This is a genomic window from Chitinibacter sp. SCUT-21, assembly GCA_041874755.1.
Lineage (GTDB): Bacteria > Pseudomonadota > Gammaproteobacteria > Burkholderiales > Chitinibacteraceae > Chitinibacter.
On the sequence record CP102611.1, the window covers coordinates 1 to 57156 of the forward strand.

Below are 57156 nucleotides of genomic sequence, written 5' to 3' on the forward strand. Positions count from 1 at the left end.
ATCTTTGTACACTGGAATTCTAGCTTCTGATCGGATGTTAGGGTATATACATGCCGTGGTGTTGATGTAAAGGCCTTGCCTGATTTGAACTTGCTAAATATACCCATGGTGTTTGCAAATATTCTCTGGTTTGGTTTTTTTTGCCTAATGCTCTCCGTAAATCATGCCAAGGTCTAAAGGTTCAAACCTCCATGCAAAGCATCGGTCTGCATCGGTTTGACTGGCTCAGTTAAAAAATCGCAGCCTGTATCAATTGATCTTGATTAGAGTGCTTGGCGGAGGGGATTAATGAGTAAGGCACGTACACAGCTAGATTATTCACGCCGGTTACTGAAGGTGGTGCAGGTCTTGTGGCAAAACCCGACTCGGCAATTCACGACTGCCCAATTGGCCGAAATTGCGCACTTTTCGCCATTTCATTTTCATCGGGTGTATCGAGAAATGATGGGGGAAACGGTTGCGGCTACTCAGCAGCGTTTGCGCTTGCATTTCGCTTCGCGAGACTTAGCCTGCGAGCATTTGTCGCAAGAGCGCGTGGCGCAAAGGGCTGGGTATCAAAGCAGTGCGGCGTTTGTGCGTGCTTTTGCTGCGGCTTATGGCGTGACGCCGGGGGCGTATCGGCGGCAACACCTTAATGCTCTCCAAGTTAAAAACACATTGGAGAACACGATGTATTCAATCGAATTTCGCACATTAAGTAGCCCAATCAATTTGGCTGCACGTCGGCACTTGGGCGCGTACTTAAAGATTGGTGAAGCTTTTAGCCATTTGGAATTGGCTGTGAACCAATTGCCCTTAGTGCCCAATCCGCGTTGGTTTGGCTTGTTTTACGATGACCCTGCAAATGTTCAGCAAGGTATTATTGGCGCTGAATTACGTTCGGATGCCTGCGTGGAAATTTGCGAGCAGGCTGAGCTACCAGCTGATTTTCACAAAACGCAAATTCCTGCGGGGCGTTATGCGCTCATTGAGCACCGTGGTGCCTACAGCGAATTAGATAGAGCCTACCAATGGCTGATTGGAACGTGGTTGCCGCAAAGTGGTGAAGTTCCGTTACCGCTGCCGGGTATTGAGTTGTATCTGAATGATCCGTGCAATACCGAACCAAAAGATTTACGGACAGAAATTTGGTTGGCGATTGCGGGTTAATGCGCTGGCACGCAGTATGGATTGGCGCATATTCGCTGCGGCAGGAAATCAATATGGAGCCCCGCTTTTATATATACATGCCTAGGTGTTTGTTAAAAAGCTAGTTCTAAATTGGTTTTTGAGGGTATACCCCTGTATAGATTGGGGTGGTCTGTGCGGTGATGCGCACGGGGGCGTATAAACACGTCTACTGCCTGCAGGGTAAATTCTAATCGGCTATGCCTCGCATTCATCAATGCATACAAATTATGCTGTGTTGCAGCAAATTGACTACAAAATCTCGCGATAAGCGGTTGAATATCTCAATTGTCCTTTTATGCTTTGCTAGCTGTTGACTAAGCTTGCAGCGTGGTTTTGTAAACTAGCTGTATATCAAAAGGCATTGAGGGGCATGTTTAAAAAAATACTCATCGTTGATGACAGTCAGGTACAGCGTGGCTTGATTAAAGCGATGTGTCATCAATTGCCCAATATTGAAACGCTAGAGGCGTCGGATGGCCGCTGGGCTTCTCGTTTGTTGCAGATGCAAAACGATATTGATCTGGTGATTACAGATTTGAACATGCCTGGCATGGATGGAATTGAGCTATTGCAGCAATTGGCGCGTGATGCAACACCGCCTGCGGTCTTATTGATCAGCGGATATAAGCCTGAATTACTCGAAGGCTGCGTGCTCGCCGCAGTGCAACTGGGCATTTCTCGCGTGGCCCAAATGGCCAAGCCACTGAATCCCGAAAAAATGCAGGCCACCATCCACTCATTGCTCGATGAACAGCCCGACGAGGGCAGCACAACGCAGGCTCTACCGCTGATCGAGATCATCAATGGTTTGGCACATAACCAATTTTGTGCTCATTATCAGCCGATATGGCGTATTGGTGATCGAAAGTTGATGCAGTGCGAAGCGCTGGCGCGTTGGCAGCATCCGCAGCGTGGCTTATTGGGCCCTGCTTTTTTTATCGATCGCCTTGAGCACGATGGTTATATTAGTTTGCTAACTCGACGTATTGCGCAAACCAGTATGGATCTGCTGCGGCAACTCGCCCCCAAGGATACTTTGCATGTGTCACTGAATTTGGCGCGCCCACAATTAAATGATGCTGAATTGCTCGACCGAATTGAGCATGAGTTAAGGTTGCGACGTTTGTCACCCGCCCAAGTAAAGCTAGAAATTACCGAAACAACGGCTTTTACCGATCGAGGTAATACGCTAGCGACTTTATTACGACTGCGGATGCGCGGCTTTGCTTTATCGCTTGATGATTTTGGCACTGGGCATACCTCGCTCGAAGATTTAAAAGATTTACCCTTTACCGAGCTGAAACTTGATCGCAGTTTGATCCATCACATCCATCGCAACCCCCGCTGCCAAAGTATTGTGGATGGCATTGTGCAAATCGGTGAGCATTTGGGGATGCAATTGGTGGCCGAAGGCATCGAGGATGAAGCCGATATGCACTATCTAGAGCGTTATCCGCAATTATTAGCACAGGGCTTTTTGCTATCAAAACCAATGTCTGGCACTGATTTACTCGAGTTATTGAGTAAAATGCAGCGCAATTCGGCCTAACTGCGCCGCAACAAGGCGTGCGCTGTGTTTTTTTCGTGTTCGTCTTCAGAAAACTAAACCACACGCTCAGCTTTCGTGAATTTGTCGGCTAAAATACCAGCTTCCCGCCTTGGATTTAGCCATGTCCTCTCGCCTGAACCTATTCCAATCCAATCGCCTAGAAAACCTGTTTGAGCTGATGCAAGCGCTGTTTGCCGTGCCGCTCTCCGACCCGTTTGCCAGCGAAAAAATCATCGTGTCGAGTAAGGGCATGGAGCGCTGGTTGCGCTTTCAGCTTGCCGAGCGCGTTGGGATTTGTTCGGGCGTCGATTTTGCGCTGCCGGCGGGCTTTATCTGGCGCTTGCTGCAAGACGCGATGCCTGGTTTGCCGGCGGAATCGCCGTATAGCTCGGGCCCTTTGGCGTGGCGCTTGTTTGGCTTGCTGCCGCAATCGCAGGCGCGCGAGGCCAGCCCGATTGTTGCCGCGTATTTGGCCGAAGGTGATGAGCGGCGGCGTATGGCGTTGGCTGGCAAATTGGCCGACGTGTTCGATCAGTATTTAGTCTTTCGCAGCGACTGGATCGCGGCGTGGGAAGAGGGGCGTTTGCTGGGGAATTTAGGGCCGGATGAAGCGTGGCAAGCCAAGCTATGGTGCGAAGTGCGCGATAGCATTCGCGCTGGTCAGTACGGTGCTACTTCGCCGCATCGGGCTGAGATGTTTGTGCAATTGTTTACCCAATGGGCCGAGCATCAACCGCAACGCCTGCCCGAGCGTTTAACGGTGTTTGGCATTTCTAGTATGCCGCCAGCGTATATCGACGTGCTTGGCGTACTGGCCGAGCATATCGACGTTAATCTATTTTTGCTTAACCCGTGCATGGCTGAATGGGGCGCGATTGTCAGCCCGAAAGCGCTGGCTTTTCATGCGCTGCGCAGCAAACAAGAGGCGCGCGCGCAGGAAAAAATGTATCTGGATGTCGGCCACCCATTGCTCGCGAGCATGGGAAAGGCGGGGCGTGATTTCTTCCGCGCGATTACCGAGCGTTTTCCGTGGTCGGTCGGCGGTGACGGGCCGCTATTTAGCGACCCGTGCGCCAATTTGGCCGATGCTAACCTACTGCGGCAAATTCAATCCGACATATTGCATTTGTACGAACGCGGCCATGACAGCCGTTTCCGTATTGCCAATGACGATCAATCGCTCACCTTCCATCGCTGCCACAGCGCAATGCGCGAAGTCGAGGTGCTGCACGATAGGCTGTGCGCCATGCTCGCGCGCGATAAAACGCTGTTGGCGTCAGAAATTGCCGTACTGCTACCCGATTTGGGGCCGTACGCGCCGCTGATTGAAGCGGTGTTTGGCGGCGCCGCCGCTGCGGGCGCGCCGGTATTGCCGTACAACATTGCCGATTTAAGCACCGCGCAAGAATGCCCGGCGATTGATGTGTATTTGCAGCTATTTAATCTGCCTGATAGCCGTTGCACCGCGGATGAAATTTTTGGCCTGATCGAAACGCCGCAAGTGGCACGCCGCTTTGGCATCGCCGCCGAGGATCTCGCCACGCTGCAACATTGGATCGATGCCGCAGCAATCCGCTGGGGGCTGAATGCCGCGCACCGCGCCGAATTTGCCGAGCTACTCGGTGGTGAAGCAGGTTTGGCGGCCTTGGGCGAGGCCAATACTTGGCAAGCTGGGCTCGATAGTCTGCTGCTTGGCGCGGCCTTGCCGCAAAAACTGGCCGGTGATACCGTGCCGCTGTGGCACGGTATTGCGCCGTGGGATCAGCTTGAAGGCTCGCAAGTGGCGCTGCTGGCCAAACTTAAAACGCTGATCGATAGCCTCAGCGCGTGGCGCGAACGGCTGAAAGCAGCGCAAACCTTGGCCGATTGGGCGGTGCTCGCGCAGCAATTACTCGAAGAGTTTCTCAATTTTGACCCCGAAGTCGAGGCCGAGCGTTTGCTGGTGCTGTCGATTCGCGAATCATTGGCCGCGATGGCGACGCAAGGCGAGTTGGCCGAGTTTGGCGCGCCGGTCGAGCGCAAAGTGGTGCTCGACGATTTGCGTCATCGTTTTGACACCTCAAGCCGTGGCTCGGGCTTTATGTCGCGCGGCATTACTTTTTGCACGATGGTGCCAATGCGCGGCTTGCCGTTTCGCGTGATTGCGGTGCTGGGCTTGAACGAAACCGATTTTCCGCGCAACCCGCCGACCTTGGGCTTTGATCTGATCGCGCAAAACCCACAATTGGGCGATCGCTCGCGCCGTTTGGACGATCGATTTTTGTTTTTAGAAATCATCCTCGCCGCGCGCGACGCGCTTTATCTATCGTGGGTTGGGCGCGGTGTGACCGACAATGAAACCTATCCTCCGTCGGTGTTGGTGTCCGATCTGATCGATTGCGTTCGGCAAGGTTTTGGTTTGGTGGACGATGACGATGGTAGTGCGCTGCTAGCGAATTTAATTAATGAGTATCCATTGCAAGTTTTTAGCCCAAAAGGCTTTGAAGCCAATACCCCGTCTCAATCGTATAACCCGCTGTGGGCCGATGCGGCCAATCGCGTGTTGGGGGTAACTGTCAATGATGATGAGCAATTCACGGCAACTGAAGCTATCGCCCCAGAAGCCGCCGCGCTTGAACTGCAGCCCGTTCCTTCGGTGCTGAGCCTGGACGACTTGGCCAGCGCGGTGATGAAGCCGGCGCATTACTACCTGCGCATGCGCGCCGAGCTGGTGCTCGATGAAGCTGATGGCGCTTTGGCTGAGGACGAACCGTTTGATTTGCGCGATTTTGCCGATCGCGCGGTGCGCGACGCCGCGCTGCAATACGGCAGCGCCGCGCAAGACTTGCTATTAGCGCAGGGCAAAGCGCCGTTGGGTACGCCTGGCCAGCTCTTGGTCGGCGAGCAAATCGCCGCCGCGCTGCAACTAAAAGACGTGCTGCCTATCTACTGCGGCGATGCTGCTTTGCCGGTATTTAGCGGCTATTTGGAGCTGAGTCGGTCCGAATTGGCCGAGTCTGATTTGAGCGAAACCTTGCACGGTGAAACTGCGAGCATCCAAATCACCTTGGCCGATTTGTACCCGAATGGTCAGCATATTGTGCGCAGCACGATTTACCCGCGCGATGCGATTCGCTACTGGATTCGACATCTAGCACTGTGCTGCTGCGCTGGTCAAACCGGCGTGCAGTTTGCGCACACCCGCGTCTTGTCGCCCGATCAAGTGCTGTATTTTCCGCCGCTGGCCACCGATGTTGCCCGCGCGCAATTGATTGAATACGTGCGTTTTTACCGTGCGCATTGGCGCTCGCCGCAGCCCTTTTTTACTAAGTCAGCGCTTATGTGGGGTGACGATGAAGTGTCGAGTTGGGAGGCGGTTGAAAAAGTGTGGTATGGAAGTTTTAAAAAAGCAGGCGAATGCGAAGATCCAAGCATTCAATTGCTGTGGCCGAATGATGCATTGGCGGTGGATTCGCCGCAACGCGCAATCTTTGCCGCTTGGGCTGAATGTCTATTGCACCCGCTTCATCAAAATATGACGACACGTAGCCTTGGGCGCGATCTGGCGCTGTACCAAGCACAAATTCAACTGATGCAGGAGTGCACTGAATGAGCTCGCTGAATTTACAAGCACTCGACGTGCACGGCGTGCCGCTACATGGCCGCAATCTGATCGAGGCGTCAGCCGGTACCGGTAAAACATTTAATATCACTGGTCTGTATGCACGGCTGATTTTGGGCGCGCACGATGGATTGAACGGGGCCAAAAACGCGCCGCAATTTGATCTAAGCCGCGCCTTATTGCCCGAGCAAATTTTGGTCGTGACCTTTACCAAGGCTGCCACCGCCGAGCTGAAAGATCGCATCCGCACCCGATTGGCGCAGTTGGCGCAAACCTTCAGCGAAGGCCTGCCGTTTAGCATTAATGGCGAGCCTGAGCCATTTTGCGCGCAGCTGTGGCAGCAAGTGTGCGAATCGGGTCAGCCCACGCAGCCGCTGCTCGAGCAATTACGCTTGGCCTTGGCGACACTCGATTGCGCGGCAATTTCGACGATACATAGTTTTTGCCAGCGATTACTGAGCGAGCAGGCGTTTGAAGTTGGCTTTGATTTTGACTTTGAAATGATCAGCGATGAGAGTGAGGTATTGGCTCAAATCGCACGCGACTATTGGCGTAGCGACATTTACCCAGCGCCGGTATTGTGGGTGCAGTATTTACAAAACCGCAAAATCGATGTCGACGAACTCTCGCAGCTTGCCGCACGCTTGGCCAAGCTCGACCCCGACGCGCTGCTGCCCATACCCAAAGCGACAGATTTAACGCAAATGCAGTTGCGTTGGGATGCGGCCTTAGCCAAGTGTGTTGCCACGTGGCAGCCAGCTGAAATTGGCCAGCTGCTGATGCAGCACTGGCACGAGCAGCATTTTAAAAAGGTATTAGAATTTACCGCTGATCTGGCTTGGCTGGATGAAGTGAATACTTTCTTTGCTCAGCCGAGCCGCCATTTACCCAAGATTTTTTCCACGCTGGCGCAAAGCAAAATCAATGATGCCTTGTATGCAAAATGGGTCAAAGCCGGCGTTGCGCCGCCGCAGCATGAATTTTTTAAAGCGCTCGACGATTTGATCGACTCCCAAGCCACGCTAGCTGGCGATTTGGAAGCCTACTTTAACCAATGGTTGCTGCGCTTTGCCGCCGTGGTGCGCGAGCAATTGGCGCAGCGCAAGGCGCAAGCGGGGCAGATGTCGTTTGACGATAGCCTAACGATGCTGGCGCGCGCGCTACGCGACCCACAACGGCGCGATAATTTAATCGCCAAAGTGCGGCAAAAATACCGCGCCGCCTTGGTCGACGAGTTTCAGGATACCGATCCAACGCAATTTACGATTATTGATTCGCTATTCGGCAGCAATAGTGCCGAAGAAACCGGCTTGCCATTTTTTATGGTGGGCGATCCAAAACAAGCGATTTACGCCTTCCGTGGCGCCGATGTTTACGCCTATTTGCACGCCCGCGCGCAGGCGCAGGGGCAGTATTCGATTGATACCAATTTTCGCTCGGACGCGAAAATCATTGATTTTGTGAATGCGCTGTTCAAGCCCGCCGACGCGTTTATCGAAAGCAAAATCACGCATCCACATATTCTGGCCAAGCATAGCGGAGACTCAAAGCTACAGATCGCTGATGACAAAGACGCGGTGCACGCCTTTGTATTTGACGGCAAAAAAGCCGCGCATGCTGAGCGACTATGCCACAGCGGCACGGCGCAAGAAATTGCGCGGCTGCTGACTTTGGCGCAGCAAGGCCGCGCGCGCTTGGGCGATAGGCCGCTGCAATCGGGCGATATTGCGGTGTTGGTCAGCAGCCACCAGCAAGCCAGCCAAATGCGCCAAGCTTTAGTTAAAGTTGGCGTGCCGTCGGTGACGCAATCGCGCAGCAGCGTGTTTGCCAGCGCCGAGGCGGCGGGGCTGTTGGCCTTGCTACAGGCGGTGAACGAGCCAGCCAATTCGGCGCTGCTGCGTCGCGCTTTGGTTAGCAGCGTCGTCGGGCTGTCGGTGCCGCAATTGCAGGCCATGCTGGCCGATGATGCGGCGTGGTTGAATGAAGTTGAACGCCTACAGGTGCTGCGCGATGAATGGCGCAAAGCGGGCTTTATGGCGATGTTCCGCCGCTGGTTGGTCGAAAGCCGCGCACCGGCGCGTTTATTGGGTTTTGACGATGGCGAGCGCCGGCTGACCAATTTGCTGCATGTGGCTGAGTTAATCCAAAACGAAACGCGCAAAAGGCCAAGCCCGGCCTTGCTGCTGGCGTGGTTGGAGCGCCATGTTGCCGAGCCCGATCACAGCGCCGAGAGCCAGCAAATGCGGCTCGAGAGCGACGCTGATCGCGTCAAAATTGTCACGATCCACGCGTCCAAAGGCTTGGAATACCCGATTGTTTTCTGCCCATTTGCATGGAAAAGCCGCGGCGATTTGCTGCGCAATCAGCAATGGATTGCGTTTCATGACGAGAACGACCAATTGCGCATCGACGCGGGTACGCCAGAGCGTGAATTGGCCGAAGAACGCGCCACCACCGAGGCGCACGCTGAATTAATGCGCTTGCTGTACGTGGCCTTAACGCGCGCCAAGCATCGCTTGTATTTGGCTTACCCCGCGTTTGAAAAACTGCCCTGGCAATCAAAACCTGCAATGAAAAATGGCCCGCTGGCGCAAGTGCTGTATCACGACGGTAAGCGCCTGAACGAGCAAATTGGCGATTGCAGCATTGAACAAATCAGCGCCGCATTTACCGCGATTGCGCCGCTAACGGTCAGCGATTGGCCTAATACGCGCGAACCGTATCAGCCCGCCGCCGTCAAGCTTAGCGCGGTGAGCGCCGCATCGTGGACGCCACGCTTTTTGGCCGCACCGTGGCGCATGGTCAGCTTTTCGGGTGTTTCGCGCGGGCAGGCCAAGCACAGCGAAAGCGGCGTCGATCACGATGCCAGCACGCTCGATGCGGCGCTTAGCGTGCTTGATAAAACCCAGCTGCCGATGCGCTTTCGCTTTGCGCGTGGCGCCGACGCGGGGACGGCTTTGCACGGCATGTTTGAGCATTGGGATTTTAGCCGCCACGATCGCAACGCTTGGCAAGAGATCATCGCCAAGCAACTATTGCGCGCCGGTTTGGTCAGCGAAGAGGCCTTGCAAGCCGAGACGCAAATTGATGTGGACAATGAGCAGGGGGGTATGCTGCCAGAGCTCGCTACATGGTTGGGCGAAGTGATTGATACGCCGCTGGGTATGTGTGGCTTTGCGTTGCGCGATTTGCAGCCTAAACAACGCTTGAACGAATGGCCGTTTTTAATGCATTGCCCCAAGCTCAATCTAACCGCTTTTTACCGCGAACTCGCTCGGCCCGAATTTGGCGTAGCGCCGCAAATTATCGCCGCCAGCCAGCGGCTAAAACCCGAGCAAGTGCAGGCGTATTTAAACGGCGTGGTCGATTTGGTGTGCCAATATCAGGGGCGCTATTTTATCGCCGACTATAAATCGAATTTCTTGGGTGACAACGTCGCCGACTACAGCCACGCCGCGCTGACCGAGGCAATGGGCGACGCGCATTATTATCTGCAATACCTGCTGTACGTGATTGCGTGGCATCGACATATGAAATCTCGTTTGGGTGAGCGTTACGATTACGAGAATGATTTTGGTGGCGTGCTGTATTTATTTATACGGGGTATGCATCCGCAAGGTAATGGCAATGGGGTCTGGTTTGATAAACCCCGGCAGGGTTTAATTGAGGCGCTTAATCGCGCTCTGGGAGGTGCGCAATGATTGCCAATGTGATGAATGAACAACAGCAATACAGCGCCAAAGCTTCTCCGTTCGCGCAGGCTTTTGTCGATTTACTGCGCCGCCAATGCCCCGATGCGCCACCCGATTTATTCGGCTTGGCGCTGCACGCGGCGAGCGCCACCGAGCGTGGTGACGTTTGCGTACCGATTCCTAGCCATTACGCGCTCGATGATTGGTTTCAAACTGGCTTAGTCGGCCGCGCGGGCGATTTTACGCCGCTGATTGCCGAACACGGCCGGCTATATTTGGCGCGCTACCACGCGTATGAAGCCAACCTCGCGGCGCAAATTCGCGCGCGTAGCGCTTTGCCAAGTTGCTTGGCGATGTCTGCGCCTGATTTGGCTGCGCAGATCAGCGCCTTGTTTGGCGATGCGGGCAGCGAAGTCGATTGGCAGCGCGTTGCGGCAGCGGCGGCGTTGCAAAAGCAATTAATGGTGATCAGCGGCGGCCCCGGCACGGGGAAAACAACGACAGTAGTGCGGCTATTGGCGCTGTTTCAAGCGCAACAACTGGCTATCGGCCAAGCACCGCTGAAAATCATGCTGGCCGCGCCAACCGGCAAGGCGGCCAATCGCATGCAAGAGGCGATCCGCCAAGCGCGCAGTAAATTGCCCGCACAATTGGTCGAGCTGATTCCTGACGCCGCCAGCACCTTGCACCGCCTGCTGGGTTTTAAACCCAATACCGTGCAATTTCGCCATCACGCCGGCAACCCGCTGGCGCTCGATGTGCTGGTGGTCGACGAGGCATCGATGATTGATTTGGCGCTGATGAGTAAACTGCTCGACGCGCTGCCCGCCCATGCGCGGCTGGTGCTGCTCGGCGATAAAGATCAGCTCGCCTCGGTTGAAGCGGGCGCGGTGATGGGCGATTTGTGCGCTGATGTTGGCTTATCGCCCGCGTTTGCCGCGCAGCTTAGCGATTTGGTCGGCCAAACGATTAGCCCTGAATTCTCCCCCAGTATCATGGGCGACCATGTGATTACGCTGCAAAAAAGTTACCGTTTTTCGGGCGTAATTGGTCAGCTTGCCAAGGCGATTAATGGCGAGCAAAGCAAAAAGGTGTTTGCCCTTTTACAAACAGCTCTACAAGATGCCCTACAAGATCAAAGCGATGCGCCGCTACATTGGCGCGACGATAATCCAGCGCAGGCCGCCGCAGGCTTGCTTTCTCCGGTGTGGGCAGGCTATCAGCCGTATCTCGCTGCGGTCAAAGAATTTGCCGCGCGGCAGTCGATAGGCGAGGGGGCCGACGAAACGGGTGATGGAAACCCGGATGAAAACGCCGCCAGCGTATTTGCCGCCTTTGATCAATTTCGCGTGCTCAGCCCCTTGCGTCGTGGCCTAGCCAGCGTTGAGCAAATCAATGCGCTGCTCGAGCAAAACCTCGCCAAACGCGGCCTGCGCCTGCCCGATCAAGCGTGGTACGCCGGCCGCGCAGTGCTGGTGCCGCAAAACCTGTACGAGCTCAATTTATTTAACGGCGATATTGGCATCACTTTGCCCGATGCCAGCGGCAAGCTGTGGGTGCATTTTCTCGATGCCGAAGGTCAAACCCGCAAAGTCGCCCCATCGCGGCTGGCCAGCGTCGAAACCGCATTCGCGCTCACCGTGCATAAATCGCAAGGCTCAGAATTTGCGCATGTGCTGCTACTGCTACCCAGCAGCGAATCAGGCGCCAGCCAGCTCCTGAGCCGCGAATTGGTGTACACGGCGATCACCCGCGCTAAAGCCAAAGTCACCCTCTGGGGCGAAGCGAGCACGCTACGGCAAGCGATTGCCAAAAAGGTCGAGCGGCAATCGGGATTGGCGGAGAGGTTATTAAGGTAGGGGGGCGAAGACATAATCTGGCAGTATTGCGTTTAATCAGATGAGGTTTGGCACCACATATGCACCCTTTGTGGCTTTGTAATTGATTTTCTTGAACGGTGTAATTTAGACGGGCGGGAGGTGGATTAGGTTGTAGTTCGAATTATTTTGACCTATCAAATAAAGTAATTTAAAACATACTGAGGTGTTTTATGGTTAGTAATAATGTGCAAATACCGCTTAGTGAGCAAATAATCGCGCTATTAAAATATGCAGGGTCAGTGATTCAGTTTATAGCTAAAATGCAATTTGCATTAGAAGTCTCGAGAGGTAGGATTACACCAGGGTTGGTTTATTTGATTAAATTACATTCAGATGTTGATGATGCTGGAAATTTTATTGTAGAGGTTGTTCATAATATTGATTCAAATGATATGTACGCTAGAAAGGTTGTTTTGCAGCTTTCAAGATGTCGGGAGTTGAATTTAAATTTTGAAAAAAGTTTGCGTGAGCTGGAAGATTTTATTTTTGGAGATCGCATAAAGGATGATTTTTTGCCAGAGGAAGTTGAAGCTGCAAAAGAAAAGTTTTTAGTTTTAACTTCTCAGTGGAATACCTTTAGTAAAAAGGTAGTGTTAGACTCAGTTGAGGACTATCGTGATGGAAAATACTCACCTGCAGCATCAACTTATTTTGATGAAGTTAAGGCAGCGTGGTTTTTAAAAGGTGTACCCCCCTCTTTTGAAAGAATAGAATTGATGGTGAAAGATTATGGTGACGATGACTTGGCACTAGAGAAAGCGCTGTCGAAATTAAAAGATGATTTTGGCCCTTTTGGAAGCAGTGAAGCGGCTAAAGAGCACTATGAACAAGTTAAATCGCAAGTTGCAGCACTTGGTGGGGATAGTTTCCCTCAAAAATTTGGTTTGGTAAAAATGCTAGGACTTGATTTAGCGTCGTAATTATTGCTCCGCATATATCTTACCCAAATCGATTGCTCTTCGCATATTTCCGCTGCGCAGCGAATACGCCTTACGGTATTAGAGTATGTCTCTGCGGATCAATGGTATAAATGGCTGCAGCCATATACCTACTTTCGAGCCAATAAATCGCCGAGCACCACCTGTTCTGCCGGTTGGCGCTGTGGCGATGGGGCGTCGTACAGGGTTAGCCATTGCGGCGTTTTGCTTAAGCTGGCGGGTAGGCAGGTAATCACTTCGGCGCGATCTTGGCCGATGCCGTACGGCAGCGATAATTCCTCGGTTGGGCCGTCGCTTTCCCACAGTACTTCATCGACCTTAGGGTCAACCGCGGCCAGCGCTTGGGCGGCGTTGCGCCATTTAAATAGCCGGATTGCACCATCGAGCACCATGGTGGGGCCAGCCAGAATAAACAAATCATCGCCATGCCAGTGCAGATCACGTACGCCAAGGCCGGCGAGGCGGATGAAGTGTTTGCGCAGCTTTTTGCCCGATTCGGCAATTTTGCCCAACCGCAGCTCGTCGCCTTTTTCTTTGATTTGCACTTCCAAAAGGCCCGAGTAGCCGCGCAGCACCGGCCCGCGCAGGCCGAGCAAAATGCGCGTGTCGTCCACCGCAATGCCTTCAATATCAAAGCCATTATCCTTGCCCGGTATCGCCAGATAAGCTTGATAGTGGCGATCTTTGGCCAGCAGTTTGGTTAAATCATTACCTAGGGTATCGCCACGTAGGCGTTTAGATGAAAGCCCTGTATCGCTATGCTTAATGAGGGTATGTCCTTCTGGTGTGGCTTGCACGGCCACGCGTGCCAACAGGCAACGGTTGCCGTCGTGGCTGACCGTGGCAAGGCGTTTGAGGTTTTCTGTACTGCTGCGATCGGCTTTCGGCGCTTTGCGTTTGAGCCCATGCGAGCCAACCAGCCACAGATAGCCGCCGTGATAATCAAGCCCTTCGATATCGGCTTCGATCTCGGCCGCATCGGGTAAATCGAGCACTTCGGCCAGCGGAAAGTGGCGCGCTTGGCCAAAGCGGAGTTTTTCTTTGCCCACCGGCGGCAGTTTACTTAGCCGGTCCAGCCCACAGGCCTCATCCCCCGCCACCCACAGCTCTTCGCCAATAAAAGCAGCGCCAGAAAGATTGGCGTGCACCAATTGTTCGCCAGCAAATTCTAGCCGGACGGCATGCGGGATAATATGACGGGGCATTGTGTATCCTGAATTTAAAACAATTGAAGTCTTAGCTTAACATGACTTTTATGTTTTGGTGGTGTCAGGGTTTGGTGTGGGTATATTGATCTGAGGTATATATGATAAATACTTTGGTCCATATACCTTGTGAATTTAAGGGTTGGCTTTACCAAGTTCGCGTGGTGAATATAAGAAGGGTTTTTTGACCACCATTACGAAAAGGCGCGAGCGGCAATCAGGGCTGTATTTATTCGCTCAATAAAAAACCGAGCATTAAGCTCGGCTTTTTTTACGCTAATCGCTGTGCAATAAATTGCCCAATCAGCTGAATCTCCGGCAGGCAGACCGAGTGTTGGATGGGGTAGGTTTGCCATGTCACGTTTACGCCCAAATCGGCGATGTATTGTTTGGCTTTTTCACCCAAGCTAATGCCGACCACAGGGTCGTGGCTGCCGTGGGCGGCCAAGAGTGGTGTGGCTTGGTTGTTGGCGATGCTGTCTTTGCTCAGCAATTCTTCGGCTGGCAAATAGGTTGATAAGCAGACGATGCCAGCCAGCGCTTCGGAATGCGTTAAACCTGCGGTATAGGCAATCGCGCCGCCTTGGGAAAAGCCCGCCAGAATGATACGGCTGGTGGGTATGCCTTTGGCGTTTTGATCTGCGATTAAATCGCGTACATATTGCACGCTTTGCTTGACGCCAGCCACGTCGGCTTGGCGGCTGATTTGGTCGAAATGCACAATGTCGTACCAAGCGCGCATCACATAGCCGTTGTTGCAGGTGATTGGCATCGTTGGTGCGTGTGGGAAAATAAAGCGCACGGCTAAATCGGCGGGCAGGCCCAGTTCAGGCACAATCGGCGCAAAGTCATTGCCATCGGCACCTAGGCCATGCAGCCAGATCACTGCGGCGGTCGGGTTGCTGCCGGTTTCGATTTCAACACAAGGTAGTAGATTGCTCATCGTTATTCTCTATTGATTGGGCTAATTACTGTGGGGCGCGAATCGCGGCTTTGGGGCGAAATGCGGCGACAACGGTGCTGTGCGTTTCCACATATGGGCCTTCGAGCAGCTGAATACAGTAGGGCACCGAGGCGAAAATACCGTGAACTAGTACTTTGCCATCTGCGTCTTTAACACCTTCCAGCGTTTCTTTAATCGATTTGGGCTGGCCGGGCAGGTTTAAAATCAGGCTGCTGCCGCGAATCACACCCACTTGGCGCGATAAGATGGCGGTGGGCACATAGTGCAGGCTGATTTGGCGCATTTGCTCGCCAAAGCCGGGCATTTCGCGCTCGGCAATCGCCAGCGTTGCATCGGGCGTCACGTCGCGTTTAGCCGGGCCAGTGCCGCCGGTCGTCAGCACCAGATGGCAATGCTGATTGTCGACTAGATCAATCAGCGTCGCTTCAATGGTGGACTGCTCGTCGGCAATCAGGCGGCTAACGATTTCGATTGGGCTGGATATGGCTTGGCTTAGCCACTCTTGCAAGGCTGGAATGCCTTTGTCTTCGTACACGCCGCTGCTGGCGCGATCGGACACCGATACTAGGCCTATTTTCAATACATCATTCATTGGATTTAATGCTCACGTTCAGCGTGTGCTCGGCGTTTTGTAACGACACCTGCGCATAATGATCGATTTGCCACTGGGTCAGGCCGCTATTATCCTGCCCACCCGCAGCCGTGACCAAGCATACCGCCGCGCCTGCCGCGTGGGCCGAGCGCACGCCGGCGCTGGCGTCTTCGAACGCCAAGCATTGATCGGCGGTTAGGCCCAGTTTGGCGGCGCCCATTTGAAATGGCGCAGGATGCGGTTTGCCATCTTTAACGTCGTCCGCACCTACGATATGCGTTGGCAGCGGCAAGCCAGCGAAGGCCAATTTAGCCAAGGCCAAATCACGTGGCGCTGAGGTGACCACCGCCCATTGATTGGGGTCTAGGCTGGCGAGCAATTCCTGCGCGCCAGCAATCGCCACCGTGCCTTCTAAGGTTAGCGCTTCTTCAGCCAGTAGCAGCTCAACTTCGCTTTGCGCATCCAGATGCGGCGCAACGATTTGGATGGTTTCAACGCCACGGCGGCCGTGCATGACGGCTTGGATGTGCGCAAAATCGAGCTTGTGCCGTGCGGCCCAATTGCGCCATAGCGCTTCGATACACTGGCGCGAATCAACCAAGGTACCGTCCATGTCAAACAATAAACCTTTTACGGCAATACTCATTTGCGCTGTCCTTGTGCTGATTGACCTTGTCCGTGGCGGCTTCTTGGGTTACTCGTCGTTATCTTCTTCGTCTGTGTCCGTGTCGCCACCCAAACTCGGCAAGGCCGGCTCTTTGATATAGGTTTTGATCAGCTGGAATAATTCACGGTAGGCTTTGGGCGCAACTTGTTTGCCGCTTTCCTGCGCTTGGCGCTCTTTGGCGGCATTACGCACCAATTGGCGCAAATGCTGAATATCCACGTCGGGAAAATCAGCAATAAATTGTTCGACCGTTTTTGAATCGGCCAACATTTTTTCGCGCAGCCGTTCTACTTGATGTAGCCAAGCGGTGTGCTTGTCCGAATCGCCATTGAGCGCATCTAAAAACGCATAAATCGGCGCGGGGTCGATATCGCGCATTAATTTGCCGACGTATTGCTTGTGGCGGGCGATCGCGCCGTTGGCGGTGATGCGTTTGCCTTCGGCTAGCGCGTCAACCAGCTTTTCGGGCAGGTTGAGTGGCGCTAATTGCTTGATGCTGTACGTCATTAACGTTGCACCGAGCTCTTGCAAGGCATTGGCTTCTCGTTTTAATTGAGATTTGCTAACGCCTTCGATTTCATCATCGTGTTGTGGTTTGGCCATTTTGGATATCTATGCTCGGTACAAAAGCAGTATGATAACAAACTTGGGCTTGTGATGCCTTGGAACTACCTTCATCAACCTATACGGAATTTACTCAGTGTCTGAATTCAGCTTTAGCGAAAATGATTTACGACAATTGGCCAGCCAAGTGCTGGATCTGGCTCAGCAGCAAGGCGCCAGCGCGTGTGATGTCGAGGTTTCGGAAGGCTCAGGGCAAAATATTTCGGTGCGACTCGATGAAGTCGAAACCATTGAATACAACCGCGATAAAGGCGTGAGCGTCACTGTTTATCTCGGCCAGCAAAAAGGCCACGCCAGCACCAGCGATTTCTCGCCACAGGCGCTCTCGGATACCGTCAAAGCGGCGCTGGCGATCGCCAAATACACCGCGGCGGATGAATTTGCTGGCCAAGCCGATCCCAAGCGTTTGTGCACGGTGTTTCCTGATCTGGATTTATACCATCCATGGGATTTATCAGTAGAACGCGCGATTGAATTGGCGCGCGAATGCGAGCAGGCCGCGCTGGCCGTGGACGAGCGCATTGATAATTCGGACGGCGCAACGGTGTCGACTTCTGCTTCGCGCTGGGTGTACGGCAATTCGCAAGGCTTTATTGGTGCTGGCACCAGCACGCGCTACAGCGTATCGGCGGCGGTGATCGCCGAAGACGATAGTGGCATGCAGCGTGATTACTGGTATACCGCTGCGCGCGCCGCGTCTGATTTGGAAGCTGCTGTAGCAGTAGGGCGCAAAGCGGGCGAGCGCACCGTGCGCCGCCTTGGTGCGCGTCGCCTGAAAACGGGTACTTATCCGGTGTTGTTTGAAGCATCTGTCGCCAGCTCGCTGATTGGTCACTGGGTGCAAGCGGTGTCGGGCAGCAGCTTGTATCGCAAATCGAGTTTCCTCGTCGATAGCTTGGGTAAATCGGTGTTTGCTCCGTGCGTAACGATTACAGAAGATCCATTCACGCCGCGTGGTTTTGCCAGCGGTGCGTTTGACGCTGAAGGTGTGGCCACTGCAGCACGTACCGTGGTCGATCAAGGCATTCAGCAGGGGTATTTCCTTGGGAGCTATTCTGCACGCAAGCTAGGGATGGATACCACCGGTAATGCAGGTGGCCCGCATAATCTATTTGTCGCGCCAACCGATGTAGCAAGCAGCCTGCTGGCCAAAATGGGCACCGGCTTGTTGGTGACTGAACTTTTGGGCCACGGTATCAATATGGTGACGGGCGATTATTCGCGCGGTGCGGCGGGTTTCTGGGTCGAAAACGGCATCATTCAATATCCGGTTGAAGAAATCACCATTGCGGGCAACTTGCGCGATATGTACCAACGCATTGTCGCGGTAGGCGACGACGCGCTGGCATCAAGCAGCCGCAAAGTCGGTGCGATATTGATCGAAAGCATGACCGTGGCGGGTGATTAATGAGCGCGCCGCTTGAGCGTCCAGCCTATTGGTCGCAAGCCACGCAAGAGTTGGCGGCGGCCGATGCGGTTATGGCACGGCTGATTGCGCAATATCCAGACGTCAATTTGCGCACGCGTGGCGACGCATTTCATACCTTGGCGCGCTCGATTGTCGGCCAGCAAATTTCGGTCAAAGCCGCCGATTCGGTGTGGAATAAGCTCGCAACTTTTTTGGGCGATGTGAACAGCCGTGCGGTTCTCGCTGCTAGTGTGGAAGAACTGCGCGCCTGCGGTTTATCGCAGCGCAAAGTCGAATACCTGAGCGATCTAGCACGCCACCACCACGAGGGTCGGCTCGACCCGAGCGACTGGCACGATTGGGACGATGAAGCCGTCATTAAAGAGCTGGTGTCGATTCGCGGCATTGGGCGCTGGACGGCGGAGATGTTTCTGATTTTTTACCTCACCCGCCCGAACGTGCTGCCGCTGGACGATATCGGCCTGATTCGCGGCATCGCCGAGCATTACCACGCTGGCGAGCGAAAATCGCGTGCTGAACTCAAACAACTGGCTGAGCAATGGCAGCCATGGTGCTCGGTAGCCACGTGGTATTTGTGGCGCAGCCTTGATCCCGTGCCGGTTGAGTATTGATTTTTAGGCGGGCATTTTGGTGCGCTGCTATTGGTAATTTGCAAAAACCGTCACACACAATGTGACGGTTTTTTTACGCGCGCTCTACCACGTTCAGACTTTATTGTGTGCTTTATGTGCCTAAAAATAGAGCTAGTGTGTGAATGGTGCCACTTGTCAGCTAGGCCTGTAAGGTTCTACCAAAGTGAGAGAATCTAAATTAGAATCGCCGAAAAATCATAAAAATCAAAATATTATCGCTTAAGGGCGGAATGAATTTCTCTACACTTTGCAAGGAAATACCTTTGGTACGTTTTAATATCACCGCACTAACCCTGATTTCAACTGCTGTGTTGAGTGCTACAGCGCATGCATCTCCTGTTTGGCAGGAAGGCATTAGTTATACGGCTGGAAACTTAGTTACTTATAAAAATTCTGACTATAAGGCGCTTCAAAGCCACACTGCATATGTAGGTACTGGCTGGTATCCAGATAGCACACCCAGCTTGTGGATGTATGTAGGCCCAACTAGCACTGCGGTTGCAACAGCAACGCCAAGTGCTAAGCCTGTGGTTACCCCGACAGCAAATCCAACACCAACTGCAACGGCCAAACCTAGCGCGACTCCTACGGCTAAACCGACTGCCAGCCCTACAGCAAAACCGACGGCATCGCCAACAGTTAAACCAAGTGTCACGCCTACGGTTAAACCGACAGCGACGCCAACAGCTAAACCAAGCGCAACACCTACGGCTATTCCGACAGCTACACCGACTGTGAAGCCAAGCGCAACGCCTACAGCGAAACCAACAGCAGTTCCAACGGCGGTACCAACAGCAGCACCGACAGCAGCACCGACAGCAGCACCGACAGTAGTTCCTGCGCCGACTACTGCGCCAGTGGGAAATGGCAAGCAAGTGGGTACGTATTTTGCGCAATGGGGCGTATATGGTCGTGGTTACGAAGTCGCAGATATTGTGAGCAGTGGTTCAGCCGCGCAATTGACCTTCGTAAATTACGCCTTTGGCAATATCTACGCCCAAAATGGCGGTTATGAATGTGGCATCGTGAATAAAGCTGAAAATGGCGATGGCACTGGTGGCGATGCATGGGCTGACTTTGGTCGCACCCCTAACCGCCGTGTGGATGCAACCGATACCATCAAATGGGATGACAAGTTAGCTGGTAACTTCCGCGAATTAAAGGCTTTGAAAGCAAAGTACCCTAATCTCAAAGTCTTTATTTCTCTAGGAGGCTGGTCATGGTCGAAGTATTTCTCGGCCGCGGCTTCGAGCGACGCGCTGCGTAAAAAGTTAGTGTCTTCGTGTATTGATCTGTATATCAAGGGTAATTTGCCGGTAATCGATGGCCGTGGTGGCGTTGGCGCTGCTGCAGGCGTGTTCGACGGGATTGATATCGATTGGGAATTCGTTGGCGTGCAAGGGATTGGCTACAACGTTGTCGACCCAGTGAACGATAAAGCTAACCACGTTGCGTTGATGCAAGAATTCCGTCGTCAACTGAATGCCCTGACTGCAACAACCGGCAAATCGTATTTGCTCACTGAAGCGATTGGTGTCGGTTACGATAAAATTGCCGCAACAAATCCAGCGGAATACATCAAAACCTTGGATTGGTTAAACTTGATGAGCTATGACTACCAAGGCGCTTGGGATGCAACTGGCCCAACGGATCATCAGTCTAATTTGTACGATGATTCAGCCAGCCCACGTTATGGTAAAGCCGGTTATGTCAGCACCGATGGCGCAGTGAAAGCGTTGGCCAATGCGGGTGTGCCGAAAAATAAAATGGTCATGGGTATTCCATTTTATGGCCGTGGTTGGACCGGCGTAACCAACACCAATACAGGTTTGTACCAAGCTGCCAGCAAGGCTGCACCTGGCACTTATGAGGCAGGGATTGAAGACTATAAGGTTCTGAAAGCACGTCCAGGTACTGTGTACTACCAAGGTGGCCAGTCTTATAAATTTGATGGCAGCACCTTCTGGAGCTACGACACACCGCAAACGATTGCGACTAAAGTGAAATACGTCAAAGACAATGGCATGGCCGGTTTGATGAGCTGGGAATTGAGTGGTGACACCTCCGATGGCGAATTGACTAAGGCGATGGGTCAAGTACGTCAATAATGACAAGCAGTTAGTTAAACAAAAGCCCTCCGAGATTCGGAGGGCTTTTTTATTTGCGGTAGATTTTGCTTAAGCGATGGTTTTAAGCTTGCCGCGGAAATCGGCAATGGTTTTATAACCTTTGTCATCCATAATTGCCGCCAACTCATCGAGCACACGCTGGAAGATGCCTGGGCCTTCTTCATAGAGACTCGTACCGATCTGCACTAGCGTTGCACCTGCCAGCAAATGCAAAAAGGCTTCTGTGCCTGATTTGACGCCACCGCAACCGATGATCGTTTTATTCGGGCAGCGACGATAAAACGCATTCACATTCGCCAGCGCTGTTGGCAGCACATAATCGCCACCTAAACCACCAAAGCCGTCTTTCGGTTTAATTAGCGTGGTTTCGCTGTCGATATCAATCACCAAGGCGTTGCCAATCGAATTGATGCAGGTGATAAAGGCCACCAATGGATAGCGATTCAAAATTTCTGCCGCTTCATCAAAATGCGCCATATCGAAATACGGTGGCAATTTGACGCCAAACGGGCGCTGATAGCCTGATGATACTTCGGCAAGTAGCGTATCCATCGCGTCAAAATCGTAACCAATTTGCGATTTTCCTGGTACGTTCGGGCACGATAAATTCAATTCCAGAATCGCTGGCGTCACTGCGTCTTTCAGGCTGTCGACCATCGTGAGGTTGTCGTCTAGCGTTAAGCCTGAAAGCGACATAAAGAGTGGTTTTTGCTCGTGATCGTGGCGCTGTGCGTAGCGCAAATAATAGGCAAATCCTTCATTGGGCAGACCCATCGAATTAATGCTGCCAAAGGTGTGTGCACCATTAATGACACGATAGCGCGGCTCAGGATTGCCATCGCGCGGATGCAAGGTGCAGCTTTTGCTAACCATTGCTCCAGCGGCGGATTCGGCGAGTGCTTCGAGCTGCGAGGCCACGTTGCACCAAACGCCGGATGCATTCATCAACGGGTTTTTTACCGGTAGCTCTAGAAATTGTGTGGTCAAATCCGCCATGACCTTCTCCTTTAATCATCATTGACATTGATTGTAGGGAATCGTGACCCAATGCAATGTGAGTCATGTCAAACAATTGGGCATTAGACACAAAAGACACAGGATTCAGATCAAACCCAATCCTTTTTGGCGCGTTACAATAGCTTCATCATATCTAGCTGGCTTTGAAGATCTTTGCGCTATATCAGGCAAAGCGCACTCTGGCCGCTCCTATAGGAAATCGATGATGTCCAATCCAATTCCCCAGTTACCCTTTACGCTGCTTGCTGATGAGCTAGAGCGCGTTCGCATCAATACCCCACTGGTGCATGTGCTGACCAATGAAGTAGTGCAATGTTTTACGGCCAATACCCTATTGGCGATTGGTGCTTCGCCGGCGATGGTGGTTGCGCGCGAAGAAGTGGGCGAATTTGCCGCTCTGGCCGATGCATTGCTGATTAATGTGGGCACTTTGCATCAGGAACGCTTGGAAGCGATGTGCCTAGCGATTGAATCGGCCAATACCGCAGGCACACCTTGGGTGTTCGATCCGGTGGCGGTGGGTGTATTGGCGTATCGCACCGAGGCGGCCAAAAATATGGTGGCGATGAAGCCCGCAGCAATTCGCGGCAATGGCTCAGAAATTATCGCCTTGGCTGCGGCTTTGGGGCTAACGGACAACACCAGCATGGGTAAAGGCGTGGATAGTACGGCTTCATCCAATACTGCCTTGCTCGCGGCGCAAAAACTTGCACAACACAGCGGCGCGATTGTCGCGGTGACGGGAGCGAGTGATTTTATTACCGATGGCGCTGCGACATGGGAAGTCGAGTTGGGGCACCCGATCATGACCAAAGTTGTTGGCACTGGTTGCTCCTTGTCTGCCGTCGTGGCGGCCTTTTTGGCCGATGCGCCGAACCGTCTGAATGCCGTTGCTGCGGCGTGTGCGCTGATGGCCTTGGCGGGCGAGCGCGCGGTTGAATGCGCTGATGGCCCCGGCACATTTGTAGCGCCGTTTTTAGATGCGCTGCATATTATTCACCCCAATCAACTTAGGCAGGTGAGCGCATGAGCCGTAATCTTATTGATGTGAACCTGTATTTAGTGCTCGACCCCGAGTTATGTGGCGGCATTGACGGTATGGTGCAAACCGCAGTTACCGCCGCCAGCCATGGCGCCACCGTAGTGCAATTGCGTGCGCCAAAGTGGAAAAAGCGCCAGTGGCTTGAGTGCGCGCAGCAATTAAAAGCGGCGCTTGCGCCATTGAATGTTCCGCTCATTATTAACGATCACGTCGATATTGCGTTGGCGGTTGACGCCGATGGCGTGCACGTTGGCCAAGCCGATTTGCCGGTGCAAACAGTACGCGCTTTGCTCGGGCCGAAAAAAATAGTCGGCCTGTCGACTAATAATCTGGCGAATGTGCAGCAATTGCTCACGCCAGAGATTTTGCAATGCATCGATTACATCGGCGTTGGCCCCGTTTACCCGACCACCACCAAGCTCGATGCCTCGCCCGTATTATCCAACGATGAAATGCGCGCGATGTTTGCCGCGACCGGCGATTTACCCGCAGTGGCGATTGGCGGGATCAAGCAGGGTAGCGCAGCATCGATGATTGCCGCGGGCGCGAATGGCGTTGCTGTGGTATCGGCCATTTGTGGCCAAGCTGATGTTGCCATCGCAACCCAAGCCTTGCTGGCTGAAATTCACCACGCGCGAGCATAAGGACAAAACCATGACGACAGAGCAAATGATCTGCCACGCATTAACGATTGCTGGCTCGGATTCGGGCGGTGGCGCAGGGATTCAGGCGGATTTAAAAAGCTTTTCTGCCTTGGGTGCGTATGGCATGAGCGTGATCACCGCGCTCACCGCGCAAAATACGCAAGGCGTGCAGGCGGTATATCCGGTGCCGCCCGAATTTATTGCCGCGCAATGCGATGCGGTATTTAGCGATATACGGGTCGATGCGGTCAAAATGGGCATGCTGGCCAATGCCGAAATCATTCACGCCGTTGCGGCGAGTTTAAAAAAATACCAGCCTAGGTATGTCGTGCTAGATACCGTCATGATTGCCAAAGGAGGGCATGCCCTGCTAGACCCTGCTGCGGTGAATGCGCTGCGTACGCAATTATTGCCGATTGCCAGCTTGATTACGCCCAATCTGCCCGAAGCGGCGGCCTTGCTCAATTGCGCCGAGGCAAAGAGTGAAGACGAAATGCGCGAACAGGGCCGAGCTTTGCTGCAAGCCGGCGCGCAAGCGGTGCTGATGAAAGGCGGGCATTTGCATCAAAATGGTGGCGAGCCTTGCCCCGATTGGCTGATTACCCGCGAGGCAGAAATTAACTTCCCAGCCTTGCGCATCGCCACGCGTCACACGCATGGTACGGGATGTACTTTGTCGGCGGCGATCACGGCGCTGCGGCCGCAACGCGATTCGTGGGAGGACACGGTGCGCGATGCCAAAGCATGGCTGCTGCAAGCGATAGCGAATGCTGAAAAATTGCATGTCGGCCGTGGCATTGGCCCAGTGCATCATTTTCATGCTTGGTGGTAAGAGGCAGTTTGGCGCGAGGCTACTCGCGCCAAGGCTTACCTAAAGGGCGAAATTAATACTTGGCCGCGACGATGCGAAGTGGATGCTCGCTAGGCTTGCTTTCCTTGATTTTGCGTTTGGGAAATTTTACTTTTTCCAGCGGCAAATCTTCATAAGGCACGTGTTCAAGGATGTGGCTAAGCACATTGAGGCGTACCCGTTTTTTGTCTTCTGAATGCGCAACATACCATGGTGCAAAATCAGTATCGGTGTACTTGAACATATCATCGCGCGCTTCGGTGTATTCGTTCCAGCGGGTAAATGATTTGATGTCCATCGGCGAGAGTTTCCACGTTTTGCGGCCATCGTCGATGCGATCGCGCAAGCGGCGTTCCTGCTCTTCGGGCGTTACTTCCAGCCAGTATTTGAGCAAGATAATGCCCGAATCAATCATTGCTTTTTCAAACAGCGGCGCGCCTTCTAAAAAGGATTGTGTCTGCTCTGGTGTGCAAAAACCCATCACGCGCTCAACGCCGGCGCGGTTGTACCAGCTACGATCGAAAATCACCACCTCACCCGCTGCAGGAAAGTGCTGTACATAGCGCTGAAGATACATCTGGCTTTTTTCTCGCTCGTTCGGTGCAGGCAACGCAACGACGCGAAACACGCGAGGGCTGACGCGCTCGGTCAGTGCTTTAATCGTACCGCCTTTGCCAGCACCATCACGCCCCTCGAAGACGATACACACTTTTAAGCCTTTCGCTTGCACCCAGCGCTGCAGTTTCACCAGCTCTTCATGGAGTTTTTTAAGCTCTTTTTGGTAGCGTTTTTCACCCAATGTTTCCTGTTCTTGCTGTTTTTTCATTTCGTGTTCCCGTGTTGTCTTTCTGTGATATCAACTTTACCGTCATTTAATGGAAATACAAATACCGTATTTGTCTATAATTTTGCTTTTTGTGTAAGAAATTTGGCGATCTGGCTTTGAGCTGCGAGAAAAGGACGATTCACGATGGCGATTACTGTGTACGGATTTGGGCCAGGCTATGGTTTGCCTGATATTAGCCCCTTTGTGTTGAAGACCATGGTCTTGTTGAAAATGGCCAATTTACCGTATGAAGTGAATGTCAAAGGCTATGGCAATGCGCCCAAAGCCAAGCTGCCGTATCTAAATGATGATGGGCAAATCATCGCGGACTCGACCTTTATTTACTGGCATTTAGAGCATAAGTATCAGCTGGATTTAAATGCGTGGCTAAGCGAAGCTGAGCAAGCGGTGGCGTGGGCGTTTGAAAAAATGCTGGAAGAGCATTTGTACTGGACCGTGTTGTACGAGCGCTGGGTTAAGGAGCGTAATTTCAAATTGGGGCCTTATCGTTATTTTCGATTTTTGCCATGGCCGTTGCGCGATATCGTGCCGAAAATGGTACGGCGAAAATTAAAGAAAAGCCTTATCGCACAAGGCATAGGCAGACATAACGAGGCTGATATTTTGCGCCTGGCCAAAAAAGACTTGGATGCGATTGATGATTTTCTGGCCGATAAGCGCTATTTAATGGGCGATCGCATCTGCGCAAGTGATGCGACTGTCTACGCTTTTTGCCAAAGTGCTTTGTGCGAGCTATTCAGTGGCGAGCTACAACAATACGCTGCGAGCAAACAAAATATGGTGGCGTATGTGCAGCGCATGCAGCATGAATATGGCTTTTAGGGCAATACCCTAGGCTTTTGGCGCTAAGCGCGGGCGCAACTGCTCCATAACAAAATCAATAAAGACTCGATACTTGCGCGGCATATTGGCGCGGTAGGGGTAAACCAAAAAAATCGGCGTTGGGTTGGCGTGCCATTGCGGCAAGATTGGCTGCAGTAGTCCCAGTTTGCAATACGTTTCGCCAACAAACTGTGGTAATAGCGCAATGCCATAGCCGGTAATGGCGCTGACCGCCAAGGTCGGGTTGGTGTCGCTACACAACACCGGATTGAGCGCGGCGCGGTATTCGTCTTGCCCATTCATCATCAGCCATTGCCGTGAATGCTGGTAATCGTCATTAATCAGCGTGGCGTGCGCCAGTAAATCACTGGGGTGATTAATCGCGGGGCGGCCTGCTAAATAGCTAGGCGCAGCAAAGAGTTTATCGTGCGCAAAGCCCAGATCTTTCGCCACCAAGCGCTCATCGCCAACGCGGCCGACACGAATGCAAAAATCAACGCCGTCTGCGCCGGGTGAAATCAGGCGGTTGTTCGAATCGACACGAATGCGCAGCTGCGGATGCAGGCGCGCCAATTCGGCCATTAATGGGCCGACCGCATATTGCGACAAAGACGGCGTGGTGCTGATCCACAACTCGCCTTCAATCTGCTGCTGCGTGTCTTCAATATCGAGTCGAACTTGGCCAAGCAATTCGCGCAAAGCCACCGCATGCGGCAGTAATTTTTGCCCCGCTTCGGTCAAAGTCATGCTGCGCGTGCTGCGCAACACCAGCACGGTGCCGAGTTCTTTTTCCAATTCACGAATCAATTGGCTAATGTGGCTTTTGGCGCAACCCCGCTCGATCGCAGCTGCCGTAAAGCTACCAAGGCGTGAAAGTGATTCGAAAGCGAGTAGTGAATCAGGGTCTAGTATTGTTTTCATGGCAGAACAGTGTATTCCATAAATCGCGCTTATCGGCAGATGCGCACCCATCTATCATAACAACATCTAAACATTTGAGAACAAAGAGGCAAACAAAATGCGCCGATTTCTGACTAAGATTTACTCATTCTTACGAAGCGTGATTTCGGGTGTTCATTATGATGCATTCTCGCGTACACCGTTTTATTTAACCAGCGAATGGGAAGTGCCACGCCGTTGTACGCCGATGTCGTGCGAAGAAGAAACGCTGGAGCAATTGCGCGATCGTTGGCGCTTTCATTAATTGGCTGAACCTGCATGGTACTTGATCTAGACGCATATTTAGCAGCTTGCCCGGTGATTGATTGGCAACATCCAATTATTACCGCGCAAGCTTTATTTTTGGCCGACGATTGCGTCGAGCAAACTGTGCGCAATTGCTTTCATTTTGTCCGCGATCACATTGAGCATTCGGTTGATTTTCAGCGCGAGACGATCACGATTACAGCGTCTGAAGTATTAAGTAATGGCAGCAGCCTATGTTTTGGCAAGAGTCATTTATTGGTCGCGCTGCTACGCGCGAATGGGATCGCGGCGGGGCTGTGTTATCAGCGCTTGAAATGGAGTGGCGCGGATTCAGCATTTTGTCTGCATGGTTTGGTGGCATTTTGGTTGGCAGGCAAAGGCTGGAGCCGATGTGATCCGCGCGGCAATACCCGCGCAGGCATCAACGCGCAATGCTTGATTGGGCAAGATTCATTTGCCTTCGCGATTAGGTATCCGGGTGAAAAATTATTCGACGGGATTTATGCGCAACCGTTGCCACAAATCGTTGCGCACTTGCAAAATTGCAACTCGATCAGCCGCTTTTGCGCCACACCGTTTGATTTGCAGCTGGGTGAGCTCACGTTAGTCGCTTGATCTTAAAGATTTTCTTGGTGCGTGATTGCCGCTGTGTATGCTAGAGAATACGGACGAGTGCTTAGCAGCGGAGGTGCATCATGCAAGAGCCATTTCACCCGATGGCGCAATTATTTAGCCAACTGGGTTTAGATAATCGGCCGCAAGCGATTGCGCGCTTTGTCGACGAGCATCCGCTGCCGAAAGAAATCAGCATTGTCGCAGCGCCATTTTTTAACTTTGCCCAATGTGAGTTTTTACGTGAAAGTCGTGAGGAAGATTCGGATTGGTGTGAACTGATTGATCAGCTCGAGGTTATGCTGCACTGGAAAGCGCTGCATTAGGGGTATAGGGCTGTAGTTATTTTTACATATGATTTGTAGCCCTATACCTGATGCTGTATTACATCTTCATTTCGCTAATCACCGCACAGCCAATCCTAGCGCCTGAATTGCCTGAAGGTTGCGTGGTGTAATCGTCTGGGTTGGCGTGAATCACTACTGCGCGACCAATAATTGAATTGGCCGCAGCCTTATCAACACTTAAATCCATCAGCATCACTTCAAATTTAGCTTCGCCTTGCTCATTGGCTTTCAAGTTGGGCATATCACCCGCGTGATGATCGCCACCTTGCCCGCCGTGGCTGGTTTTGCTCGGATTAAAGTGTCCACCTGCGCTAGTAAAGTCAGCCTTGCTACAGTCACCCACTTCATGAATATGAAAACCGTGTTCGCTATTGGGTTTTAGCCCCATGACTTTGCCTTTGAGCATCAGATGGCCATCCATTGCATGCACCATTACCATGCCTTTAAGCGATTGATTGGCTGCACTTTGAAAATGCCCGCCTATCATCGGCCCATCGTGCTTCATGCTATCCATGCCGTGATGTTGGTGTGCGCAGCCTGCTAAGAAGGCGCTTAATATCAGTAATTTGAATTGCATTGTTGTGACTCCTGAAATCAGCCTGCTTCAGGCTAGTACCAACAGCTCCGATCTAAATTATGCAATTGCAGATTGGCGGGATGAGTGGTTGCAAGGGCAAAAATAAACCCCGCCGAAGCGGGGTTGGTGCATTTTAGCATTAGCCTTAATTGCTTAAACCATTGTGGCGCAACAAGGCGTCAATCGCAGGAGCACGGCCGCGGAAGGCGGCGAATGATTCGGCAGCGGGGCGCGAGCCACCGACGGCCAAAATCTCCTTGCGGAAACGCGCACCAACAGCGGGGTTAACGACGCTGCTACCGGTTTGATCAGCCGCTTCTTCAAACGCCGCGTACGCATCGGCGCTCAGTACTTCTGCCCATTTATAGCTGTAGTACCCGGCCGCATAGCCGCCAGCAAAAATATGGCTGAATGATTGCGGGAAGCGGTTGTATTCCGGCGGCAGTGGCATCGCCAGCTCTTGCTGCACTGCTTGGGCGAATGCAGTTAAATCGCCGGCGGAAATCGCTTCGGATTTTTGATGAAGCGCCATATCGAAAATTGAGAAATACAATTGGCGTTGCAGGCCAGAGCCGCTGTGGAAGTTTTTCGCCGCCAACATTTTATCGAATAGCTCGCGGGGTAATGCCTCGGAAGTCTCTATGTGCTTAGTTAAAGCCGGCAATACCTGCCATTCCCACGCGAAGTTTTCCATAAATTGGCTAGGCAGCTCGACCGCGTCCCACTCAACGCCGCTGATGCCGGATACTTCAAGTTCGTCGACTTCGGTCAGCAAATGATGCAACGCGTGGCCCATTTCGTGGAACAGCGTAATCACATCGTCGTGCGGCAACATCGCGTCTTTGCCGTCAACGCCGCTGGCGAAGTTACATACAATCAGCGCTACGGGAGTTTGCACTGAGCCATCGGCTTTCAGTTTGCGGCCGCGCACATCGTTCATCCACGCGCCGCCTTGTTTGCCTTCGCGCGCGTGTAAATCCATGTACAAGCCGCCGACTAGCGAACCATCGTTATTTTTCAGTTCGAAATACTGTACGTCGGTATGCCACACCGGCGCTTGTGCAGGAACGAATTGCAGGCCATACAGCTCGGAAATCAATTTAAACAAGCCAGAAAGTACCGTCGGCTCGGTGAAGTATTGTTTTACTTCTTGCTCGCTAAACGAGTATTTCTGCTCGCGCAGACGCTCGGACACCAAGGCCAAATCCCACGCTTCGAGCTTTTCAATGCCAAACTCAGCCTTGGCAAAAGCTTCCAATTCGGCGCGGTCTTCCAACATATAGGGTTTGGCGCGCGCGGCCAGATCTTTCAGGAAAGTGATCACTTGCTCTGGGCTGTCGGCCATTTTGGTCACTAATGAGGTTTCGCCAAAATTTTCGTGGCCGAGTAATTGCGCGCTTTCATTTCGCAGCGCCAAAATTTCCGGAATCAACACGCCGTTATCCCATTCGGCTTTGCCAAATTCAGACGCGCGCGTTACGTAGGCGTGGTACAGCTTTTCGCGCAGTGGGCGATTTTGCACGTATTGCATTACTGGCAAATAGCTTGGCATTTTCAGCGTGATTTTATACAGGCCGTCTTTGCCATCGGCGCTAGCTTGCGCCGCAGCTGCAGCGAGATTGTCGTCGGGCAGGCCGACTAATTCGTCTTTGCTTACATACAGCGCGAAATCGTCGGTCGCGTCGAGCACGTTTTGCGAAAAACGTGTCGTCAGTTCAGAGAGTTTTTCTTCGATTTCTTTAAAACGCTGCTTTTGCTCGGCCGGCAATTCAGCACCCGACAGCACAAAACCGCGAATGGCGTCGTCGATGATGACTTTACGCGTAGGGTTCAGTTGATCGTATTCACGCTCTTTCACCGCTTTATACAGCGCAAATAGCTTTTCGTTTTGCCCTAACTCAGTAAAAAAATTGGAGATACGTGGGATATTGCTGTTATAAGCGTCGCGCAGCTCTGGCGTATTGACGACCGATTCCAAATGCCCAATCACACCCCATGCGCGACCAAGTTGCTCGAGTGGGTCTTCCAGTACGGCTAAACTATCCCAGCTTGGCTCGGAAATCGCTTCGGCCGCAGCAATTGCAGCGCTGGCATTGGCTAGCAGGGTATCGAGAGCGGGGTTAATATGCTCAGGCAGTACTGCGGCATACTGGGGCAGGGTAGAAAAGTCGAGTAGCGGATTTGTCATCGTCGTCATGAGTGCTCTCAGGTAGAATCAGGAATGTCGGTGACTTATAACATGGGCGCAAGCGCGCTAAATTCAAGGTGAAGACCAATGGCAATTGAGCGATTTGAAGCAATTGAACCGCAAATTGGTGCGGGCGCATGGGTGCACGCGCAGGCGAGTGTAATTGGTGAAGTAAAATTGGGCGACAATGTGTCGATCTGGCCCGGCGCAGTGTTGCGCGGCGACGTGAACCATATCCATATTGGTGCCGATTCCAATGTGCAAGATTGCAGCGTGCTGCACACCACGCATAAACGGCCCGATGATCCCCTTGGTGCTCCGCTAGTGATCGGCGAGCGTGTCACCGTGGGCCACGGTGTGATGTTGCATGGCTGTACCATTGGCAATGAATGCCTGATCGGCATGGGAACGATTGTGCTGGACCGCGTGGTGATTGAAGACCATGTGATGATTGGCGCGGGGTCGTTAGTGCCGCCGGGTAAAGTGCTGAAATCAGGCTATTTGTATATGGGCCGCCCCGCGAAGGAAGTGCGAGCGTTAACCAAAGAAGAAATCGCCCACTTCAAATATTCGGCCGCGCATTATGTGAAATTGATGAGTAAATACCGCGACGCAATTTGAATGGCGTTGTGCTTCAGTAGAAAGGAAAATAATGGCTAAACCTTTTGCGATGATTCGCGAATTTCATTTGGCAGACTGGTTTACGCTCGGCAATGCCGTTTGCGGTATGGGCGCGCTGTTTGCGGTGATGTCGTACATTCAGCTCTCCGACCCGCTTCATCTGCATTTTGCGGCGGCACTGATTTTTGTCGCGCTGGTGTTTGACGTGCTCGATGGGCGCATTGCACGCTGGCGGCAAAAATCGTCGGCCTTGGGGCGTGAGCTCGATTCGCTGGCGGATGTGATCTCGTTTGGCGTCGCACCGGCGGTGATGGGGTATGCCTGCGGGATGCAAGGTTTGTTTGATCGGGTGATTTTGGTGTTTTTTGTCGCCTGCGGCGTGTCGCGCTTGGCGCGCTATAACATCACCGCTGAGACCTTATCTGAAGGTGGCGATAAAGTAAAATACTTCGAAGGCACGCCGATTCCTACGTCTTTACTGCTGGTGCTGGTGCTAACAATTGCAGTGGCGCAGGGGGCGATTGGTGCGAATTTATGGTTTGGTAAATGGGATATCGCGGGTTTTTATTTGCATCCACTCGCGTTAATGTTTGCTATCTCTGGCTCATTAATGATTAGCCGCATTAAAATTCCTAAGCTGTAAATCAAACCGAAAATCTATGTAGTATATGTACCAAAGCTAAGAAATCATTGTGTTTGAACCCAATACAGCGGGTGGTATTGCTGGGTTCATTTTTTGGGAATAGGAATGGTTAAGCGCAGTATTCATAGTATTTTACGCACTTGGCTAGCGGGGCTTTTGGCTTTATTGCCCTTGCTGGTTACGGTTTCATTGCTGGCTTGGGTGATTAATTTACTTAATCACTATGTAGGGCCAAGTAGCTTGATAGGGCGTGGCTTTGCGTTTTTTGGCCAGACGTTTGTTAAAAACCCTGCTTTAGAGTACGTTACCGGTACTTTATTGTTGATTGGCTTTATCTATTTTCTCGGCATTATTGTTCAGTCACGCCTAAAGAAACCTCTGGCCGCTTTGGTTGATCGTACTGTGCGCCGCCTGCCAGTGATTGGCAGTTTGTATAATCTGGCCGATCGTTTTGTTGGGTTGCTCGACCAAAAACAAGATGCCGATATTGGCGCGATGAGCCCTGTGTGGTGCTTGTTTGGTGGAGATGGCGTGGCGGTGCTTGCGCTGATGCCAAATCCTGAGCCCGTTGAAATTGAAGGGCGTGAATACCAAGTAATTTTGGTGCCGACCGCGCCAGTGCCGATTGGCGGTGGTTTGCTGTATGTGCCCAAAGACTGGATACGCCCAGCCAATATTGGCGTCGATAAATTGACGAGCATTTATGTATCAATGGGCATTACGCCGCCGCCCAATTTAGCCAAAATTGCGCAAGGCCAGCCAGTGATGGCAGTCTAAATGCTGCATTTAGCACATAGGGCCAGCAGGTTAGGTGTGTATAATCAATTGGATTTTTTAAACCGAGGTTGATGATGAACGCAAAAATTAAACGCCTAAGCAAACGTCAACAAAAGCGCTATCTGCTACGCGAAGCAGAAAAAGTACTGCAAAACTTGCTGATCGCGAATAAATCTATGCCTAGCGCAGAGCAATTAGAGCAGGCAGTATCAGTGCGCTACAACGAAATTTTGATTAAATCTTAATCGTTTGCTTGTCGAAAAGCCCTGCACTGCAGGGCTTTTGTTATTTGGGTAAAGGTATTGCATGTCTTGGTTTGAGCAATGGTTTCATCAAATTTGGCCGTCTGCCGTCGATAAGCCGACTCAACACGATGTTGTCGCTTCAGTGCTGTTTATCGTGTTGCTCATCCTTGGGCGCTGGTTGATTCGTCGCTCAGTGCTCAAGCGCAATGATTTAAGCCTTGAAGTCAAACGCCGCTGGTTGGTCACGCTGCGCAATGTATGGCTGATTATCTTTGTCGCCGGGCTCACGCTGATTTGGGGCCGCGAGCTGCAAACGCTGGCGGTTTCAATGGTGGCGATTGCCGCCGCGCTGGTGCTGGCCACCAAAGAAATGATTATGTGCATTATGGGCTCGATCTATCGCACCAGCACACATGCGTTTAGTGTGGGTGATCGGATTGAATTTAATCATCTGCGTGGCCAAGTGGTTGATACCAATGTGCTGTCGTTTACCGTCGCCGAATCGAGCTACGCCAGTTCTCAGCAGGGCACAGTAGGGCGCGTTGTCACCATTCCCAATAGCCTCCTACTCTCCACTCCTGTGTTTAATGAAACGCGCTTGGGTCAGTTTGTTATGCATACCGTGCACGTTCGCATCTCGCGTGAACAAGATTGGCACGCAGCCGAGCTGATTTTATTGGCCGCCGGCCAGCGCGCGATTGCACAATACGAAGCTGAGCTCGCGCAGCATGCACGTGAACAGTTGGAAATGCAGGTGCTCAACGCCCTAGTGCTGGAGCCTAGGGTGCGAATTGATCTAGAAGATATCGATTCGATTGCATTCCAGTTGCAACTGCCGGTGCCACTCGGTCAGCGCGCAAAAATTGAGCAAAGCGTATTGCGCGAATTTTTGCGTGAGCAGCAATTGCAGCCAACTGATGCCTAAAAATATTCGATGACGAAATCTATACCATCAGTCCTAGAAGTGTCTGCGCAGATTGAAACTGCAAAGCAGTATTTGCGCTTTAGCTTACCGTTGTCGCTACTTATAAATCCATCGCTTGGATTGGCAATCATTGCGATCTACCGCCTGAAAACTCGGGCTTGGTTTTCCGCTAGTGCAACGATGTTCGTCGCTGCTTTTTTTGCCCTGATATCATATGGGGCTTTAAAACTGTGGTGGCCATACTGGTGGGGTATGGTGGTGCTTAATTTGTTTGGCACCTTATTTGTTACCTATTTGCGCAATGCCATCTTGCTCGGCGAGCAGCATTTTACCGAGTGGACTCCCGCCCGAATGGTGGTGGGCGGGGTATTTGTATTTTTGCTGCTAGCTTTTTTATCGATCAACGCACTTTGGCTAATGCGCAATTAACACTCGCTTAAAGCAAAACTACATCAGGCAAATTTTGCACGCTGACGGTACGCATGGTTTCGACAAAATCAACCAAATACGCCGCCTGTTTGCGATCTGCATGCAGCGCAGCGTGCAGTTCACTTTTCAGTCCTTGTGCGGTAATCGGTTTGGCTAATACGTAGCCGCGATCCAAATAGCTTTGCACGCTCCAGCGCGGTAAAGCCGCAATGCCGCGACGGCTGGCGACCAATTGCAGCATCGCCACGGTCAGCTCAGTCGGGCGACGCTTGGGGTTGATGCCAGCGGGTTTTAATACCTTGCGAATCAAATCGAGCATTTCATCCGGCACAGGGTAAGTAATCAGCGTGTCGTTGGCAAAGTCGGCCGCATCCAGAAATGGCTTGTTCGCCAAGCTGTGATCATTGGCAACTAGCGCGACCATATCGTAGCTAAACAGCGGCAAATGCGTTAATTCGGGCTGGTTTTCTACTTCGGACACAATCGCAATATCGGCGCGATCCTCGTACAGCAATTGCACTGGGTCGGCGTGAAAGCCCGAGACGATATCAAGCTCAACCTCTGGCCAATGCTGGCGAAATTGATCCATCGCCGGCATGAGCCAATCAAAACAAGTGTGGCACTCCACGGCGATACGCAGTTGACCCGCTTGCCCTTCGCGTAGCCGCGCAATATCGCGCTCAGTCGCGGCAATCGCAGGCAATACATCCTGCGCCAACGCAGCGAGTTTTTCACCAGCTGCGGTTAGTTTTAATGGGTTGGATTTGCGCGCAAACAACGGCAAGCCGTAATGATCTTCGAGTAGTCGCACTTGGTGCGAGAGCGCCGATTGCGTTAAATGCAAACGTTCGGCCGCGCGCGTCAGACTGCCGGCTTCGGCGATGGCCGTGATGGTTTTAAGGTGACGCAGTTCAAGTAACGATTGCATTTTGTTCTCGGATGATTTTTATAAATTAAAAATATTCATGCTTAGCGCAAAAATAATGAGCTGTAATCATATCGCCTAAGTGCGTACTATGCAAATCACTTTCATGGATGAGGTGATTTGTAATGAGTTCAACTAATAGTGTTAACGTGAAGGCGCATATTCTGGGCTTCCCACGGATCGGTGCGCAGCGCGAATTGAAATTTGCGGTGGAAAAATTCTGGCGTGGTGAAATCAGCGAGGGTGAACTCTCGCAAGTGGGACAAACGCTGCGCCGTCGCCACTGGGCTTGGCAAGCCGAAGCGGGCCTAGATTTTGTGACCGTCGGCGATTTTGCTTGGTATGACCAAATTTTGAACACCGCCGCTTTGCTCGGTGCGATTCCTGCCCGTTTTGGTTTTGATGCCAAACGTCTGAGCTTGCCGCAGTATTTTGAATTGGCACGTGGCAACACCGAACAGTTTGCGATGGAAATGACCAAGTATTTCGACACCAATTATCACTATTTGGTGCCAGAAATTAGCAGTAAAACCACGTTTGACGGTGGTGTGGAATGGTTTTTCCACGAAATCGAAGATGCAATCACGCAAGGCCATGCCGTGAAAGCCGTCTTACCTGGCCCGCTCACCTTCTTGTGGCTCTCAAAGTGCAAACAAGATGGGTATAACAAGCTAGACCTTTTGCCGTCTATCGTTGCAGCCTATACCCGTATTATTAATAAATTGGCCGCTTTGGGTGTGGCGCATCTTCAATTGGATGAGCCAATTTTAGCTTTGCAATTGCCTGCAGAGTGGGTGGCTGCGCTTGAGCCTACTTACCGTACCTTGTGTGAGCAAGGTGTAAAGATTGTATTGGCGACGTATTTTGATTCAGTTACCGAGCATGCACCGCTCTTGGCTAAATTGCCGCTAGCTGGTTTGCACATCGATGCGGTGCGTGCGCCTGAGCAATTACTTAGCTTTGCCGCGCAATGGCCAAGCAATAAAGTGCTGTCTTTGGGCGTGATCGACGGGCGCAATATTTGGGCTGCGGATTTGGTGAAAGTATTGGGGCAGATTAAGCCTGTGCACGCCCAGTTGGGCGCGTCTTTGTGGATCGCACCAAGCTGCTCATTGCTGCACACGCCTGTTGATTTGGCGCAGGAAGAAAAACTCGACGCAGAGCTTAAATCTTGGCTGGCATTTGCCAAGCAAAAGTTGGCTGAATTAAGTGTCTTGAAACGTGGTCTGAATGGTGGAGATATCACCGCAGAACTAACGCTCAACGCTGATGCGCAACACGCACGCCGCACGTCAAAACGCATTCATAATCCTGCAGTTGCCGCCCGACTGGCAGCGCTGGCGCCATCGGCGGATCAGCGTTGGGCTGATTTTGCTACGCGCCAAGCGGCGCAGCGTAAGCGCTTTAATTTGCCTGTATTGCCAACGACGACCATTGGCTCTTTCCCACAAACCAAAGAAATCCGCGCTGCGCGAGCGGCATTTAAGAAAGGCGATTTAAGTCTGGAGCAATACGAAGCTGCGATGAAGGCCGAGATTGCACTGGTCGTGAAAAAACAGGATGAGTTGGGTATTGACGTGCCAGTGCACGGCGAAGCTGAGCGTAACGATATGGTTGAATACTTTGGCGAGCAACTGGCTGGCTTTGCGTTTACCCAATTTGGCTGGGTACAAAGCTACGGTAGCCGTTGCGTGAAGCCGCCGGTGTTGTTTGGCGATGTGTCGCGCCCGAGTGCGATGACGGTGGCATGGTCGAGCTACGCACAAAGTCTGACTAACAAGCCGATGAAAGGCATGTTGACTGGCCCGGTGACGATTTTGCAATGGTCTTTCGTGCGCGACGATCAACCTCGCTCGGTCACCTGCGATCAAATTGCTTTGGCGATTCGCGATGAAGTGGTGGATTTGGAAGAGGCGGGTATTGGCATTATTCAGATTGATGAACCTGCGTTCCGTGAAGGTTTACCACTCAAACAAGCCGATTGGTCTAAATATCTGGATTGGGCTGGCCGCGCATTCCGAATTTCAGCATCGGGCGTTGCGAACGACACGCAAATTCACACCCATATGTGCTATTCGGAATTCAACGACATTCTGCCTGCGATTGCGGCGATGGATGCCGACGTGATTACGATTGAGACCAGCCGCTCGGATATGGATTTGCTGGAGGCCTTCGCTGGAAAAAATGGCGATGCATTTATTTATCCAAACGAAATCGGCCCCGGCGTGTATGACATTCACAGCCCACGCGTGCCACAGGTCAATGAAATGTTACGCCTGATCGCCAAAGCCTTGGAAGTCGTTCCCGCCGAGCGTTTATGGATCAACCCTGATTGCGGTTTGAAAACCCGTGGATGGCCAGAAACTGAGGCCGCGCTGGCGAATATGCTAGAGGCAACCAAAACCGCACGCGCAGCAATTAGTGAAGGGCGGCAATTGATTGTTGACTCGGCTAAAATACCGACAGAGAGCCACGGCGCTTGCGCTTGCCACTAAGTCGGTGAGTGCGCCCCCTGTTACCGTTACGTTCAGGGGGCGTATTGTTATGAATCCATTGCAGCATCAAAACGGAGCGTTATAATTCAATTCTTGATGACATTGGCTGAAAGAAGATGCAAGCACCCGCAAAACCGAGTAATGAAGCGCTGCGCATTGATACGCTGCGTCGATTTTTGATTTTGGATACCCCACCGGAAGAGCGCTTTGATAATTTAACACGTGCTGCGGCGGCTTTTTTTCGGGTGCAAATTGCGGTGGTCAGTTTGGTGGATGAAAACCGCCAATGGTTCAAATCCATTTGTGGTTTGGATGCCAAAGAAACATCACGCGATATTTCTTTTTGTGGTCATGCCATTTTGCAAGACGACGTGATGATCATTGAAGACGCTTTGCTCGACCCTCGTTTTGTTGATAACCCCTTAGTGACTGGGGAGCCGCATATTCGTTTTTATGCTGGAGCGCCGTTAAAGGCAGAAAATGGCGTTAATGTCGGCACTCTATGCTTGATTGATCGAACGCCAAAAACCCTAACTCCGGCTGAAATTGAGATGTTGCAAGATATGGCCCGTGTCGTGGTCGGCGAATTAGAGAAAACACCTGAGATAATGCAAAGTAAAAACTAGCTGGTTTTTACTGACGTTTTCTACCATAGCCCGCCTTGCGCGGGCTAATTGCTATTATTCACCTGCTTTTTTTGATGTTACAGCTGTGCGTAAGCACAACAAGGTCGGTAAAATCCAGTTATTCCAATTTTGCGCGGTGTCATGCCATGTCTGACGAAATTATTATTCAACAAACCCGACATTGGCTTGAGCAGGCGGTCATTGGTTTAAATTTATGCCCATTTGCTAAATCGGTGTATGTCAAAAATCAGATTCGCTTTGTAGTGTCTCACGCTAAGCATCTTGATGGTTTTTTAGACGATCTGGATCGCGAATTAGATTTGCTTGCACAAACACCAGCGGATGAAATTGATACCACATTGCTGATTCATCCAACGCTCTTTCCTGATTTTGAAGTGTTTAACGATTTTTTGCTGATTGCTGATGAAGTGGTCGCCGAGCACGAATTGGATGGTGTTTTGCAAATTGCTAGTTTTCACCCTGATTTCCAATTTGCTGAAACTGAGGTCGACGAGATCAGTAATTACACTAATCGCGCGCCTTACCCAACCTTGCATTTATTGCGCGAAGACAGTATCGCTAAAGCGGTCGCTGCTTTCCCAAACCCTGAGGCCATTTTTGAGCGCAATATCGAAACGCTAGAAAAAATCGGTTTGGCGGGTTGGTTGGCGCTCGGTTTGCAGCAATCTAAAGCTGGAGGAGCGGCTTGAGATTGAAGTTGCACTGGCCAAATCTGCTTGTAGCAGCATTGCTGCTCAGTTTAATCGGCTGCGGAACAACATCGGATGTTGGCGTGCCGGATGGCTACTATCGCGTCAAAGCTGGGGATACCTTATACCGGATTGCATTAAACAATAAGCAATCGGTGGCCACGATCAAAAGTTGGAACAATCTCAAAAGCAATGATATTGAGGTGGGCCAATTATTGCGGGTAAGCGGTGGCTCTGCTGGCAAATCGAATGTGCCAGCGAGTAATAAAACGGCGGCCCCCGCACCGCGAACTACGCCTGCTCCTAAGCCCAGTATTGAGTTAAGTTGGCCGCATAGCGGTAGCATTATTACCAAATATGCACCGCCGCGGAACAAGGGGATTGATATTGCTGGCAATGAAGGCGATGCAATTTTGGCCGCAGCTGATGGCAAAGTGGTTTATGCTGGCGATGGCATTCGTGCCTACGGGCATATGCTGATTATTCGACACAGCGGCGATTATTTAACGACTTATGCTCACAATCAAACGCTGTTGGTCGCAGAGGGCGCGCAAGTGCGGCGTGGTCAGCCAATTGCCAAAATGGGGCAGACGGGAACGGACAAGGTTAAGCTGCATTTTGAAGTGCGCTTGAAAGGTCAGCCGATTAATCCAATCGGCCCCTTGCCTGATCGCTAGGGTATTGCCCTATAAATCCCTTTGGTGTTGCTCTGTAGGGTAATACCACGACAAGTATATTCTTAAAGGTTGTCATGTTAAGCGCTAAACAATTAGCTTTTTGCCAAGTAATGGCATTTTTTTTCAGCCTCTTAATTGGCGGCGTTTTGCTGTATATGCTGCTCAATACCCCCGATGGTACTAAGCGCCCCGGCATGTATATGATGATTTGGCTGTACTTTGCCGCCCAAATCGGACTCGCCATTGCCAGCGCGGCGCTGGCGCAAGCCTTAAAAAAATCGATGTGGCTGTGGGGGGCTTTGCCGCTGGTTTTGGGCTCGCTGGGTGGAATCGTGGCAGTAATTGGTTTACGCAGAAAAGTTGGCTAGTCTGCCAAAAGGCAATCTGAAGTGAGCGACTTTTTTTAATTGTGCTTTAATCGGCGAAATATGATTTTTAGCCATATCAAATGCCCTTGAATTTATAAGTGAATATTTATGCAACTAGCCATTATTTCCGCAGTCGGAGCAAACAAGGTCATCGGCATTGACAACCGCCTGCCGTGGCGTTTGCCTGAGGATTTGCAATATTTCAAACGTTTAACCATGGGTAGCCCGATGCTGATGGGGCGTAAAACGTTTGAATCTTTGCCGGGTTTGCTGCCGGGGCGGCGGCATTTGGTCGTGAGCCGCAACGCCGATTGGCACGCGGATGGCGCTGAAACCTTCACTAGTATTGCAGCGGCGATTGAGGCTTGTGCTGATTTGGATAAATTATTCGTCATCGGCGGTGGCGAAATTTATCGCCAGGCCTTGACCTTGGCCGATACTTTGTATTTAACCGAAGTCAATCTCAGCCCTGAAGGCGATGCCTATTTTCCTGAATTTGATCGCACGCTATGGCAAGAGACGAGTCGTGAAGCGCATGTGTCGGAAAAGGGTATTGAGTACGCTTTTGTGGCTTATCAACGTAAATATTGATAGGTATTGCTCTGTAGCTTAATTAATTATTGATTTATAAGCCTATACCTAACAAAAAGGCCATCGAATGATGGCCTTTTCGCTTCTAGTGGCAATGCTTTTAATTAGGTAGTGCTGTGCCTTTAGGCCACAGTAACCACAATTTGCCTTCTTGTTTCATTTTGCCGGCAAGTTCACCCGCGGCGTCACCCGTTCCCCAGAAAAAATCCGCCCGTACCGTGCCGCGAATCGCGCCGCCGGTGTCTTGCGCAGCGACAAGGCGATGAATGCCGCCGTCGTTATCAGGGCGTGTGGTGGCGATAAAGACTAGGCTGCCTAGCGGTACGGTATTGGGGTCGATGGCGATGCTGTAACCAGCGCTTAGCGGCACGCCTAGCGAACCAATCGGGCCCTCGTTGCTCGGTGGTAAGGTGCGGAAAAACACATAGCTTGGATTGCTATTGAGCAGCTCATCGACGCGCGCTGGGTTGGCTTTTGCCCATGCGTTAATCGATTGCATCGATACCTCGCTCGCTGGCATTAAGCCTTGTTCAACCAGCCAGCGGCCAACAGGTTTGTACGGGCGCCCATTTTGATCAGCGTAGCCCAAACGCAATTGCGTGCCGTCATTGAGTTGCACTCGGCCTGAGCCTTGGATTTGCAGAAATTGCACATTCATTGGGTCGGTTAACCAAGCCAGTACAGGTGCGTCGATGCCTTTGGCGACGATGTCGGCGCGATCAGGGTAGGGCAGTAACTTGTTGCCGACGACCCGACCACGCAGGCGTTTGCCTTTCAGCTCAGGATAGATTTCGTCGAGCGCGACGGTAATCATGTCTTTCGGTGGCGCGTGGACTGGATGCTTGGCTTGCGCGGTGCGCGTCAGGCTGCCGGGGTAAACCGGTTCGTAATAACCGGTAATCAAGCCGGTTTCTTTGCCATCTGGATTAATCAATTGATATGGCGTTAAGCGATTTTCGATAAATTGGCGAATCGCGGCGCTTTGCACTGTTACCGATTTGGCATCAGCGCAAAGTTTAACCCATGCGGCGCGCGGCTTGGTGCAGCCTTTTAGCCACGCATTCCAACCTTGCACTAATTGATCGTCTTGCCATGCGGGCACTTCGCTCCAATTACGGGCTTGATAGCGGGCGGCAGGTATCGGGCTAGGGGTAGCTGTAGCAGCTGGCTTTGGAGTGATACTCGGCTGGGTATTTTGCGGTGGCGTGCTGATGCAACCAGATAAAAAAACGGCCAGAATACTGGCCGTTGTCAGTAGGGTATTGCGCTTATTCATTTACGGGTTTTCCGATGATTTGGGGTCTAGGCTTTGTTTGAACGCGGCTAAACCAGCTTTTTGCATTTCTAGTGCTTTAATCGACATTTGCAACATGCCTACTTGCATGCTGAGCCATTGCTCAACAGTGCGACATTCGACAATTTTGCGGTCGATTTCCTCTTCAGACAAGGGCGGCATAAAAGGATTGCTGCCAGGCTTCATCATTTGGCTAAAAAAAGCGAATGGGTCTGCTGGGTTAAACTCGTTCATTCAATTCTCCAATCATCGGTTCGCTCCGTTAACTGTGTAATGCCTTATTGCTGGTTAGCCGCTTCAACTGCCGCCAGCGCCGCCATATTGATAATACGCCGCACCGACGCGGTTGGCGTCAGAATATGCGCGGGTTTATCCAGCCCCATTAAAATCGGCCCAATTGTTACGCCATCGACCGATGTGGTTTTCAGTAAATTAAACGAGATATTGGCCGCGTCTAAATTCGGCATCATCAAAATATTGGCTTCGCCTTTTAAGCGCGAATGCGGGAATACTTGCTGGCGTATCGTGCTGGAAAGTGCGGCATCGCCGTGCATTTCGCCGTCGATTTCCAGCTCGGGTGCACGCTGCGTTACTAGCTCCAGCGTTTCTTGCATTTTGCGTGCTGAAGGTGTGTCGTAGCTGCCAAAACTGGAGTGGCTTAAGAGGGCGATTTTGGGCGCAATACCAAATTTGCGTACTGTTTCCGCCGCCATCAAGGTCATGTCGGCTAATTGCTCGGCAGTTGGATCTTGATTGACGTAAGTATCGCAAATAAACATATTGCCAGTTTGCAGTAGCAAAATATTCATCGCTGCCGTCACCGTGGTGCCTGCTTTTTGCCCCAATACATTCATCAGGTGATGATGATGGTTATGGTACAGCCCGTAAGTGCCACAAATTAAAGCATCCGCTTCGCCACGTTTGACCATTAAAGCGCCAATCAAAGTGGTTTTGCGGCGCACTTCGGCTTTGGCTAGGTTTTCCGATACGCCTTTGCGCATCATCAGGCTGTAGTACAGCTGCCAATATTCACGGTAGCGGGTGTCGTGCTCTGGGTTGCAGACTTCAAAATCAATGCCGGGGCGGATGCGTAGCCCCAATTTATCGATGCGCGCCTGCAGCACGGCGGGGCGGCCAATCAAAATCGGTTGGCATAACTGCATATCGATGATTTCTTGTACGGCATGCAGTACACGCTCGTCTTCACCTTCGCAGAATACGACGCGTTTTTGCGCTTTTTTCGCCGCAGCAAAAACCGGGCGCATAAACAGATTGGTTTTATAAACAAACTGCGTTAGCTCGTCGATATAGGCGTGGAAGTCTTCAATCGGGCGCGTTGCAACGCCTGTTTCCATCGCTGCTTTGGCCACTGCAGGCGCGATTTTAATAATCAGGCGTGGATCGAAGGGTTTTGGTATTAAATACTCAGGGCCAAACGATAATTCTTGCCCGCCGTAGGCGTCGGCGACCACATCCGATTGCTCGGCATGCGCTAACTCGGCAATGGCATTGACTGCCGCGTGCTTCATCGCTTCATTGATGGTTGTGGCGCCCACATCCAGCGCGCCACGGAACATAAACGGGAAGCACAGTACATTGTTCACTTGGTTCGGGTAATCCGAGCGGCCGGTGCAAATAATTGCGTCAGCGCGGGCAGCTTGCGCTTCAGGTGGCGTGATTTCTGGGTTGGGATTGGCTAGCGCCAAAACGAGCGGATTGGCAGCCATGGTTTTTAGCATATCGCCCGTCACCAAACCTTGACCGGAAAGCCCGAGGAAAATATCAGCGCCAACCAATGCTTGGCTAAGCGTTCGTAGCTCGGTTTCACGCGCGTAGCGCTGCTTGGTTTCATCCAGCGGGCCGCGTTCGGTGTGAATAACCCCTTTAGAGTCGCAAACAATGATGTGTTCGCGTTTAACGCCGAGCGATACTAACAAATCCAGGCAAGCAATCGCCGCTGCCCCTGCGCCCGAGGCCACTAATTTGACTTGATCGAGCTGTTTGCCGATCAGTGCCAATGCGTTTTTTACTGCTGCACCGACAATAATCGCGGTGCCGTGCTGATCATCATGAAAAACAGGGATTTTCATCCGTTCGCGCAATTTGCGCTCAACATAAAAGCACTCAGGGGCTTTGATGTCTTCTAAATTGATGCCGCCAAAGGTTGGCTCCAGCGCGGCAATAATTTCCACTAGTTTGTCTGGGTCTTTTTGCTCGATTTCGATATCAAATACATCGATGCCAGCAAATTTTTTGAATAAAACGCCTTTGCCTTCCATAACGGGTTTGCTGGCTAAGGGGCCGATGTCACCTAGGCCAAGCACTGCAGTGCCGTTACTAATCACCGCCACCAGATTGCCGCGCGAGGTGAGGTTTCGAGCTTCGGCGGGGTCGGCCACGATGGCGTCGCAAGCGGCTGCCACGCCAGGGGAGTAGGCGAGCGCCAAATCGCGTTGGCTGGCCAAGCCTTTGGTTGCGACGACCTGAATTTTTCCTGGTTTAGGAAAACGGTGGTATTCGAGTGCTTTTTTGCGTAGTTCTTCGTCCATGCTGCACCTGCGCCCCTGAATTATGATGTTTCATTCTAGACTTAGAAGCCTATTTGAGTATTGCTGAAACACTATATGGCGCAGTGCAGCATTTATGTGTTGCAAATAAGTCGCGTTATAACGATTGCTGCGGGTTTGGCTGGCGATTACGGTGCAAAAAGCCCGTCAAAATATCAGGCGGAATTTTCGCGTCGCTTTCATAAATGACGCGGCCAATTTGCCCACGGTGATAGCTTGCATGGGTAATCAAGTGCATCAAAATCTCGGCGACGCTCATTTGGCCGGCTTTACCATCGGTGAAAACAAACTGGATTTGCTCATCAAAGCGCGCAGCGGGCAGCTGGCTAACAAGCCCAATTAAATATTGATCGGTTTGCGCAGTGCGCTCTAGTAGTTCGCTCAGTTCCGGCGTTTCTGGCGTGTTGGTGCCAGTAAAGCCGTGTGCAATGCCGTTTAGATGCGCAATAAAAATCTGATCAACGATATTTAGGTGATTCATCAGTCGGGTGGCCAAGCGCCAACTTTTCGCGTGTTCATCGCTGCGATGCTCAATCAATTGCGCAAGCAATTGCTGGTTAGCCCAAGCTTTATGTTCAAACAGTGTGCGAAAAAGTGTGGCGCTCATCGTCTTATCCCTCATCGTCGTCTTTGATTTTAGAAGTAGTACATGCCCATGGCTTTTTTCACTTTATGCAGTGTTAACACCGCAGTTTGACGCGCTTTGGCTGAGCCACACAGTAGCATTGATAATACTTCATCCGGATTTTTAGCTAACTCATTACGCCGTTCACGAATTGGCCCAAGCAAAGCTTGTAAAACCTCATTCAGGCGAGCTTTGATCACGCTGTCGGCTAGCCCGCCATGTTGGTATTGCGCTTTAAGTTCGGCCACTTTGACGCTATCGCTATCAAAGGCATCTAAAAAGCTAAACACCACATTGCCTTCAATCTGCCCGGGTGAACCCACAGTGAGGTGATTGCTGTCGGTGTACATTTTGTTGACTGCTGCGCTGATCTCATCGGCGCTGGCAGATAGTGCAATAAAATTACCCGCAGCGCGGCTCATTTTTCCTTTGCCATCAATGCCGGGCAGGCGAGTGGTGTCGGAAAGAAGGGCTTCGCATTCGTTCAGAATGTCTTCGCCGACCATGCGGTTAAAACGCCGCACTATTTCATTGGTTTGCTCGATCATTGGTAGTTGATCTGCGCCAACTGGAATCAAGGTGCCGCGCAGGGCGGTGATGTCTGCTGCTTGGCTAACTGGGTAGCTTAAAAATCCTGCCGCAACGTCTCGTTCTTGGCCCTTGGCGCGTAATTCAGATTTTACCGTTGGATTACGTTCCAATCGCGCCACGCTAACTAGGTTCATCATGTAAAACGATAGCTCTGCGAGCTCTGGCACCATAGACTGAATCAAAATCGTCGATTTTTTCGGGTCTATCCCTACCGCAAGGTAGTCCAAAGCAACGTCAATCACCGCTTGGCGCACCTTGCTATAGTCACCTTGATGATCGGCGAGTGCTTGGGTATCGGCCAGGAGTAGAAATGGGTTGTGTTGCTCTTGCAGTTGTAGGCGTGTTTGTAGCGAACCTGCAAAATGACCTAAGTGCAATGGCCCTGTGGTTCTGTCGCCGGTAACAACGACGGTAGTAGCTTGAGACATGGTGCTGCTCCTAAACTTGGATTTTGGAGCCGCCGGATGGGGTGGGGAAATAAAAAAAACCTGTCACCGTATCCGGCGGCAGGTTTTGTTAGAACGAACAAACCCAGTGCCGCCTAAGGGCGCCACCAGTAGTAATACGCAACAGAATGGGTTTGGATATTCGGGTTCATGGCTACATAGTCGCAGTAGTTGCTCAAATGCGTCAAGCACAAAATACCTAGGGAAAACCCTAGTGGGTGCATTGGGTGGGTGTATCTACAAACCCATTATTTATAAATCGCTTTGTGTTTATACGGCATGCGAGTATCTATTGGGCTTGGTGCAGGGCAAATTCAAAAGAGCACATATCAGGAATGTAGCAAAAAAATATCACCAAACCCTAAAGTTCCCGCCGGCATAACCGAAAAGGGGAATGTAGGCGGCGCAAATGATGCGAACCGCTGAAGCGAAATAAAAATTCTTCAAGGAGCATCATCATGGCACAAGTCATTAACACCAACGTTGCGTCGCTCAATGCCCAACGCAATTTGAATATGTCGCAATCTTCTTTGGCGACTTCATTAAACCGCTTGTCTTCTGGTTTGCGCATCAATAGCGCCAAAGACGATGCGGCCGGTTTGGCGATTTCGGATCGGATGACCAGCCAAGTACGAGGCTTAAGCCAAGCGGTGCGCAATGCCAACGATGGTATTTCATTGGCGCAAACGGCTGAAGGTGCCTTGCAAGAATCAGGAAATATTTTGCAGCGCGTGCGTGAGCTGGCGGTGCAGTCATCCAATGCGACCAATTCGCAACAAGATCGTTTGGCTTTGCAAGCTGAGGTGAATCAACTGGTTTCCGATTTGAATCGTATTTCAGATTCAACTAACTTCAACGGGCAAAAACTGCTTGATGGTAATTTTGTGTCGCAAGCCTTCCAAGTGGGGGCTAATGCCAATGATACGATTAATGTAAATGTATCGGCTGCATCAGGTAATACACTCGGCATCAATAAATTAGATACTAATAATAATAAAGGGATTGAGGCAGCTACCAGTCGCGATTATTACAAAACCGATGGTGGCGTAATGGGGACAGTTGTTGCTGGGGCTGCTGATGCTACGGCTGCTGCAAATACCGTGGCAGCTCAAACTATTAAGTTCAGAAATCCAGAGGGTACTCAGGTCGGTTCAGATGTAACTCTGGCGGGTACTGAATCTGCAAAGGCAATTGCCGATGCGATCAATTCTTCTGGAGCAGGGGTGACTGCCTACGCAACCAATGAACTTCGTCTTGCTGCGCCCGGCGTTACAGAAGGGAAAACCTCGCAATATGCTGGCGATTTTGTTCGTGTGGCAATTGATGGGCAAACAGTGCAATATGAGGTTGCCGAAACCCAAGAGAGTACGGCAAATAACTTGCGTGCAGCAATAAACGCTAATAGCACATTGGCAGGAACGCTATCGGTTGGTTATGATGCCACAAGCAACGAAATTGTTGTGTCAAATTCAGATGGTGATGACATTACCTTTGCTGATTTTGATGTAATTGATACAACTCGGGCCTCGTTCTCAATTAGTGCTGACTTGGCCGATGGCGATACAGCTGAGTTTACAGTGGGTGGTAAAACTTATTCATTGACTAATTCTACCGGGGCTGCCGTATCTAACGAAGATGTTGTTGCTGATATGTACAACGTACTTAAGGGTGGTCAAAGTGGCTTGGGTGCAACAGTTTCTGGTACGTTGGCAACTGATTATCAATTTCAGTATTCTGAGGGCGGTAGTACGATCAATATTTCCCGCGTACCAACTGCTGCAGGTGCAACTCAAACGATTGTCGTCGCCGATACCGCTGCAAATGATTTAGCCGCAACAATGGCAGCAGGAGCGGGAACTGGTGCTCCTAGTGTTACAGCTTTTACCGCGGGCGGTGTGCAGACTTCAACGACGACAGTAACTGATGATGCTAGTACCATATCTGTGCGTGGTCTGCGTGGTTCCGCGGCAGCACTTACAGAAGCTGCGGGTACTGACTCTACGCGTGCGATAGGTACTGTTGAGTTATTGATGCCAGATGCTTATTCCGTAAGTTCAAGCGTGGGTTCTGCTACTAGTCTTTTTAATGCAGGAGCAAATACAGCAGCGCAAAAAGTCGCTTCGGTCGGTAATGAGGGCGCCAATAATGTAAAAGCTCAGACCCTTAGCATGACTGGCTTGAATTCGAATCCAGTGACCTTTGATGTGGCTGCTGGTGCATCGGCTAAAACCATTGCTGCACAAGTGAATGCACGCGTCGATCAGACTGGTATTTCAGCTACTGCCCGTACACAAGTAACCTTGTCTGAGTTGAGTACCTCTCATAATGGTGGCGTATTGTCGTTCGCTTTAAATGGCTCTAATAGCACTGCGGTGAATATTTCTGCGCAGACTTCATCGAGCGATTTAACTTCACTAGCCAAAGCTATTAACGATAAAACCAGCCAAACTGGCGTTACTGCTACACTGAACAAAGACAAAAATGCGCTGGTATTAACAAGCGCAACTGGTGATGATATTCGTATCAGTAATTTCAACAGCTCAAGTGCAGTTGATAATGGTCAGACTTCTGCTGCTGTAACAGTTTCTATGAAAGTGCAGGGGGGGGTAGAAGGTGCCTTTGTGGGTAACCAAGTATCATTATACGATGGTGGCTTATTGGGGAATGTGCCATCAGCAAAAGAAACTGTGATTGGTGGTAATGTCGACTTTAAATCAACAGCTGCATATTTTAGTGTTAGTTCAAATCTAGCAGCGAAAGAAGGTGGTTTGTTTGCTGGTGCTGCTAATGATTTACAAGCTAGCGTGTTGCAAAAAGTAAATTCAATTGATATTAGCTCGGTAGCAGGTGCGACGGCAGCGATTGACATTGCGGATGGCGCATTAGGGCAGGTGAATAGCATTCGTGCTGATTTGGGTGCGATTCAAAACCGCTTTGAATCGACAATTTCAAATCTTTCTACTTCGGTAGAGAACCTCTCTGCAGCACGTAGCCGGATTCGTGATGCAGACTTTGCCCAAGAGACAGCTAATTTAACTCGCTCGCAAGTGTTGCAACAGGCCGGCACAGCAATGTTGGCGCAAGCTAACGCACTGCCAAATCAGGTGTTGAGCTTGTTGCGCGGCTAATACAGCTTCTTGAATATGATGTAAACTGAACCCTGACTGGCACTTAACAGCCCGTCAGGGTTTGTCACAAGGAGGCTATCATGCAAGTTCAAAACGTGAATGCTGCCAATTCGGTGGCGCCGATCAAAGACGCGATTCGTTCTGAGCAAAGGGCGGATTCAACGACGGTCGCTCAAGTGCAGTCAAGAGCGATAGAGTCGGTTGGTGAGCAGTCCGCAGAAACTATTCGTAGTGCGCTAGAACGAGTTAATGAAATTGCTAAAACACTCAAAACTGGGCTTGAATTTACAATTGATGATGATACAAAAATCCAGATTGTAAAGGTGACGGATATTGAGTCAAAAGACGTAATTCGGCAAATCCCTACCGAAGAGGTGGTTAGAATATCAAAAGCAATTGATCAGCTGAAAGGTTTGTTGCTGAGTGAAAAAGCATAAGGAGAATTGATTATGCCTGGAATTACAGCTTCTGGAATTGGTTCGGGTTTAGATGTGCAAGGTATTGTATCTAAACTGGTTGAGGTCGAAAAAGAACCTTTGAAGGTGTTGGATAAGAAAGAGCTGGGAATTCAGGCGACGATTTCTGCTGTGGGAACAGTTAAAAGTGGTTTATCTGCGCTGCAGACTGCATTGGCAGGTCTTTTGGATATAAATAATTTTACAGGTATTAAAAGTAATTCCTCAGCAACGGATGTATTAACTGCTCAGGTTGGAAATGCTGCCGATCCAGGAATTTATTCCATTGATGTTTTGCAGTTGGCAGCAAGTCAACGTGTAACTAGCAAGGTGGGAGTTTTTACTGGAGACTCACAAGTTTTGGCTAACGTGGCAGATGTTGCAGGTGGTGTAGCTAAAATTAAATTGGAATTTGGAGCTGTTGATGGTTCGAATTTTAATTTAAATAGTGATAAAAATCCAGTTGAAATTTCGGTGAGCCCAAAATCAGGTGCGTCGACGATAACATTGGCTGATGTTAAAGATGCGATCAATAATTCTAAATCAGGTATTGGTGCCACAATTGTTCAAGATACACCTGGATCAGCACGTTTAGTGATTAATGCGGGTGATGGTGGTGCTAAAAATGCATTTAAACTGTCGATTGTGAATGGTGCCGGTACTCAAATAGATAAATTGGCCTATGACCCAACGAATGCATCAGATCCGAATTTTTCAGTGCTTAATAATGAATATGCGCGAGATGCAAAATTTAAATTGAATGGTGTCGAAATTAATCGGCCAACAAACAGTATTTCTGATGCACTAAAAGGTGTAACGATTGATCTTTGGAAGTCTTCGTTATCCGACCCTGCTGATTTGAATTCCCAGTCTAAGACTGTACGACTAGAGGTGCGTCGTGATTCGCTTGGGGCAGAAAAAGCTATTGAGGGGTTCGTTAAATCCTATAATGAGCTGCGCAATCAAGTGGTTGAGTTGACTAAATATGATGCGAAAACTGGAAAAGGTGCCATTTTACAAGGAGAAAATTCAATTCAGGTTGTTATGAATCAACTAAGGCAAGATATTACTTCCAATTTTCCGGATGGAACAGGTCAAAGTTTTAATTCTTTAGGGGTTTCTTTTGATCGCTATGGTGCAATGATCTTTGCGAAAGAAAAATTTACTGCAGCTTTGAAGGTTGATCCTGCCAACGTGGCTAGCTCACTTGGAGCATATGATAAAAAACTTCCTCCTCCTGAGTCGGCGAAGAATGGGATTGCCTTTAAAATTAATGCATCGATAACTCAGTTAGTCGATAAGGGTGGGGTAATTGGAACTTACCTTCAGTCTCTAGATTCAAAAGTTAAAAGCATCAATCAGCAGCGTGTTTCTATTAATCAAACAGTTGAACAAGCTCAGGCTCGTTACTTGAAGCAATTTAACGCACTAGATTTGGCTGTTGCCAAAATGCGAAGTACCGGTGATTTTTTAACATCTCAATTGGCTGCTCTTAAAGCTAATAATAATTGAAGGGCGTTTTATGTCTAATAATGTTAGAAAAGCATTAAGTGCATATCAGAAAAATACAGTAGATGTGGCAATTGCCGCTGCTACACCTCATCAATTAATTGTGATGTTATTTGATGGTGCTATGGCCGCAATATCACAGGCAAAAATAAATCTTGAGAACGGTGATGTTCGAAATAAAGGGTTGATGGTAGGTAAGGCTGTATCAATTATTGAGGAAGGTTTAAAGGGGGCGCTGGATAAAACGGTAGGGGGAGAACTAACTCAGTCACTCGACGATTTGTATGAATACATGCTTTACAAGTTGCTTCAAGCAAATTTCTATAATCGAGTTACAGATTTGGAAGAAGTGTACGGATTGTTGGTGGGGTTGAGGGAGAGTTGGGTTTCTATTGGAGCAAAACAGGAGTTGTCTAATAGTGAAAGTCAGCCAGCTATTCTTTCGAGTAAGGTGTAATTGATGCCTAGAAGTAGTGGTGAGTCTGAAAAGATTTTGGCTGATTATAACACGTTATTTGCCGAGTTGCTAAAGGTGCTTGAAGAAGAAGATTATGAGAGATCAATTGTGATATTGAGTCAAATTGATGATCTGATAATTTCTCTTGTCGAACTGTGTAAAAAAGAATCGTCAAGCGATGAACAACTTTTTATTATGCAGTTGCAAAAATTGTTCATGTTGCATCAAAAGAATACATCCCGTATAGAGGTGTGGCGTGTTGAAGTTGAAAAAATGCTGCGTGGCATGAATAATAGAATTAAGCTTTATAAAAGCTATTAATTTAGCTCTTGTGTGATCAAGGCGTGAAAATGATTGTCGTTTCGTTGTGGAATTTGATTATTATATTTTTGTTTTTGGTAATTGCTTATGCATTGAACGTATCTTTTATTTATTTTCGAATGAAGCAAAATGATCGTGGAAGTATTGATGAAATTCTTCAACATATAAATGATCTCCAGCGGCAGCTGTTGGAGGTGGTTAAAAAAATTGAAGCGGTAAAAGGACTTGAATTAAATTCCATATGTGAAGACGATGCTGAACGGGGGGGGGGTAAAATTGGTGGGCGTGACGAATTTGAAAATACTTATGCACGTGCCATAGTCCTAGCGCAACAAGGATTTAGCCCCGAAGACTTAATAGTTGATTGCGGGCTTTCACGTGCAGAAGCTGAATTAATTGTTACCATTTACCGTGGTGCCTATAAGGGGTAATTGTGTTACCCGGCAATACTTCAAATACCCTCGTTGGTAATTTTGTCCGCGCCCAACAAGGGGTGCTTGAGACTGTTCGAGTATCCCCAGATGATTTGCGCTTAACAGTGGGTGAAAAAGTTCAGGCGCTCGTTACTAATCAACTCAATAATGGCCGCTTCGCCGTTCTAATCAAAGATCAGCTTCTTGATTTAAATCTTCCTCGTAATACGCAACCTGGGGAGCAGCTTGAGCTCACTGTGCTTAGCAAAGATCCGCAGTTAACGTTTCGGCTTAACGCAAACGTTTCTCAGCAAGCTCAATCTCCAACAAATCTGCAAAATAAAGATGCCAATGTAGCGTTGAGTAAAGCGGCCTCCATGATCGGCAGCTTGCTTGAGCAAGACTCACCTGTAGCAGAGCTAAAAAACACGCAGCCTTTATTTGCTGGCAAACCCGATACTGCTCAATTAGCAGGGCAGCTTGCTAGCCGCTTGGCGCAAAGCGGCCTGTTTTATGAATCGCATCAGGCTGAATGGGTTGGCGGTGATAGATCTCTACATTCTTTACTGAAAGAGCCACAAGCCGCACTATCACCAACACAGTTAAAGACTGTGGATCAAAGCACCAAATTGCCAACAGAAAATCAAACGACCAAGCAATTAGACGCTGACTCAAATCAATCTAACGCTAAGTTAGAAATGCCTGTTTCAGATAAGGTAGCAATGCCTGAACGTCGTGAATTTTTAGGAAAAGTAGGGCTTGAAAACAGTAATACTCAGCAGGTATTGGATGATGCAGGCTTAAAGCAGATTGTGCGCCAGCAGCTTGATTTGCTAGAAAACAAACCGCTGGTTTGGCAGGGGCAGGCTTGGCCTGGGCAGGCATTGCGCTGGGAGATGGAGCTAGAGAACGAGCGCCAAAATGATAGTGAGGGCGGGGCAGAATCGCAACGCTGGCAAACACGGCTCAATCTTGATTTGCCTACACTAGGTGAGCTGGGTGTTGTCGCGCAATTGCAAGCAGGGCAATTGAGCTTGCGATTTAATGCTAAGAGTGAGGCAACGCTAGCGCTATTAAAACAGCAACAGCCTGAATTGTATCGCCGCTTTGAAGCGGCGGGTTTAACGCTGGTTTCGTCGCAAGTTGAGCACAATGATGAAACCTAAGGGTATGAAAAGAGCACAGGCCATAGCGCTGGCTTACCAAGATGGCAGTGCCGCCCCCAAAGTTGTCGCTAAGGGTAAGGGCTTAGTCGCTGAGCGAATTATCGAGAAAGCGAAGGAAGCAGGCATCTTTGTGCATGATTCCCCAGAAATGGTTGCATTATTAATGCAAGTTGACCTAGATAGCCAGATTCCTCCCCAATTGTATCGCGCTGTGGCAGAATTACTCGCCTTTATTTATATGCTGGAGCGCGGTGGTGAAGTTAGCTCACCGGATTTCAGTTATCTATCCGAGGCTGCACAGACAGCCGAAGAAACAAACAAATCAGCGGACTCTTCGTGACCCATAATTCCCATCTATTTCCCGTTTCGCTTCGCCGTACCCAGCTCGCAATTGCCACCTTGTTTTTGGTATTGGGCTTTAATTTTGGCACTTGGGCCTCGCGTATTCCTGCATTAAAAGCGCAATTGCAGCTTTCAACCGCTGAAGTTGGTTTTCTATTGCTCGCGAGTGGCTTTGGTGCGGTGTTTTCGTTTCCAATTACCGCTACCATTTTGCAGAAATATGGCTCAAAAGCTGCCTGTATGATAGCGGGGCTGCTATTACCACTGGTGCTAATCGGCTTGGCTTTAGCGCCGAATTACCCTCTTGCGATTGCCGTAATGTTGCTTGAAGGCGTTTTAGCTAGCTTGCTTAATGTGGGGATGAACGCGCAGGGCGTTAAGGCTGAAACGGTCGGCAAGCAAGCAATTATGTCGCGATTGCACGCAGTCTTTAGCTTAGGTGGTTTGGCCGCTGCATTGTTTGCATCCGGTATGACTTTTGTTTCAGAGCAAGTGTGGCTACATTTTCTATTCGCAGCAGCTTTGTTATGGCTGGCTGTGATTGTTTCTTTGTCTCATTTACTGCTTGATCAACAAGAGCAAAGCGCTGGTGGTCGACGATTTGCGCTACCTAGTGGAGTGGCGCTTTGGCTGGGCTTGATGGCCTTGTTTGGTACGATTGTTGAAGGGTCTATGTCGGATTGGTCTGCGCTGTATTTAAAAGAGGGCGCAGGCGCTGGATCGCAAATGGCGCCGTTAGGCATTGCCTTTTTCTCGATTACAATGTTTATTGCACGCTGGTTTGGTGATGGCTGGCGTACTCAACTGGGGGCGCCCAAAATGCTGTTCTGGGGCGGCGTGTTGTCAGGTGGTGGCCTGCTCTGTGCTTTGCTCATTGGCGGTTTAGTGCCTGCTTTGATTGGATTTGCCTTGGTCGGCTTGGGGATGGCAGCGGTCTCGCCATGCGTCTACGCGGCAGCAGCGAAGCATGGTGCGGTGGCATTAGCTGCGGTTACGACAATGGGGTCGATTGGCGCTCTGATGGGGCCGCCAATGATTGGATTTGTGGCACACCACAGCAACTTAAGCTGGGGTATGGCCGTGGTGGCTTTGGCAGGATTAATGATCGCAATCCTAACCCCTAGAATTAAGTGGAGTAACTAGGGGTATATGCATTAGGCTCTTCTTAAATATGGATCTTAGCCTAATACCTCTGTTTAGCCGGTTAGCGCCTTTTTTTCGCGCTCCAATTGCACAATCAGTTTTTGCAGTAGCGCTTCACTGCCGCGCGATAAATTAACAAATTTTACGCCAAGCATATGGCGCATCATGTCCTGCTTTAAACTAACAGGATGCAGATTTCGTATTTCTAAATCAACTTGTACGCGTCCAGCCGCAGCCAAATCGAGCGTGCATTTGTGCAAAATACTACCAAGATCAAAAAGGGTTGTTTGTGCCTCATCTTTAAGCCAGATGCCTAATCCACCGAGTGAAATATCGTGGATGTCTAGGGTGAGACTAGATTGATTATTCCCTTGCAGGCTAACTGTGTAGGGCGTGGTAATGGGGGTGGTGAGCCGATAAAACTCACGACGCTGCAGCTTAACTAAATCAATTGGAAATGCGCTCTGGAAAGCGGGCTTACCCTCATATTGAATACGGCTAGGGGCTGCGGTACTAAATTGCACCTTTACACCATCCAAATCGGAAACGAACAGGACTTTGGGTGTACTCACAAGATCTCGATTGCTTGGTTCGTGCCCACCAATATCATAAATAAATTGCTTATTTTTGCTGTCGACATTTAGAACGCGCGTCAGCATCATATCGTGTCCAGCGTTGAAATAAATAGCAATATTGGTATGGTTTTGCTCAAGTTGGCGCAGTACATAGGCAATTTCCATCGGCGTTTTTAGTAAAAACGGCGCGATGTCTTGGCCTGTCTGAATTGGGCTTGGCCCTTTTTCGAATTCTTCGCTCATTCTTTATTCGGCTAATAGTAATTTGATGTCATGCGTAAAAACCGATGCGCCTGCGCCATAATTAACAAGAACCCGCGTATTGCCTTCCTTATCAATTAAATAGCTTCCTGCTGTATGATCGACCGTATAGTGCTGATCTTTACCTTGTTTTTGATAAACCGCACGATAATTTTTCACAGCTTGATCAATTTGCTGTTTTGAACCTGTCAGCCCAATAAAACTAGGGTGAAATGCAGGTACATATTGTGATAACAGCGCTGGGGTATCGCGCTCAGGATCAACCGATATAAACAGCACTTGCACGTCTTTGGATTGTTCACCCAGATCGGCCATGGTGGTGCGTAATTCGGCTAGAGTGGTTGGGCAGACGTCAGGGCAAGAAGTGTAGCCAAAAAAGATAACAGCAATTTTGCCGTGAAAATCAGCTAGGGTACGCGTTTTACCGTGCATATCGACTAATTCAAAACCACCGCCGATATTTGTCTGGCTTAGCTCACTACCCTGAAAAGCGGGTTTGCTACAGCCTGCAAGCAGTAGGGCGCAGCTAATGATGGCTAATTGATAAAATAGATATTTCATTCTGCGCAATTTTGATTTTATTCACTTAATGGTATGAGATGCGTGT

Annotated in this window: 57 protein-coding genes and 2 pseudogenes (1 of these 59 only partly in view); 39 read left to right on the plus strand and 20 right to left on the minus strand. The window is 50.6% G+C overall.

Annotation, left to right across the window (positions count from 1 at the left end; translation table 11 throughout):
• Window positions 1–288: 288 nt before the first annotated feature.
• The 6 genes from NT239_00005 to NT239_00030 all read left to right on the plus strand — a co-directional run bounded on the left by NT239_00005 (window position 289) and on the right by NT239_00030 (window position 12812).
• On the plus strand, window positions 289–1149 hold the full coding sequence (locus NT239_00005) for an AraC family transcriptional regulator (protein ID XGA71264.1): 861 nt from the start codon (window positions 289–291) through the stop codon (window positions 1147–1149).
• Window positions 1150–1540: 391 nt separating this feature from the next.
• On the plus strand, window positions 1541–2719 hold the full coding sequence (locus NT239_00010) for an EAL domain-containing protein (protein ID XGA71265.1): 1179 nt from the start codon (window positions 1541–1543) through the stop codon (window positions 2717–2719).
• Window positions 2720–2840: 121 nt separating this feature from the next.
• The gene (gene recC / locus NT239_00015) at window positions 2841–6311 is read left to right on the plus strand and encodes an exodeoxyribonuclease V subunit gamma (protein XGA71266.1); all 3471 of its coding nucleotides are present in this window, start codon (window positions 2841–2843) and stop codon (window positions 6309–6311) included.
• On the plus strand, window positions 6308–10021 hold the full coding sequence (recB, locus tag NT239_00020; GenBank protein ID XGA71267.1) for an exodeoxyribonuclease V subunit beta: 3714 nt from the start codon (window positions 6308–6310) through the stop codon (window positions 10019–10021). The genes recC and recB overlap by 4 nt, the downstream gene beginning before the upstream one ends.
• Window positions 10018–11871 (plus strand): exodeoxyribonuclease V subunit alpha, encoded by a 1854-nt coding sequence (gene recD / locus NT239_00025; protein XGA71268.1) that lies wholly within the window; start codon window positions 10018–10020, stop codon window positions 11869–11871. Before recB ends, recD begins: the two co-directional genes overlap by 4 nt.
• A gap of 191 nt (window positions 11872–12062) precedes the next feature.
• The gene (locus NT239_00030) at window positions 12063–12812 is read left to right on the plus strand and encodes a hypothetical protein (GenBank protein XGA71269.1); all 750 of its coding nucleotides are present in this window, start codon (window positions 12063–12065) and stop codon (window positions 12810–12812) included.
• 128 nt (window positions 12813–12940) lie between these two features.
• Here NT239_00030 and NT239_00035 read toward each other — a convergent pair whose 3' ends face one another.
• The 5 genes from NT239_00035 to NT239_00055 form a co-directional block, all read right to left on the minus strand.
• Window positions 12941–14035, minus strand: coding sequence for a DUF3616 domain-containing protein (locus NT239_00035; protein XGA71270.1), 1095 nt, complete (start codon window positions 14033–14035; stop codon window positions 12941–12943).
• Between the two features lie 271 nt (window positions 14036–14306).
• Window positions 14307–14978, minus strand: a complete 672-nt coding sequence (locus tag NT239_00040; protein ID XGA71271.1) for an alpha/beta hydrolase — start codon at window positions 14976–14978, stop codon at window positions 14307–14309.
• A 25-nt stretch (window positions 14979–15003) separates the two neighbouring features.
• Window positions 15004–15591: a molybdopterin adenylyltransferase gene (gene mog, locus NT239_00045; protein ID XGA71272.1), complete on the minus strand. Its 588-nt coding sequence runs from the start codon at window positions 15589–15591 to the stop codon at window positions 15004–15006.
• A complete protein-coding gene (locus NT239_00050; protein XGA71273.1) occupies window positions 15584–16237 on the minus strand; it encodes an HAD-IA family hydrolase in 654 nt (217 codons plus the stop codon). The genes mog and NT239_00050 overlap by 8 nt, the downstream gene beginning before the upstream one ends.
• Window positions 16238–16285: 48 nt before the next feature.
• Complete coding sequence (locus NT239_00055; protein XGA71274.1) at window positions 16286–16861, minus strand: DUF615 domain-containing protein; 576 nt, start codon at window positions 16859–16861, stop codon at window positions 16286–16288.
• Window positions 16862–16958: 97 nt separating this feature from the next.
• Between NT239_00055 and pmbA the strand changes: the two genes are divergently transcribed.
• The 3 genes from pmbA to NT239_00070 all read left to right on the plus strand — a co-directional run bounded on the left by pmbA (window position 16959) and on the right by NT239_00070 (window position 21051).
• Window positions 16959–18290 (plus strand): metalloprotease PmbA, encoded by a 1332-nt coding sequence (gene pmbA, locus NT239_00060; protein ID XGA71275.1) that lies wholly within the window; start codon window positions 16959–16961, stop codon window positions 18288–18290.
• On the plus strand, window positions 18290–18922 hold the full coding sequence (locus NT239_00065) for a DNA-3-methyladenine glycosylase 2 family protein (GenBank protein XGA71276.1): 633 nt from the start codon (window positions 18290–18292) through the stop codon (window positions 18920–18922). The genes pmbA and NT239_00065 overlap by 1 nt, the downstream gene beginning before the upstream one ends.
• 284 nt (window positions 18923–19206) lie before the next feature.
• The gene (locus tag NT239_00070; GenBank protein ID XGA71277.1) at window positions 19207–21051 is read left to right on the plus strand and encodes a glycosyl hydrolase family 18 protein; all 1845 of its coding nucleotides are present in this window, start codon (window positions 19207–19209) and stop codon (window positions 21049–21051) included.
• A gap of 69 nt (window positions 21052–21120) precedes the next feature.
• On the opposite strand, the gene NT239_00075 is transcribed toward NT239_00070, so the two are convergent.
• A complete protein-coding gene (locus tag NT239_00075; protein XGA71278.1) occupies window positions 21121–22068 on the minus strand; it encodes a dihydroorotate oxidase in 948 nt (315 codons plus the stop codon).
• Window positions 22069–22291: 223 nt separating this feature from the next.
• Here NT239_00075 and thiM point away from each other — a divergent pair, with 223 nt between their 5' ends.
• From thiM to thiD, 3 genes are read left to right on the plus strand one after another with little or no spacing between them, the layout of a single operon-like run.
• Window positions 22292–23119, plus strand: coding sequence for a hydroxyethylthiazole kinase (thiM, locus tag NT239_00080; protein XGA71279.1), 828 nt, complete (start codon window positions 22292–22294; stop codon window positions 23117–23119).
• Entirely contained in the window at window positions 23116–23775 is a 660-nt protein-coding gene (thiE, locus tag NT239_00085) for a thiamine phosphate synthase (GenBank protein ID XGA71280.1), read from the plus strand. The genes thiM and thiE overlap by 4 nt, the downstream gene beginning before the upstream one ends.
• A 25-nt stretch (window positions 23776–23800) precedes the next feature.
• Complete coding sequence (gene thiD, locus NT239_00090; protein XGA72827.1) at window positions 23801–24607, plus strand: bifunctional hydroxymethylpyrimidine kinase/phosphomethylpyrimidine kinase; 807 nt, start codon at window positions 23801–23803, stop codon at window positions 24605–24607.
• Between the two features lie 52 nt (window positions 24608–24659).
• Here the strand turns inward: thiD and ppk2 are convergent, their stop codons facing one another.
• Window positions 24660–25451 carry a polyphosphate kinase 2 gene (ppk2, locus tag NT239_00095; GenBank protein XGA71281.1) on the minus strand — a complete coding sequence of 264 codons (792 nt, stop codon included), beginning with the start codon at window positions 25449–25451 and terminating at the stop codon, window positions 24660–24662.
• A gap of 144 nt (window positions 25452–25595) precedes the next feature.
• On the opposite strand from ppk2, the gene NT239_00100 reads away from it, so the two are divergent.
• Complete coding sequence (locus NT239_00100) at window positions 25596–26294, plus strand: glutathione S-transferase family protein (protein XGA71282.1); 699 nt, start codon at window positions 25596–25598, stop codon at window positions 26292–26294.
• Between the two features lie 9 nt (window positions 26295–26303).
• Here the strand turns inward: NT239_00100 and NT239_00105 are convergent, their stop codons facing one another.
• Entirely contained in the window at window positions 26304–27215 is a 912-nt protein-coding gene (locus NT239_00105; protein ID XGA71283.1) for a LysR family transcriptional regulator, read from the minus strand.
• 97 nt (window positions 27216–27312) lie between these two features.
• On the opposite strand from NT239_00105, the gene NT239_00110 reads away from it, so the two are divergent.
• The 3 genes from NT239_00110 to NT239_00120 all read left to right on the plus strand — a co-directional run bounded on the left by NT239_00110 (window position 27313) and on the right by NT239_00120 (window position 28438).
• Complete coding sequence (locus NT239_00110) at window positions 27313–27498, plus strand: hypothetical protein (protein ID XGA71284.1); 186 nt, start codon at window positions 27313–27315, stop codon at window positions 27496–27498.
• Between the two features lie 14 nt (window positions 27499–27512).
• Complete coding sequence (locus tag NT239_00115; protein ID XGA71285.1) at window positions 27513–28115, plus strand: transglutaminase family protein; 603 nt, start codon at window positions 27513–27515, stop codon at window positions 28113–28115.
• An 80-nt stretch (window positions 28116–28195) separates the two neighbouring features.
• Window positions 28196–28438, plus strand: coding sequence for a DUF2789 domain-containing protein (locus NT239_00120; protein XGA71286.1), 243 nt, complete (start codon window positions 28196–28198; stop codon window positions 28436–28438).
• A gap of 58 nt (window positions 28439–28496) precedes the next feature.
• On the opposite strand, the gene NT239_00125 is transcribed toward NT239_00120, so the two are convergent.
• Both NT239_00125 and NT239_00130 read right to left on the minus strand, forming a co-directional pair.
• Window positions 28497–29036, minus strand: coding sequence for a superoxide dismutase family protein (locus NT239_00125; protein XGA71287.1), 540 nt, complete (start codon window positions 29034–29036; stop codon window positions 28497–28499).
• Window positions 29037–29181: 145 nt separating this feature from the next.
• Window positions 29182–31224 (minus strand): M3 family metallopeptidase, encoded by a 2043-nt coding sequence (locus tag NT239_00130; protein ID XGA72828.1) that lies wholly within the window; start codon window positions 31222–31224, stop codon window positions 29182–29184.
• 87 nt (window positions 31225–31311) lie between these two features.
• Here NT239_00130 and NT239_00135 point away from each other — a divergent pair, with 87 nt between their 5' ends.
• From NT239_00135 to NT239_00160, 6 genes are all read left to right on the plus strand, one after another.
• Window positions 31312–31845 carry a gamma carbonic anhydrase family protein gene (locus NT239_00135; GenBank protein ID XGA71288.1) on the plus strand — a complete coding sequence of 178 codons (534 nt, stop codon included), beginning with the start codon at window positions 31312–31314 and terminating at the stop codon, window positions 31843–31845.
• 31 nt (window positions 31846–31876) lie between these two features.
• Window positions 31877–32488: a CDP-diacylglycerol--serine O-phosphatidyltransferase gene (gene pssA, locus NT239_00140; GenBank protein XGA71289.1), complete on the plus strand. Its 612-nt coding sequence runs from the start codon at window positions 31877–31879 to the stop codon at window positions 32486–32488.
• A 105-nt stretch (window positions 32489–32593) separates the two neighbouring features.
• Window positions 32594–33265, plus strand: coding sequence for a DUF502 domain-containing protein (locus NT239_00145; protein XGA71290.1), 672 nt, complete (start codon window positions 32594–32596; stop codon window positions 33263–33265).
• Window positions 33266–33336: 71 nt separating this feature from the next.
• Window positions 33337–33510, plus strand: a complete 174-nt coding sequence (locus tag NT239_00150) for a hypothetical protein (GenBank protein XGA71291.1) — start codon at window positions 33337–33339, stop codon at window positions 33508–33510.
• 61 nt (window positions 33511–33571) lie between these two features.
• Window positions 33572–34435, plus strand: a complete 864-nt coding sequence (locus NT239_00155; GenBank protein XGA71292.1) for a mechanosensitive ion channel family protein — start codon at window positions 33572–33574, stop codon at window positions 34433–34435.
• 9 nt (window positions 34436–34444) lie between these two features.
• The gene (locus NT239_00160) at window positions 34445–34864 is read left to right on the plus strand and encodes a hypothetical protein (protein ID XGA71293.1); all 420 of its coding nucleotides are present in this window, start codon (window positions 34445–34447) and stop codon (window positions 34862–34864) included.
• A 7-nt stretch (window positions 34865–34871) separates the two neighbouring features.
• Here the strand turns inward: NT239_00160 and NT239_00165 are convergent, their stop codons facing one another.
• A complete protein-coding gene (locus NT239_00165) occupies window positions 34872–35792 on the minus strand; it encodes a LysR family transcriptional regulator (GenBank protein XGA71294.1) in 921 nt (306 codons plus the stop codon).
• Window positions 35793–35914: 122 nt separating this feature from the next.
• Here NT239_00165 and metE point away from each other — a divergent pair, with 122 nt between their 5' ends.
• The 6 genes from metE (at window position 35915) to NT239_00195 (ending at window position 41256) form a co-directional block, all read left to right on the plus strand.
• Window positions 35915–38284 carry a 5-methyltetrahydropteroyltriglutamate--homocysteine S-methyltransferase gene (gene metE, locus NT239_00170; GenBank protein XGA71295.1) on the plus strand — a complete coding sequence of 790 codons (2370 nt, stop codon included), beginning with the start codon at window positions 35915–35917 and terminating at the stop codon, window positions 38282–38284.
• A gap of 116 nt (window positions 38285–38400) precedes the next feature.
• Entirely contained in the window at window positions 38401–38910 is a 510-nt protein-coding gene (locus NT239_00175; protein XGA71296.1) for a GAF domain-containing protein, read from the plus strand.
• Window positions 38911–39056: 146 nt separating this feature from the next.
• The gene (locus NT239_00180) at window positions 39057–39620 is read left to right on the plus strand and encodes a DUF1415 domain-containing protein (protein ID XGA71297.1); all 564 of its coding nucleotides are present in this window, start codon (window positions 39057–39059) and stop codon (window positions 39618–39620) included.
• Window positions 39617–40297 (plus strand): peptidoglycan DD-metalloendopeptidase family protein, encoded by a 681-nt coding sequence (locus NT239_00185; GenBank protein XGA71298.1) that lies wholly within the window; start codon window positions 39617–39619, stop codon window positions 40295–40297. Before NT239_00180 ends, NT239_00185 begins: the two co-directional genes overlap by 4 nt.
• 74 nt (window positions 40298–40371) lie before the next feature.
• Complete coding sequence (locus tag NT239_00190; GenBank protein XGA71299.1) at window positions 40372–40665, plus strand: hypothetical protein; 294 nt, start codon at window positions 40372–40374, stop codon at window positions 40663–40665.
• A gap of 108 nt (window positions 40666–40773) precedes the next feature.
• Window positions 40774–41256 (plus strand): dihydrofolate reductase, encoded by a 483-nt coding sequence (locus tag NT239_00195; protein ID XGA71300.1) that lies wholly within the window; start codon window positions 40774–40776, stop codon window positions 41254–41256.
• A 100-nt stretch (window positions 41257–41356) separates the two neighbouring features.
• Here NT239_00195 and NT239_00200 read toward each other — a convergent pair whose 3' ends face one another.
• The 6 genes from NT239_00200 to NT239_00225 form a co-directional block, all read right to left on the minus strand.
• Entirely contained in the window at window positions 41357–42532 is a 1176-nt protein-coding gene (locus tag NT239_00200; GenBank protein ID XGA71301.1) for an MltA domain-containing protein, read from the minus strand.
• Window positions 42533–42784, minus strand: a complete 252-nt coding sequence (locus NT239_00205) for a hypothetical protein (protein ID XGA71302.1) — start codon at window positions 42782–42784, stop codon at window positions 42533–42535. It abuts the gene before it with no gap.
• Between the two features lie 44 nt (window positions 42785–42828).
• Entirely contained in the window at window positions 42829–45099 is a 2271-nt protein-coding gene (locus NT239_00210; GenBank protein XGA71303.1) for an NADP-dependent malic enzyme, read from the minus strand.
• A 115-nt stretch (window positions 45100–45214) separates the two neighbouring features.
• Window positions 45215–45724: a DinB family protein gene (locus NT239_00215; GenBank protein XGA71304.1), complete on the minus strand. Its 510-nt coding sequence runs from the start codon at window positions 45722–45724 to the stop codon at window positions 45215–45217.
• 29 nt (window positions 45725–45753) lie between these two features.
• Window positions 45754–46761, minus strand: coding sequence for a tryptophan--tRNA ligase (trpS, locus tag NT239_00220; protein ID XGA71305.1), 1008 nt, complete (start codon window positions 46759–46761; stop codon window positions 45754–45756).
• Window positions 46762–47140: 379 nt separating this feature from the next.
• Entirely contained in the window at window positions 47141–47350 is a 210-nt protein-coding gene (locus tag NT239_00225) for a hypothetical protein (GenBank protein ID XGA72846.1), read from the minus strand.
• On the opposite strand from NT239_00225, the pseudogene NT239_00230 reads away from it, so the two are divergent.
• The 11 genes and pseudogenes from NT239_00230 (at window position 47295) to NT239_00280 (ending at window position 55713) form a co-directional block, all read left to right on the plus strand.
• A pseudogene (locus NT239_00230) lies at window positions 47295–47729 on the plus strand (flagellin). The gene NT239_00225 and the pseudogene NT239_00230 overlap by 56 nt on opposite strands.
• 99 nt (window positions 47730–47828) lie before the next feature.
• Window positions 47829–49274 (plus strand): annotated as a pseudogene (locus NT239_00235) (hypothetical protein).
• Window positions 49275–49367: 93 nt separating this feature from the next.
• Window positions 49368–49907, plus strand: a complete 540-nt coding sequence (locus NT239_00240; GenBank protein XGA72829.1) for a flagellin — start codon at window positions 49368–49370, stop codon at window positions 49905–49907.
• 80 nt (window positions 49908–49987) lie between these two features.
• Window positions 49988–50344 (plus strand): flagellar protein FlaG, encoded by a 357-nt coding sequence (locus tag NT239_00245; protein ID XGA71306.1) that lies wholly within the window; start codon window positions 49988–49990, stop codon window positions 50342–50344.
• A gap of 12 nt (window positions 50345–50356) precedes the next feature.
• Window positions 50357–51874 carry a flagellar filament capping protein FliD gene (gene fliD, locus NT239_00250; protein ID XGA71307.1) on the plus strand — a complete coding sequence of 506 codons (1518 nt, stop codon included), beginning with the start codon at window positions 50357–50359 and terminating at the stop codon, window positions 51872–51874.
• Window positions 51875–51884: 10 nt separating this feature from the next.
• Complete coding sequence (fliS, locus tag NT239_00255) at window positions 51885–52328, plus strand: flagellar export chaperone FliS (protein ID XGA71308.1); 444 nt, start codon at window positions 51885–51887, stop codon at window positions 52326–52328.
• A 3-nt stretch (window positions 52329–52331) separates the two neighbouring features.
• Window positions 52332–52649 (plus strand): hypothetical protein, encoded by a 318-nt coding sequence (locus NT239_00260; protein ID XGA71309.1) that lies wholly within the window; start codon window positions 52332–52334, stop codon window positions 52647–52649.
• A gap of 29 nt (window positions 52650–52678) precedes the next feature.
• Entirely contained in the window at window positions 52679–53080 is a 402-nt protein-coding gene (locus tag NT239_00265; protein ID XGA71310.1) for a DUF2802 domain-containing protein, read from the plus strand.
• A 2-nt stretch (window positions 53081–53082) separates the two neighbouring features.
• Window positions 53083–54228: a flagellar hook-length control protein FliK gene (locus NT239_00270; GenBank protein XGA71311.1), complete on the plus strand. Its 1146-nt coding sequence runs from the start codon at window positions 53083–53085 to the stop codon at window positions 54226–54228.
• A gap of 4 nt (window positions 54229–54232) precedes the next feature.
• Window positions 54233–54568 (plus strand): EscU/YscU/HrcU family type III secretion system export apparatus switch protein, encoded by a 336-nt coding sequence (locus NT239_00275; protein ID XGA71312.1) that lies wholly within the window; start codon window positions 54233–54235, stop codon window positions 54566–54568.
• Window positions 54565–55713, plus strand: a complete 1149-nt coding sequence (locus NT239_00280) for an MFS transporter (GenBank protein ID XGA71313.1) — start codon at window positions 54565–54567, stop codon at window positions 55711–55713. Before NT239_00275 ends, NT239_00280 begins: the two co-directional genes overlap by 4 nt.
• Before the next feature lie 53 nt (window positions 55714–55766).
• Here the strand turns inward: NT239_00280 and NT239_00285 are convergent, their stop codons facing one another.
• The 3 genes in view from NT239_00285 to bioD are tightly spaced (at most 45 nt apart) and all read right to left on the minus strand, a layout consistent with a single transcriptional unit that may run on beyond the window.
• A complete protein-coding gene (locus NT239_00285; GenBank protein XGA71314.1) occupies window positions 55767–56531 on the minus strand; it encodes a flagellar brake protein in 765 nt (254 codons plus the stop codon).
• A 3-nt stretch (window positions 56532–56534) separates the two neighbouring features.
• Window positions 56535–57110, minus strand: a complete 576-nt coding sequence (locus NT239_00290) for an SCO family protein (protein ID XGA71315.1) — start codon at window positions 57108–57110, stop codon at window positions 56535–56537.
• A gap of 45 nt (window positions 57111–57155) precedes the next feature.
• Window position 57156 carries a 1-nt sliver of a dethiobiotin synthase gene (gene bioD, locus NT239_00295; GenBank protein ID XGA71316.1) on the minus strand. It continues 689 nt past the right edge of the window, so only 1 of the gene's 690 nt is visible here; the start codon falls outside the window, past its right edge — the gene reads right to left on this strand; its stop codon straddles the right edge of the window (only 1 of its three bases is visible, at window position 57156).

Excerpts from the sequence above, each read along its gene's own strand:
- NT239_00215 (XGA71304.1), bottom strand. The coding sequence starts at position 45,724 with ATGAGCGCCACACTTTTTCGCACACTGTTTGAACATAAAGCTTGGGCT.
- NT239_00130 (XGA72828.1), bottom strand. The coding sequence starts at position 31,224 with ATGACAAATCCGCTACTCGACTTTTCTACCCTGCCCCAGTATGCCGCA.
- NT239_00075 (XGA71278.1), bottom strand. The coding sequence starts at position 22,068 with ATGGCGGATTTGACCACACAATTTCTAGAGCTACCGGTAAAAAACCCG.
- NT239_00180 (XGA71297.1), top strand. The coding sequence starts at position 39,057 with ATGTCTGACGAAATTATTATTCAACAAACCCGACATTGGCTTGAGCAG.
- NT239_00210 (XGA71303.1), bottom strand. The coding sequence starts at position 45,099 with ATGGACGAAGAACTACGCAAAAAAGCACTCGAATACCACCGTTTTCCT.
- NT239_00190 (XGA71299.1), top strand. The coding sequence starts at position 40,372 with ATGTTAAGCGCTAAACAATTAGCTTTTTGCCAAGTAATGGCATTTTTT.
- recD (XGA71268.1), top strand. The coding sequence starts at position 10,018 with ATGATTGCCAATGTGATGAATGAACAACAGCAATACAGCGCCAAAGCT.
- pssA (XGA71289.1), top strand. The coding sequence starts at position 31,877 with ATGGCTAAACCTTTTGCGATGATTCGCGAATTTCATTTGGCAGACTGG.
- fliS (XGA71308.1), top strand. The coding sequence starts at position 51,885 with ATGTCTAATAATGTTAGAAAAGCATTAAGTGCATATCAGAAAAATACA.
- NT239_00245 (XGA71306.1), top strand. The coding sequence starts at position 49,988 with ATGCAAGTTCAAAACGTGAATGCTGCCAATTCGGTGGCGCCGATCAAA.
- NT239_00055 (XGA71274.1), bottom strand. The coding sequence starts at position 16,861 with ATGGCCAAACCACAACACGATGATGAAATCGAAGGCGTTAGCAAATCT.
- NT239_00205 (XGA71302.1), bottom strand. The coding sequence starts at position 42,784 with ATGAACGAGTTTAACCCAGCAGACCCATTCGCTTTTTTTAGCCAAATG.
- NT239_00115 (XGA71285.1), top strand. The coding sequence starts at position 27,513 with ATGGTACTTGATCTAGACGCATATTTAGCAGCTTGCCCGGTGATTGAT.
- NT239_00005 (XGA71264.1), top strand. The coding sequence starts at position 289 with ATGAGTAAGGCACGTACACAGCTAGATTATTCACGCCGGTTACTGAAG.
- thiD (XGA72827.1), top strand. The coding sequence starts at position 23,801 with ATGATCTGCCACGCATTAACGATTGCTGGCTCGGATTCGGGCGGTGGC.
- NT239_00125 (XGA71287.1), bottom strand. The coding sequence starts at position 29,036 with ATGCAATTCAAATTACTGATATTAAGCGCCTTCTTAGCAGGCTGCGCA.
- ppk2 (XGA71281.1), bottom strand. The coding sequence starts at position 25,451 with ATGAAAAAACAGCAAGAACAGGAAACATTGGGTGAAAAACGCTACCAA.
- NT239_00195 (XGA71300.1), top strand. The coding sequence starts at position 40,774 with ATGCAACTAGCCATTATTTCCGCAGTCGGAGCAAACAAGGTCATCGGC.
- NT239_00260 (XGA71309.1), top strand. The coding sequence starts at position 52,332 with ATGCCTAGAAGTAGTGGTGAGTCTGAAAAGATTTTGGCTGATTATAAC.
- metE (XGA71295.1), top strand. The coding sequence starts at position 35,915 with ATGAGTTCAACTAATAGTGTTAACGTGAAGGCGCATATTCTGGGCTTC.
- NT239_00165 (XGA71294.1), bottom strand. The coding sequence starts at position 35,792 with ATGCAATCGTTACTTGAACTGCGTCACCTTAAAACCATCACGGCCATC.
- NT239_00150 (XGA71291.1), top strand. The coding sequence starts at position 33,337 with ATGATGAACGCAAAAATTAAACGCCTAAGCAAACGTCAACAAAAGCGC.
- NT239_00010 (XGA71265.1), top strand. The coding sequence starts at position 1,541 with ATGTTTAAAAAAATACTCATCGTTGATGACAGTCAGGTACAGCGTGGC.
- trpS (XGA71305.1), bottom strand. The coding sequence starts at position 46,761 with ATGTCTCAAGCTACTACCGTCGTTGTTACCGGCGACAGAACCACAGGG.
- mog (XGA71272.1), bottom strand. The coding sequence starts at position 15,591 with ATGAATGATGTATTGAAAATAGGCCTAGTATCGGTGTCCGATCGCGCC.
- NT239_00100 (XGA71282.1), top strand. The coding sequence starts at position 25,596 with ATGGCGATTACTGTGTACGGATTTGGGCCAGGCTATGGTTTGCCTGAT.
- NT239_00275 (XGA71312.1), top strand. The coding sequence starts at position 54,233 with ATGAAAAGAGCACAGGCCATAGCGCTGGCTTACCAAGATGGCAGTGCC.
- NT239_00225 (XGA72846.1), bottom strand. The coding sequence starts at position 47,350 with ATGCGCAAACCAGAAGACAAGCGGTTTAATGAAGTCGCCAAAGAAGAT.
- NT239_00145 (XGA71290.1), top strand. The coding sequence starts at position 32,594 with ATGGTTAAGCGCAGTATTCATAGTATTTTACGCACTTGGCTAGCGGGG.
- NT239_00135 (XGA71288.1), top strand. The coding sequence starts at position 31,312 with ATGGCAATTGAGCGATTTGAAGCAATTGAACCGCAAATTGGTGCGGGC.
- NT239_00040 (XGA71271.1), bottom strand. The coding sequence starts at position 14,978 with ATGAGCAATCTACTACCTTGTGTTGAAATCGAAACCGGCAGCAACCCG.
- NT239_00105 (XGA71283.1), bottom strand. The coding sequence starts at position 27,215 with ATGAAAACAATACTAGACCCTGATTCACTACTCGCTTTCGAATCACTT.
- NT239_00265 (XGA71310.1), top strand. The coding sequence starts at position 52,679 with ATGATTGTCGTTTCGTTGTGGAATTTGATTATTATATTTTTGTTTTTG.
- NT239_00200 (XGA71301.1), bottom strand. The coding sequence starts at position 42,532 with ATGAATAAGCGCAATACCCTACTGACAACGGCCAGTATTCTGGCCGTT.
- NT239_00290 (XGA71315.1), bottom strand. The coding sequence starts at position 57,110 with ATGAAATATCTATTTTATCAATTAGCCATCATTAGCTGCGCCCTACTG.
- NT239_00155 (XGA71292.1), top strand. The coding sequence starts at position 33,572 with ATGTCTTGGTTTGAGCAATGGTTTCATCAAATTTGGCCGTCTGCCGTC.
- NT239_00120 (XGA71286.1), top strand. The coding sequence starts at position 28,196 with ATGCAAGAGCCATTTCACCCGATGGCGCAATTATTTAGCCAACTGGGT.
- NT239_00175 (XGA71296.1), top strand. The coding sequence starts at position 38,401 with ATGCAAGCACCCGCAAAACCGAGTAATGAAGCGCTGCGCATTGATACG.
- NT239_00240 (XGA72829.1), top strand. The coding sequence starts at position 49,368 with ATGAAAGTGCAGGGGGGGGTAGAAGGTGCCTTTGTGGGTAACCAAGTA.
- NT239_00110 (XGA71284.1), top strand. The coding sequence starts at position 27,313 with ATGCGCCGATTTCTGACTAAGATTTACTCATTCTTACGAAGCGTGATT.
- recC (XGA71266.1), top strand. The coding sequence starts at position 2,841 with ATGTCCTCTCGCCTGAACCTATTCCAATCCAATCGCCTAGAAAACCTG.
- fliD (XGA71307.1), top strand. The coding sequence starts at position 50,357 with ATGCCTGGAATTACAGCTTCTGGAATTGGTTCGGGTTTAGATGTGCAA.
- NT239_00035 (XGA71270.1), bottom strand. The coding sequence starts at position 14,035 with ATGCCCCGTCATATTATCCCGCATGCCGTCCGGCTAGAATTTGCTGGC.
- thiE (XGA71280.1), top strand. The coding sequence starts at position 23,116 with ATGAGCCGTAATCTTATTGATGTGAACCTGTATTTAGTGCTCGACCCC.
- NT239_00030 (XGA71269.1), top strand. The coding sequence starts at position 12,063 with ATGGTTAGTAATAATGTGCAAATACCGCTTAGTGAGCAAATAATCGCG.
- recB (XGA71267.1), top strand. The coding sequence starts at position 6,308 with ATGAGCTCGCTGAATTTACAAGCACTCGACGTGCACGGCGTGCCGCTA.
- NT239_00285 (XGA71314.1), bottom strand. The coding sequence starts at position 56,531 with ATGAGCGAAGAATTCGAAAAAGGGCCAAGCCCAATTCAGACAGGCCAA.
- NT239_00050 (XGA71273.1), bottom strand. The coding sequence starts at position 16,237 with ATGAGTATTGCCGTAAAAGGTTTATTGTTTGACATGGACGGTACCTTG.
- NT239_00065 (XGA71276.1), top strand. The coding sequence starts at position 18,290 with ATGAGCGCGCCGCTTGAGCGTCCAGCCTATTGGTCGCAAGCCACGCAA.
- NT239_00160 (XGA71293.1), top strand. The coding sequence starts at position 34,445 with ATGACGAAATCTATACCATCAGTCCTAGAAGTGTCTGCGCAGATTGAA.
- thiM (XGA71279.1), top strand. The coding sequence starts at position 22,292 with ATGATGTCCAATCCAATTCCCCAGTTACCCTTTACGCTGCTTGCTGAT.